General features: G+C 72.3%; 46 protein-coding genes and 1 pseudogene (2 of these 47 only partly in view). 23 read left to right on the top strand and 24 right to left on the bottom strand.

The features are described 5' to 3' along the window. Positions 1-1,344, top strand: partial view of an AfsR/SARP family transcriptional regulator gene (locus V4Y03_RS09040; RefSeq protein WP_332434579.1) — the end only. The gene continues 2,076 nt to the left of window position 1, outside the view; 1,344 of the gene's 3,420 nt are visible here — the last part of the coding sequence; its start codon lies beyond the left edge, outside the window; the stop codon is at positions 1,342-1,344. Between the two features lie 27 nt (positions 1,345-1,371). On the opposite strand, the gene V4Y03_RS09035 is transcribed toward V4Y03_RS09040, so the two are convergent. The 4 genes from V4Y03_RS09035 to panB all read right to left on the bottom strand — a co-directional run bounded on the left by V4Y03_RS09035 (position 1,372) and on the right by panB (position 4,899). Beyond that, positions 1,372-2,226: an ABC transporter permease gene (locus V4Y03_RS09035; protein WP_317875355.1), complete on the bottom strand. Its 855-nt coding sequence runs from the start codon at positions 2,224-2,226 to the stop codon at positions 1,372-1,374. Then, complete coding sequence (locus V4Y03_RS09030) at positions 2,223-3,215, bottom strand: ATP-binding cassette domain-containing protein (protein WP_317875356.1); 993 nt, start codon at positions 3,213-3,215, stop codon at positions 2,223-2,225. Before V4Y03_RS09030 ends, V4Y03_RS09035 begins: the two co-directional genes overlap by 4 nt. Before the next feature lie 111 nt (positions 3,216-3,326). Continuing rightward, the gene (locus tag V4Y03_RS09025; RefSeq protein ID WP_332434578.1) at positions 3,327-3,851 is read right to left on the bottom strand and encodes a DUF2690 domain-containing protein; all 525 of its coding nucleotides are present in this window, start codon (positions 3,849-3,851) and stop codon (positions 3,327-3,329) included. 184 nt (positions 3,852-4,035) lie between these two features. Then, a complete protein-coding gene (gene panB, locus V4Y03_RS09020; protein WP_317875358.1) occupies positions 4,036-4,899 on the bottom strand; it encodes a 3-methyl-2-oxobutanoate hydroxymethyltransferase in 864 nt (287 codons plus the stop codon). A gap of 271 nt (positions 4,900-5,170) precedes the next feature. Between panB and V4Y03_RS09015 the strand changes: the two genes are divergently transcribed. The 3 genes from V4Y03_RS09015 to V4Y03_RS09005 all read left to right on the top strand — a co-directional run bounded on the left by V4Y03_RS09015 (position 5,171) and on the right by V4Y03_RS09005 (position 8,846). After that, positions 5,171-6,826 carry an MFS transporter gene (locus V4Y03_RS09015; protein WP_332434577.1) on the top strand — a complete coding sequence of 552 codons (1,656 nt, stop codon included), beginning with the start codon at positions 5,171-5,173 and terminating at the stop codon, positions 6,824-6,826. Between the two features lie 143 nt (positions 6,827-6,969). Then, positions 6,970-7,590, top strand: coding sequence for a TetR/AcrR family transcriptional regulator (locus V4Y03_RS09010; RefSeq protein WP_332434576.1), 621 nt, complete (start codon positions 6,970-6,972; stop codon positions 7,588-7,590). A 233-nt stretch (positions 7,591-7,823) separates the two neighbouring features. Continuing rightward, on the top strand, positions 7,824-8,846 hold the full coding sequence (locus tag V4Y03_RS09005; protein WP_332434575.1) for an endonuclease/exonuclease/phosphatase family protein: 1,023 nt from the start codon (positions 7,824-7,826) through the stop codon (positions 8,844-8,846). A 53-nt stretch (positions 8,847-8,899) separates the two neighbouring features. Here the strand turns inward: V4Y03_RS09005 and V4Y03_RS09000 are convergent, their stop codons facing one another. Then, positions 8,900-10,660, bottom strand: a complete 1,761-nt coding sequence (locus V4Y03_RS09000) for an NAD+ synthase (RefSeq protein WP_332434574.1) — start codon at positions 10,658-10,660, stop codon at positions 8,900-8,902. A 151-nt stretch (positions 10,661-10,811) separates the two neighbouring features. On the opposite strand from V4Y03_RS09000, the gene V4Y03_RS08995 reads away from it, so the two are divergent. The 3 genes and pseudogenes from V4Y03_RS08995 (at position 10,812) to V4Y03_RS08985 (ending at position 13,006) form a co-directional block, all read left to right on the top strand. Beyond that, positions 10,812-12,290, top strand: coding sequence for an APC family permease (locus V4Y03_RS08995; RefSeq protein ID WP_332434573.1), 1,479 nt, complete (start codon positions 10,812-10,814; stop codon positions 12,288-12,290). A gap of 13 nt (positions 12,291-12,303) precedes the next feature. Next, positions 12,304-12,633: pseudogene (locus V4Y03_RS08990) on the top strand (DUF998 domain-containing protein); the annotation flags it as partial. Between the two features lie 40 nt (positions 12,634-12,673). After that, entirely contained in the window at positions 12,674-13,006 is a 333-nt protein-coding gene (locus V4Y03_RS08985) for a hypothetical protein (RefSeq protein ID WP_332437305.1), read from the top strand. On the opposite strand, the gene V4Y03_RS08980 is transcribed toward V4Y03_RS08985, so the two are convergent. From V4Y03_RS08980 to V4Y03_RS08965, 4 genes are all read right to left on the bottom strand, one after another. Continuing rightward, a complete protein-coding gene (locus V4Y03_RS08980) occupies positions 12,991-13,410 on the bottom strand; it encodes a CBS domain-containing protein (RefSeq protein ID WP_332434572.1) in 420 nt (139 codons plus the stop codon). The two genes, V4Y03_RS08985 and V4Y03_RS08980, sit on opposite strands and share 16 nt — an antisense overlap. Positions 13,411-13,592: 182 nt before the next feature. Further along, positions 13,593-14,240 carry a DUF305 domain-containing protein gene (locus V4Y03_RS08975; RefSeq protein ID WP_317875368.1) on the bottom strand — a complete coding sequence of 216 codons (648 nt, stop codon included), beginning with the start codon at positions 14,238-14,240 and terminating at the stop codon, positions 13,593-13,595. 20 nt (positions 14,241-14,260) lie between these two features. Next, on the bottom strand, positions 14,261-14,908 hold the full coding sequence (locus V4Y03_RS08970) for a DUF3105 domain-containing protein (protein ID WP_317875367.1): 648 nt from the start codon (positions 14,906-14,908) through the stop codon (positions 14,261-14,263). Positions 14,909-14,979: 71 nt separating this feature from the next. Beyond that, positions 14,980-15,426 carry a hypothetical protein gene (locus V4Y03_RS08965; protein ID WP_332434571.1) on the bottom strand — a complete coding sequence of 149 codons (447 nt, stop codon included), beginning with the start codon at positions 15,424-15,426 and terminating at the stop codon, positions 14,980-14,982. Between the two features lie 272 nt (positions 15,427-15,698). On the opposite strand from V4Y03_RS08965, the gene V4Y03_RS08960 reads away from it, so the two are divergent. After that, a complete protein-coding gene (locus V4Y03_RS08960; protein WP_317877903.1) occupies positions 15,699-17,060 on the top strand; it encodes a glutamine synthetase family protein in 1,362 nt (453 codons plus the stop codon). Between the two features lie 13 nt (positions 17,061-17,073). Here the strand turns inward: V4Y03_RS08960 and V4Y03_RS08955 are convergent, their stop codons facing one another. Next, a complete protein-coding gene (locus V4Y03_RS08955) occupies positions 17,074-17,505 on the bottom strand; it encodes a VOC family protein (RefSeq protein WP_317877904.1) in 432 nt (143 codons plus the stop codon). Between the two features lie 264 nt (positions 17,506-17,769). Between V4Y03_RS08955 and V4Y03_RS08950 the strand changes: the two genes are divergently transcribed. Both V4Y03_RS08950 and V4Y03_RS08945 read left to right on the top strand, forming a co-directional pair. Then, positions 17,770-19,083, top strand: coding sequence for a cytochrome P450 (locus V4Y03_RS08950; RefSeq protein ID WP_332434570.1), 1,314 nt, complete (start codon positions 17,770-17,772; stop codon positions 19,081-19,083). Further along, positions 19,080-20,327: a cytochrome P450 family protein gene (locus V4Y03_RS08945; RefSeq protein ID WP_317877906.1), complete on the top strand. Its 1,248-nt coding sequence runs from the start codon at positions 19,080-19,082 to the stop codon at positions 20,325-20,327. Before V4Y03_RS08950 ends, V4Y03_RS08945 begins: the two co-directional genes overlap by 4 nt. Before the next feature lie 32 nt (positions 20,328-20,359). On the opposite strand, the gene V4Y03_RS08940 is transcribed toward V4Y03_RS08945, so the two are convergent. Then, positions 20,360-22,432 (bottom strand): PIG-L family deacetylase, encoded by a 2,073-nt coding sequence (locus V4Y03_RS08940; RefSeq protein WP_332434569.1) that lies wholly within the window; start codon positions 22,430-22,432, stop codon positions 20,360-20,362. A gap of 353 nt (positions 22,433-22,785) precedes the next feature. Here V4Y03_RS08940 and V4Y03_RS08935 point away from each other — a divergent pair, with 353 nt between their 5' ends. Next, positions 22,786-25,782, top strand: coding sequence for a bifunctional [glutamine synthetase] adenylyltransferase/[glutamine synthetase]-adenylyl-L-tyrosine phosphorylase (locus V4Y03_RS08935; protein ID WP_332434568.1), 2,997 nt, complete (start codon positions 22,786-22,788; stop codon positions 25,780-25,782). Between the two features lie 90 nt (positions 25,783-25,872). Here the strand turns inward: V4Y03_RS08935 and V4Y03_RS08930 are convergent, their stop codons facing one another. Both V4Y03_RS08930 and V4Y03_RS08925 read right to left on the bottom strand, forming a co-directional pair. Continuing rightward, entirely contained in the window at positions 25,873-26,799 is a 927-nt protein-coding gene (locus V4Y03_RS08930) for a phosphatase PAP2 family protein (RefSeq protein WP_317874296.1), read from the bottom strand. A gap of 75 nt (positions 26,800-26,874) precedes the next feature. Further along, complete coding sequence (locus V4Y03_RS08925) at positions 26,875-27,909, bottom strand: LacI family DNA-binding transcriptional regulator (RefSeq protein WP_317874297.1); 1,035 nt, start codon at positions 27,907-27,909, stop codon at positions 26,875-26,877. Positions 27,910-28,258: 349 nt separating this feature from the next. On the opposite strand from V4Y03_RS08925, the gene V4Y03_RS08920 reads away from it, so the two are divergent. From V4Y03_RS08920 to pulA, 7 genes are all read left to right on the top strand, one after another. Next, positions 28,259-29,536 carry an extracellular solute-binding protein gene (locus V4Y03_RS08920; protein ID WP_332434567.1) on the top strand — a complete coding sequence of 426 codons (1,278 nt, stop codon included), beginning with the start codon at positions 28,259-28,261 and terminating at the stop codon, positions 29,534-29,536. A gap of 20 nt (positions 29,537-29,556) precedes the next feature. Then, positions 29,557-30,570 carry a carbohydrate ABC transporter permease gene (locus V4Y03_RS08915; RefSeq protein ID WP_317874299.1) on the top strand — a complete coding sequence of 338 codons (1,014 nt, stop codon included), beginning with the start codon at positions 29,557-29,559 and terminating at the stop codon, positions 30,568-30,570. A gap of 26 nt (positions 30,571-30,596) precedes the next feature. Further along, entirely contained in the window at positions 30,597-31,466 is an 870-nt protein-coding gene (locus tag V4Y03_RS08910; protein ID WP_317874310.1) for a sugar ABC transporter permease, read from the top strand. A gap of 47 nt (positions 31,467-31,513) precedes the next feature. Continuing rightward, positions 31,514-33,181: a glycoside hydrolase family 13 protein gene (locus V4Y03_RS08905; RefSeq protein ID WP_332434566.1), complete on the top strand. Its 1,668-nt coding sequence runs from the start codon at positions 31,514-31,516 to the stop codon at positions 33,179-33,181. Further along, positions 33,169-34,260, top strand: coding sequence for a LacI family DNA-binding transcriptional regulator (locus V4Y03_RS08900; RefSeq protein WP_317874301.1), 1,092 nt, complete (start codon positions 33,169-33,171; stop codon positions 34,258-34,260). Before V4Y03_RS08905 ends, V4Y03_RS08900 begins: the two co-directional genes overlap by 13 nt. A gap of 123 nt (positions 34,261-34,383) precedes the next feature. Further along, a complete protein-coding gene (locus V4Y03_RS08895; protein ID WP_332434565.1) occupies positions 34,384-36,102 on the top strand; it encodes a carbohydrate-binding module family 20 domain-containing protein in 1,719 nt (572 codons plus the stop codon). A 71-nt stretch (positions 36,103-36,173) separates the two neighbouring features. After that, entirely contained in the window at positions 36,174-41,462 is a 5,289-nt protein-coding gene (pulA, locus tag V4Y03_RS08890) for a pullulanase-type alpha-1,6-glucosidase (protein ID WP_332434564.1), read from the top strand. Positions 41,463-41,465: 3 nt separating this feature from the next. Here pulA and V4Y03_RS08885 read toward each other — a convergent pair whose 3' ends face one another. After that, complete coding sequence (locus tag V4Y03_RS08885) at positions 41,466-41,984, bottom strand: GNAT family N-acetyltransferase (RefSeq protein ID WP_332434563.1); 519 nt, start codon at positions 41,982-41,984, stop codon at positions 41,466-41,468. Between the two features lie 66 nt (positions 41,985-42,050). Here V4Y03_RS08885 and V4Y03_RS08880 point away from each other — a divergent pair, with 66 nt between their 5' ends. Then, entirely contained in the window at positions 42,051-42,383 is a 333-nt protein-coding gene (locus V4Y03_RS08880; protein WP_317874305.1) for a 5-carboxymethyl-2-hydroxymuconate Delta-isomerase, read from the top strand. Here V4Y03_RS08880 and V4Y03_RS08875 read toward each other — a convergent pair. Further along, on the bottom strand, positions 42,368-43,099 hold the full coding sequence (locus V4Y03_RS08875; protein ID WP_317874306.1) for a TetR/AcrR family transcriptional regulator: 732 nt from the start codon (positions 43,097-43,099) through the stop codon (positions 42,368-42,370). The two genes, V4Y03_RS08880 and V4Y03_RS08875, sit on opposite strands and share 16 nt — an antisense overlap. A 37-nt stretch (positions 43,100-43,136) precedes the next feature. Between V4Y03_RS08875 and V4Y03_RS08870 the strand changes: the two genes are divergently transcribed. Beyond that, the gene (locus V4Y03_RS08870; protein ID WP_332434562.1) at positions 43,137-43,637 is read left to right on the top strand and encodes a hypothetical protein; all 501 of its coding nucleotides are present in this window, start codon (positions 43,137-43,139) and stop codon (positions 43,635-43,637) included. A 7-nt stretch (positions 43,638-43,644) separates the two neighbouring features. Here V4Y03_RS08870 and V4Y03_RS08865 read toward each other — a convergent pair whose 3' ends face one another. The 5 genes from V4Y03_RS08865 to V4Y03_RS08845 form a co-directional block, all read right to left on the bottom strand. Then, a complete protein-coding gene (locus V4Y03_RS08865) occupies positions 43,645-44,697 on the bottom strand; it encodes a PDR/VanB family oxidoreductase (protein ID WP_332434561.1) in 1,053 nt (350 codons plus the stop codon). Beyond that, positions 44,697-45,581: a metal-dependent hydrolase gene (locus V4Y03_RS08860; protein WP_317874309.1), complete on the bottom strand. Its 885-nt coding sequence runs from the start codon at positions 45,579-45,581 to the stop codon at positions 44,697-44,699. Before V4Y03_RS08860 ends, V4Y03_RS08865 begins: the two co-directional genes overlap by 1 nt. Before the next feature lie 136 nt (positions 45,582-45,717). Continuing rightward, the gene (locus V4Y03_RS08855) at positions 45,718-48,036 is read right to left on the bottom strand and encodes a hypothetical protein (RefSeq protein WP_332434560.1); all 2,319 of its coding nucleotides are present in this window, start codon (positions 48,034-48,036) and stop codon (positions 45,718-45,720) included. 53 nt (positions 48,037-48,089) lie between these two features. Further along, entirely contained in the window at positions 48,090-48,890 is an 801-nt protein-coding gene (locus V4Y03_RS08850; RefSeq protein WP_332434559.1) for a tyrosine-protein phosphatase, read from the bottom strand. Positions 48,891-49,033: 143 nt separating this feature from the next. After that, positions 49,034-50,113, bottom strand: a complete 1,080-nt coding sequence (locus V4Y03_RS08845; RefSeq protein ID WP_332434558.1) for an NAD-dependent epimerase/dehydratase family protein — start codon at positions 50,111-50,113, stop codon at positions 49,034-49,036. A 243-nt stretch (positions 50,114-50,356) separates the two neighbouring features. Between V4Y03_RS08845 and V4Y03_RS08840 the strand changes: the two genes are divergently transcribed. After that, positions 50,357-50,992: a hypothetical protein gene (locus V4Y03_RS08840; protein WP_332434557.1), complete on the top strand. Its 636-nt coding sequence runs from the start codon at positions 50,357-50,359 to the stop codon at positions 50,990-50,992. A 45-nt stretch (positions 50,993-51,037) separates the two neighbouring features. Then, positions 51,038-52,525: a PepSY-associated TM helix domain-containing protein gene (locus V4Y03_RS08835; RefSeq protein WP_332434556.1), complete on the top strand. Its 1,488-nt coding sequence runs from the start codon at positions 51,038-51,040 to the stop codon at positions 52,523-52,525. Here V4Y03_RS08835 and V4Y03_RS08830 read toward each other — a convergent pair whose 3' ends face one another. The 4 genes from V4Y03_RS08830 to V4Y03_RS08815 all read right to left on the bottom strand — a co-directional run bounded on the left by V4Y03_RS08830 (position 52,526) and on the right by V4Y03_RS08815 (position 57,273). Next, positions 52,526-53,080 carry a winged helix-turn-helix domain-containing protein gene (locus V4Y03_RS08830; RefSeq protein ID WP_332434555.1) on the bottom strand — a complete coding sequence of 185 codons (555 nt, stop codon included), beginning with the start codon at positions 53,078-53,080 and terminating at the stop codon, positions 52,526-52,528. It lies immediately after the preceding gene. A 403-nt stretch (positions 53,081-53,483) separates the two neighbouring features. Beyond that, positions 53,484-54,515, bottom strand: a complete 1,032-nt coding sequence (gene glnII, locus V4Y03_RS08825) for a glutamine synthetase (protein ID WP_317876793.1) — start codon at positions 54,513-54,515, stop codon at positions 53,484-53,486. 152 nt (positions 54,516-54,667) lie between these two features. After that, positions 54,668-55,882 carry an ARPP-2 domain-containing protein gene (locus V4Y03_RS08820; RefSeq protein WP_317876794.1) on the bottom strand — a complete coding sequence of 405 codons (1,215 nt, stop codon included), beginning with the start codon at positions 55,880-55,882 and terminating at the stop codon, positions 54,668-54,670. After that, the gene (locus tag V4Y03_RS08815) at positions 55,879-57,273 is read right to left on the bottom strand and encodes a hypothetical protein (protein ID WP_332434554.1); all 1,395 of its coding nucleotides are present in this window, start codon (positions 57,271-57,273) and stop codon (positions 55,879-55,881) included. Before V4Y03_RS08815 ends, V4Y03_RS08820 begins: the two co-directional genes overlap by 4 nt. A gap of 301 nt (positions 57,274-57,574) precedes the next feature. Between V4Y03_RS08815 and V4Y03_RS08810 the strand changes: the two genes are divergently transcribed. Continuing rightward, on the top strand, positions 57,575-57,671 hold the 5' end (the start) of the coding sequence (locus tag V4Y03_RS08810) for a Gfo/Idh/MocA family protein (protein ID WP_317876796.1). It continues 809 nt past the right edge of the window; the window shows 97 of its 906 coding nt (coding positions 1-97); its start codon is at positions 57,575-57,577; the stop codon falls past the right edge of the window.

The following is a 57,671-nucleotide window of genomic DNA, read 5'->3' as shown; positions in this document are numbered from 1 at the left end:
TCGCTGCTCTGGTACTGGCAGATGCGCGACCTGCGCGCCGACGCCCTCCACTGGGCGGAGTCCGTCGCCGCGCTCGGGCCCGACCCGTTCGGGACGCCCGCCGCCCCCGTCGTACCGCTGCACGAGCCGTGCACCGTCGTACCGCTGCCGCTCTCCGAGGAGCAGCGCTGGGAGGCCCGGCGCGGGGTGCGGCTCATCGAGCTGCTCAACATGGACTACGACACCGGCCGCTGGACCACCCCCGCCGGGGTCGCGCGGCTGCGGCGGATCAACGAGATCTACCCGCCGGGGCTCCCGCAGACCTGCCGGCTGCCCGGCTCCTTCACGGTCTTCGCCGTCCTCCTCATCGGCGAACCGGGCCGCATGGGCGAGGCCCTGGAGGAACACGTCACCGCCTGCCGCCGCCACGGCAGCGAGTGGGAGCTCGCCAACGCCCTCCAGCTGCGCGCCAACATGCTCGCCAACCGGGCCGACCTGGCCGAGCGGGCGAGCGCCGACGCCGAGGAGAGCCTGGAGATCTTCGTCCGCCTCGGGGACTCCTGGGGCGCGGCCGAGGCGCTGTCCTCGCGCGCCGAGGCCCGCGAGCGGCGGCTGGAGTTCGAGGGCGCGGCCCAGGACTACGCCGACGCCATCACGTACGCGGAACGGATCGGCGCCCAGTCCCAGATGGCGCTGCTGCGCGCACGCTACGCCGACATGCTGATCGAGACCGGCCGCGGCGTGGAGGCGGAGGTCATCCTGCGCGCGGTGGTGGAGGGGGAGCACGGCCGGGGCCACGAACCGATGCTGGCCGGGCGGATCTTCCTGGCGCTGCTGCTCGGCCGGACCGGCCGGACGGCCGAGGCCCGGGCGCATCTGGAGGGGCTGCTCGACGAGTTCGGCTCCCAGAAGCTGTTCAGCTCGGAGACGTTCTCCATCTTCGAGGGCTTCGCGCTCGGCAGCCTCAGCTGGGTGGACAACCTCGACGGGCGGTACGCCTCGGCGCTCGTGACGGCCCGGCGGGCGTACGAGCGCTCCCTCGGCGGCCTCTCGCAGATGGTCGCGCCACAGATGCCGTCGACCCATCTGATCAGCGCCTCCTGGGCGCTCGCCGGGCTCGGCGGCCCCTCGGCCCGTACGGCGGGGGTGCTGCTCGGCGCGTACGAGGGGCTGACGCCGCCCGGGCACCTCGCGCCGCCCATCGAGCGGGAGAACCGGGAGCGGGCGACGGAACTGTGCCGGTCCGCCCTCGGGGACGGGGAGTTCGAGGCCGCGTACGCCGAGGGCGGCGGCCTCTCCCTCGGGGAGGCCGCCGCCCTGCTCGGTCGCGCCGCCGACGCGATCAGTGAGCGCGCCGAGTCCTGATCCCCCGGAGGGACCCCCGTACCCGGCTCAGGTCTTCTTGCGGAACTTGGCCACCGCCAGCGGCGCCGTCACGGCCGTGATCACCAGCGACCAGCCGAGGGTCATCCACACCGAGTGGGCGACCGGGCCGCCGTTGATCAGGGCCCGGGCGGCGTCGGCGAGGTTGGACAGCGGGTTGTAGTCGGTGAAGGTCTCCAGCCAGCCGGGCATCGAGGTCGGCGGGGCGAAGATCGACGAGCCGAACTGCAGCGGCATCAGGACCAGCATCGCCATGCCCTGGACGGCCTGGGCGGTCTTCATGGTGAGACCGAGCAGGATGAAGATCCACATCAGCGACGCCCCGAAGACCATCGAGAGACCGATCGCGGCGAAGAGGTGCAGGACCGAGGTCTGGATCTCCAGGCCGAGCAGGAAGCCCATGCCGAGCAGGATCGCGGTGGCGATCAGCATCCGGCCGACCTCGACGACGATCTTCGCGATCAGGACGGAGGACCGGGCGATCGGCATCGTCCGGAACCGGTCCATGACCCCCTTCTTGAAGTCGTCGTTGATGCCGACGCCGACGGCCATCGCGATGTTCATGCCCATCATCGCCATCAGGCCGGGGGTCACGTAGTTGACGTACGCGTCGTTGTTGCCCTTGCCGGCGATGGCGCCGCCGAAGACGTACACGAACAGCAGGATGAAGATGATCGGCATCATCACGGCGTCGAACATCGACTCCGGGTCCTGCTTGATCTGCAGGGCGTTGCGGCGGGCCAGGGCGCTGATGTGGCGCAGGTTGCCGCGCAGGCCTATCCGGCCCTCGGCGACGGGGCCGCGCCGTGCCGGCGCCGGACTCGGCGTGCCGACGGGGGACTTGGTGACCGTGGTCGTGCTCATGCGGCGACCTCCTCGTGGGTCTCGACGGAATCGGCGGTCTTCTCGCCGGTGATGGCGAGGAACACCTCGTCCAGGCTGGGCAGATGGGTGCCGATGTGGGCGATGCCGAAACCGCGGGCGCCGAGCAGGCCCACGACGGCCGTCAGCTGCTCGTCGGTGAGGATCGGCACGTACAGCGCGCCCTCGTCGGCCACGACCGTCGCGCCGGCGATCCCGTCGAGCCCGGTCTCGCGGAGCGCGGCGGCCATCTCCGGCAGCCGGTCCGGGTCCACCGGGCGGACCTTCAGGGTCCGGCCGCCGACCTTGGCCTTCAGTTCGTCCACCCCGCCCCGGGCGATGACCTTGCCCCGGTCTATGACGGTCAGCTCGCTCGCGAGCTGCTCCGCCTCCTCCATGTACTGGGTGGTGAGGAGGACGGTGACGCCCTCGGAGACCATCCGCTGAACCTCGTCCCACACCTCGTTGCGGGTGCGGGGGTCGAGGCCGGTGGTCGGCTCGTCCAGGTAGAGGACGGCCGGCCGGCCGATCATCGAGGCGGCGAGGTCGAGGCGGCGCCGCATGCCGCCGGAGTAGGTCATCGCGGGCCGCTTGGCGGCGTCGGTGAGGGAGAAGCGCTCCAGCATCTCGTCCGCGCGGCGGCGGGCGTCGGAGCGGGAGAGGTCGAGCAGCCGCCCGATCATGTACAGGTTCTCCCAGCCGGACAGCTTCTCGTCGACCGAGGCGTACTGACCGGTGAGTCCTATGGTGCGGCGCAGCTGGCGGGGGTGCTTCACCACGTCGTACCCGGCGACGGTGGCGTGCCCGGCATCCGGGACCAGCAGGGTGGACAGACAGCGGACGAGGGTGGTCTTCCCCGCGCCGTTCGGCCCGAGCACACCGAGGACGGTGCCCTCCTGGACGTCCAGGTCGACCCCGTCGAGGGCCTTGGTGTCGCCGAAGTGCTTCACGAGGCCCCGGACCTCGATGGCGTTGGTGTGTGATCGCGTCATGTCCACCACTAGACCAGCCGCCACCGACAATCCCCCGACAGACGGCCGACAGCCCCGCCGACATCGGTCGGCGGGGCTGTCGGCCGTCTGTCGGCACGGGGCCGGAGGCGGTCAGTAGGCCGAGGTGTTGCCCCACTGCGAGCTGTCGGAGTTCGAGCTGTTGTTGGCCACGCCCTCGGCGTACGAGGTGTAGCCGGCGTCGTTGAGCATCGCGGTGTAGCAGTAGTACTGGCCGAGGCCCGAGTCCCAGAGGGCGCCGCTGATGCAGTGGCCGGAGTACGTGTTGGTCTCCTGGCGGAAGGTGGACCCGTCCACCTGCGACCCGTTGGAGTAGACGCGGGACCAGACCGTGCGGCAGGAGGGGCTGTAGCGCAGCTGGATGGTGCCGACCTGGGCGCCGCTGCGCTGCGCGTACAGCGCGGTGGACTTGGCGGTGTAGGCGTCGGAGGCGCAGCTGGAGGAGGCGGGGTTCTGGAAGTCGTATCCGGAGCCGGCCTGGGCACTGCCCGAGAAGCCGGTGACGAGTGCGATGCCGGCGGCGGTGGTGACCGCGGCGCGCTTGAGGGTGGGGGAGATGCGCAAGACGTCCTCCGGTGCGGTGGGAGCGGTGTGCGGGGTGCGGTGCGACCGTTCCACGCGCCGGATCCGCCGGACAACGGGTTCCCGTCCCGATCCACGTCCCGTGCGGTCCCGGGACGGGGCGCGGGACCGCACGGGACGTCGTACGGGACGGGACGGGACGGGACGACGAACGGCCGGGACCCGTGGGAACGGGCCCCGGCCGCCGGATGCGGGGACAGGGGTCCCCGTGCCGCACGACCTAGTGGAAGGTGTGCTCCTCGGCGGGGAACGCCCCGCCGCTGACGTCCTCGGCGAAGGCGCGCGCGGCGTCGCCGAGCGTCTCGCGGAGGTTGGCGTACTGCTTGGTGAAGCGCGGGACCTTGCCGCCGGTCAGGCCGGCCATGTCGGTCCAGACGAGGACCTGGGCGTCGGTGCCGGGGCCCGCCCCGATGCCGACGGTCGGGATGTGCAGCGAGCGGGTGACCTCGGCGGCCAGCTCGGCCGGCACCAGCTCCAGGACGACCGCGAACGCGCCCGCGTCCTGCGCCGCCTTGGCGTCGCGGAGCAGCTTGTGCGCGGCTTCGTCGGAACGGCCCTGCACCCGGTAGCCCATGGTGTTCACGGACTGCGGGGTGAGGCCCAGGTGGGACATGACGGGGATGCCGGCCTGGACGAGCAGCTCGGTCTGCGGCAGCGAACGCTCGCCGCCCTCCAGCTTGATCGCCCCGACGCCGGCGTCCTTCACGAGCCGGGTGGCGTTGCGCAGGGCCTGGACGGGCCCTTCCTGGTACGAACCGAAGGGGAGGTCGCCGACCACGAGGGCGCGCCGGGTGCCCCGGACGACGGCGGCGGAGAGCAGGGTCATCTCGTCCATCGTGACGGGCACGGTGGTGTCGTAACCGAGGTGACAGTTGCCCATGGAGTCGCCGACGAGGATCACCGGGATGCCGGCCTCGTCGAAGACCGAGGCGGTCATGGCGTCGTAGGCGGTGAGCATGGGCCACTTCTCGCCACGGGTCTTGGCGGCGGCGATGTCGTGGACGGTGAGACGGCGCGTGCCCTTGCCGCCGTACAGCGCCTTGCTGCTGTCGGCGGGCGGATTCTGGGCAGCCTGAAGCGTCATGGTGCACGGCTCCTTGTGTCATCTCGAGGCGCCCTGACGGCGTCCCCGGACCACATCCATGGTGGCACTTCGCCGGGCGGACGGGGAAGTGGGCCGGAGTGGTGCTGTTCACACCGGCGCGTCACGCGGGCGCGGCATGCGCGGGCGGCATACGCGCGCGTCACGCGTACGCGTCACGCGCGGGGCTCTTCGTGAGGCCTCTGTGTAAAGCCTCCGTCATCTTTTTCGATACGAGACGGTCTCGTATCGAAATAACTCTAGGGTGGTGCTCATGCCACAGCCGTCCACCGCACCCACCGCGCCCGCCGCGCCCCGCATACCCGAGGCCGTCCACCGGCGCCGCTGGGCCGTCCTCGGCGTCCTGATGCTCAGCCTGCTGATCGTCGTCCTCGACAACTCGATCCTGAACGTCGCCGTCAAGACGATCGCTGCCCCCGCCCCCACCGGCATCGGCGCCACCCAGAGCGAGCTGGAGTGGTCGATCAACTCCTACACGCTCGTCTTCGCCGGCCTCCTCTTCACCTCCGGCCTGCTCGGCGACCGCCTCGGCCGCAAGAAGGTGCTGCTCTTCGGCATCACCGTCTTCGGTATCGGCTCCGCCCTCGCCGCGATGTCCGGATCCCCGGGCGAGCTCATCGCCTTCCGGGCCCTCATGGGCCTCGGCGCGGCCTTCGTCATGCCCGCCACCCTCGCCGTCCTCATGAACGTCTTCGAGCGCGACGAGCAGCCCAAGGCCATCGGCATCTGGGCCGGCAGCGTCGGCCTCGCCATCGCGATCGGTCCGATCACCGGCGGCATCCTGCTCGAACACTTCTGGTGGGGCTCGATCTTCCTCATCAACGTGCCCGTCGTGATCCTCGCCCTCGCCCTGATGGTCTGGCTCGTCCCCGACTCCCGGGACCCCCTTCCCGGCCGCATCGACATACCCGGCGTACTGCTCTCCGTCGTCGGCCTGGTCCTCCTCGTGTACGGGATCATCCGCGGCGGCGAGCTGGCGGACTTCACCGACCCCACCGTCCTCGCCCCGGTCCTCGGCGGCCTCGCGGTCCTCGTCCTCTTCGTCCTCCACGAGCGGCGCAGCGACCACCCCGCGATCGACATGTCGTACTTCAAGCGGCCCGCGTTCTCCGCCGCCGTGGCCGCCATCGCGCTGGTCTTCTTCGCGCTGATGGGCGTGACCTTCTTCTCCGCCTTCTACCTGCAGAGCGTCCGCGGCTACAGCGCGCTCCAGTCCGGCCTGCTGATCCTGCCGCTGGCCGTCGCGCAGATGGTGTTCGCGCCCCGGGCCCGGCTCGTCGTCGAACGCTTCGGCGCGCGGGCCGTCTGCACCGTCGGCATGCTGCTCGTCGCCCTCGGCCTGGCGGCCTTCGCCTTCTTCGACGCCGGCACCCCGGTCTGGGTCATGGAGGTCGTCTTCTTCCTCCAGGGCGCGGGCATGGCGCACATCATGCCGCCGGTCACCGTCGCGATCATGCAGGCGCTGCCCCGCGAGAAGGCGGGCTCCGGCTCCGCGATCAACAACACCTTCCGGCAGGTCGGCGGCGCGCTCGGCGTGGCCGTCCTCGGCTCGCTGCTCTCCTCCACCTACCGGGGGGAGATCGAGGGACACCTCGGCGCCGTGCCGGCCGCCCTGCGCGACACGGCGGGCGAGTCCGTCGAGGCGACGCTCGCGGTCGCGGAGAAGCTCGGCCCGGCGGGCCGGGGCCTGGTGGCCCCCGCGTACGACGCCTTCCTGAGCGCCATGCACGTCACGGCGATCGCCTCCGCCGTGATCGGCGTCGTCGGCGCGGTCGTGGTCGCGCTCTTCCTCCCGGGCCGCGCCCCGGCGCAGACCGCCGCACCGGCCGTTCCCGGCCACGAGGGCGAGGCCCGGCGGGGCTCGGTCCCCGCGCCCGGCGCAGAGGCGGGAGAATCGGCCCGACGGTAGTCGTCCGAACGAGAGGTGGAGCGCACGTGTCGCGGCAGGACGGCGGGACCCAGCAACCCCACGATGCCCGATACCCGGTCCCGGCACCGTGCGGAGTCGTGACGCCGGGGTCGAGGCCGGTGCCGGGGGCGGGCCCGGGGGCCATGGCCTCCGGCCCCGCGGACCCCGCCCACGCCCCCCACGCCCGGCGCGGCCGGCCGCGCAGCGAGGGCGTCGAGCAGGCCGTCTTCGACGCCGTCGTCGGGCTCCTCGACGACGGCGCTCCGCTCGCCGAACTGTCCATCGAGCGGATCGCCCGTACCGCCGGGGTCGGCAAGGCCACCATCTACCGGCGCTGGGCCGGCAAGGAGGAGCTCTTCGTCGACCTGCTCCGCTCGGTGGAGCCCCCGGACCCGGTACTGCCCGGCACCTCGGTACGGGACGACCTCATCGCCCTCCTGGAGTCCATGCGCGAACGCGGTCTCGCCAAGCGGAACTCCGCGCTGCTCCACAACGTGTTCGCGCAGATGCAGCTGTACCCGAAGCTGTGGGACGCGTACCACCTCACCGTCATCGAACCGCGCCGCCGCCTCGGCCTGGACGCCGTCCGCCGCGGCATGGAACGGGGGGAGATCCGGGCCGGGCTCGACGTCGAGTTCGTCAACGACCTCCTCACCGGCCCGCTGCTCCTGCGCACCGTCATCCGCCCCGGCTCCCCCCTGGAGCCCGGCCTCGCCGAGCGGGTCGTCGACACCGTCCTGGAAGGCCTCCGCCCGCGCGACTGATCCCCGCGCGCCCGCTCCGCACGGCCGGTCCCGCCCCGCGCCGGCACGGACCCGTACGAATGTGCGCGTTCTGTCACAGCCCGCCCGTACGCACCACCTGCAGGAACCCGCCACGCCGCCGTGTCGTCCCTGGGGGAGTACGACGGACCCGTCATCGCCTAGTGTCGACGTCGGGTCACGGAGCAACGCAGCACGGCAAGACGGCACGGCAGCAAGGCAGTGAGGACAGTGCGATGGCGCGGGTGGACATGACGGAGACCGAGCAGGGCGGCACCGGGAACGAGCCTCCCGCCTCCCGCTTCCGGACCGCCCGCGACCGGCTCCGCGGCGACCGCGGGATCTGGCGCCGGGGCATCGTGATCGCCGCCTGCGCGGTGGCCCTCACCCTGCTGATGGTCTTCCACTCCGACATCCCCAACCGGATCGGCAACCTGGGCAGCCTGACCGAGACCTTCCTGCCCTGGCTGGGCCTCCTGGTGCCCCTGCTGCTCGTCCTCGCCCTGGTACGCCGCTCCGCCACCGCCCTGATCGCCCTGCTGCTCCCGGCCGTGGTGTGGCTGAACCTCTTCGGCGGGCTCGTCGCCGACAAGTCCTCCGCCGGCGGTGACCTGACGGTCGCCACCCACAACGTGAACGCCGACAACCCGGACCCCGCGGGCACCGCCCGGCAGCTCGCCGCGTCCGGCGCCGACGTCCTGGCCCTGGAGGAACTCAAGGGCGACATGGTCCCGGCGTACGAGAAGGGCCTGGCGAAGGAGTACCCGTACCACTCCGTCCAGGGCACCGTCGGGCTCTGGAGCAAGCTGCCCCTGCGCGCCGCGCAGCCCGTCGACATCCGGATGGGCTGGACCCGCGCGATGCGCGCCACCGTCGTCACTCCGAAGGGCGAGATCGCGGTGTACGTCGCCCACCTGCCGTCCGTACGGGTCAAGCTGAACGCCGGCTTCACCGCCAACCAGCGCGACAGCAGCGCGAACGCCCTCGGCGAGGCCATCGCCCACGACCCGCACGAGCGGATCGTCCTCCTCGGCGACCTCAACGGCACCATGAACGACCGCGCCCTGCGCGCCGTCACCTCGCAGCTCCGCTCCACCCAGGGCGCGGCGGGCGACGGCTTCGGCTTCAGCTGGCCGGCCTCGTTCCCGATGGCCCGCATCGACCAGATCATGGTCAAGGGCGTCGAGCCGATGTCGTCCTGGGCGCTGTCGGCGACGGAGAGCGACCACCTTCCGGTCGCCGCCCGCGTCCGTCTCTGAGCGCCCCGGGGCCTGTCCTTCGGATCAGGCCCTACCGGACCGCCGGGCCCGGGTCAGCCGGACGGTGTCTCCCGCCAGCGGTTCGTGATCGGCAGGCGCCGGTCCTTGCCGAAGCCCTTCGCCGAGATCTTCGTGCCCGGCGGGTACTGGCGCCGCTTGTACTCCGCCGTGTCCACCATCCGCAGCGTCCGCGTCACCAGCTCCTCGTCGAAACCGGCCGCCACGATGGCGTCCTTGCCGAGGTCCTGGTCCACGTACAGGGCGAGGAGCGCGTCCAGCACCTCGTAGTCCGGCAGCGAGTCCGTGTCCACCTGCCCCGGGCGCAGTTCGGCGCTCGGCGGCTTGCTGATCGAGGCCTCCGGGATCGGCGGGGTCTGCCCGCGCTCCTCCGCCGCCCGGTTCCGCCAGCGCGCGAGCCGGAACACGGTCGACTTGTAGACGTCCTTGATGGGGCCGAAGGCGCCGACGGAGTCCCCGTACAGCGTCGAGTACCCCACCGCCAGTTCGGACTTGTTGCCCGGCGCCAGGACGATCTGGCCCTCCTGGTTGGAGATCGCCATCAGCGTCGTCCCGCGCAGCCGCGACTGGAGGTTCTCCTCCGCGAGGCCGGTGAGACCGAGCGCCCCCATGTACGCGTCGAACATCGGCTCGATCGACACCGTGCGGTAGTGCAGCCCGGTCCGGCGGGCCAGCTCGGCCGCGTCGTCGCGCGAGTGGTCGGAGGAGTACTTGGAGGGCATCGACACCCCGTACACCTGGTCCGCACCGAGCGCGTCGCAGGCGATGGCCGCGACGAGCGCCGAGTCGATGCCGCCGGAAAGCCCGACGAGCACCGAGCGGAAACCGTTCTTCGCGACATAGGCGCGGACCCCGATCACCAGCGCGGAGTACACCTCCTCGTCGTCGTCGAGCCGGTGCGCCCAACCGCCCGTCAGCTCCGGCTCGTACGCCGGCAGCGGCTCCTCGGACAGCACCACGCGGTCGATCCGCAGCCCGTCGTCCACGACGCCCTCGGGTGCCTCGGCGTCCGCCGCGGGCAGCTCCAGGTCGAGGATCACGCTGCCCTCGACGAACTGCGGCGCCCGCGCGATCACCTCGCCCTCGGCGTCGACGACGATCGAGTCGCCGTCGAAGACCAGCTCGTCCTGACCGCCCGTCATCGCCAGGTACGCGGTCACGCACCCCGCCTCGCGGGCCCGCCCGCGGACCAGGTCGAGCCGTGAGTCGTCCTTGTTCCGCTCGTACGGCGAGGCGTTGACCGAGAGCAGCAGCCCCGCCCGCGCGCTGCGCGCCGCCGGGACCCGGCCGCCGTCCTGCCACAGGTCCTCGCAGATCGCCAGGGCCACGTCGACGCCGTGCACCCGCACGACCGGCAGCGTGTCGCCCGGCACGAAGTAGCGGTACTCGTCGAAGACGCCGTAGTTGGGGAGGTGGTGCTTGGCGAAGCGCAGCACCACCTCGCCGCGGTGCAGCACGGCGGCGGCGTTCTCCGGCGAACCGGCCGGCCGGCCGAGCCTCGGGACGTCCCGCTCGGAGCGGTCCAGATAGCCGACGACGACCGGCACCTCCCCGAACCCCTCGTCGGCGAGCCGCCGGGCGAGACCGCGCAGGGCCGCGCGGGACGCCTCCACGAAGGAGGAGCGCAGCGCGAGGTCCTCGACGGGATATCCGGTCAGCGCCATCTCGGGGAACGCGACGAGATGCGCGCCCTGTCCGGCGGCGTGCCGGGTCCAGTGCACGATCGCCTCGGCGTTCCCGGCGATGTCTCCGACGGTCGAGTCGATCTGATTCAGGGCGAGGCGTAGTTGAGGCACCCGCCCAGTGTAATCGTCAGACCGACGCTATGTCCTGGGACGCGGGAAACCGAATGTCCCGGGACCCGAGGATCCGAATGTCCCGGACACGGGAGTCCGGATCCCGGACCGCCGACATGCGGGCCCGTCCCGCCCCGCTGATCATGTCCTCATGACGACCACTGACGACCCGGCAGAGTCGGCACGGCCCACCGCGACCGACTCGGCGGCCTCCCACGACGACGGCACCAAGAGGCAGTTCATCTCCTGGCTGACCCTCGCCTTCATGACCACCGCGTCCGTCGCCAGCCTGCGGCCCTCGCCGGCCATGGCCATCTACGGCCTCGCCGCGATCTTCCTGTACCTGCTCCCGGCCATCGTCTTCCTGCTCCCCACCGCCCTCGTCGGCGCCGAGCTGGCCTCCGGCTGGAACGGCGGCATCTACCGCTGGGTGAGCGAGGCGCTCGGCAAGCCGCTCGGCTTCCTCGCGGTCTGGTGCCAGTTCGCCATGACCATCGCGTACTACCCGAGCCTCCTCGCGTACGTCGCCTCGACCTTCGCGTACGTCATCGACCCCTCCCTCGCCGAGAACGGCCTCTACGTCGCGATCGTCATCATCGTCATCTACTGGTCCGGGGTCCTGGTCTCCTCGCGCGGTACGAAGACGATCGCCGGCCTCTCCTCCTTCGGCCTGATCATCGGCACCCTCATCCCCGGCGTGCTGCTCGTCGTCCTCGGCATGGTCTTCCTCGGCCAGGGCAACCCGTCCGCGCAGCCCATGAGCGCCGACCACTGGCTGCCGCCGTGGACCGGCCTCGCCAGCCTGGTCCTCATCGTCAACAACTTCCTGTCCTACGCGGGCATGGAGATGAACGGCGTCCATGTGTCCTCGCTGCGCGACCCCAAGCGCGAGTACCCGAAGTCGATGTTCCTGGCGACCGGCCTCGTCCTGCTGATCTTCATCCTCCCGGCCCTGGCCATCGCCTGGGTCATGCCCTCGGAGCAGCTCAGCCTCACCGCCGGGCTGATGCAGGCCTTCCAGGCCTTCTTCGACCACTTCTCCATCGGCTGGATGACCAAGGTCGTCGGCATCATGCTGGTCTGCGCCGCCCTCGGCGGCATGCTCACCTGGCTCGCCGGACCCGCCAAGGGCCTGGTCCTGCTCTCCCGTCAGGAGGGCTACCTGCCGCCCGCGCTGCAGAAGTTCAACAAGGACGGCGCCCCGCAGAACATCATGATCGCGCAGGGTGTCGTCACCACCCTGATCGGCATCCTCTACGCGTTCAGCGACAACGTCTCCAGCGCCTACTGGATGTTCTCCGTCATCACCGTGCAGATCTACCTGATCGCGTACCTGCTGATGTTCGTGGCCGTCGTCAAGCTCCGCAGGACCCAGCCCGGCGTCGAACGCGGCTTCCGCGTCCCCGCCGTCGCATGGGTCGCCGGCGTCGGCTTCGTCGCCTCGGTCGCCGCGCTCGTCATCGGCTTCGTCCCGCCGGACCAGTTCGGCGACCAGCCCCTCTGGCGCTATCTGCTGATCGTCGGCGGTGGCCTGCTGCTCCTCGGCATCGTCATCCCGGCCGCGCTCCTCAAGTACCGCAAGCCCGGCTGGGTCCACCCGGACCACCGGGAACCTTCCTCCGCGCCCTAGCGTTCGAGCCGGTATGTCCAGGAGTGTCACGCGTACGGCCGCCGTTCTGCTGGCCCTCGGCGCGCTCGCGTACACCGCCTGGGTCCTCGAAGTCCTCGTCCGGACCGGGCTCGACCCGGTCCGGACGTACGTCTCCGAACTCGCGGCGGCGGACCAGCCGCTCGGCGGCCTGTTCAGGGCGACCGACCTGGCGGCCGGGGCGCTGGTGCTGGCGGGGGCGGTGGTGGGCGCCTGGGGGACCCTCACCAGCACCTCCCGCCCCACCCGCGACCCCTGGGAGGCCGTCGGCTGGGTCGCCCTCGCCGTCTTCGGCGCCGCCACCGTCGCCGACTCCCGCCTCCCCGATCCCCGCCGCGCTCGGCCCCGCCGTCCGCCGCGCGGCCGTGCGCCACGACCCGGCCCCCACCGCCCTGATCCGCCGGGTCTACGGCACCTCACGGGTGCTGCGCGGCGCCCTCCTGGAGAACGCCCACTACGGGGCCGTGGCCGCCGGACTCCTCGCCCTGCGCGCCACGCACCCGCTCCCGCCGGGCCTCCCCGTCACCGTCCTCGCCGCCCCTGACGGCTCCGCCCGCTGGGAGCGGCGCCAACGCGCGCTGGCCCGCCGGCTCGGCGCCCGCTACGAGGCGGCCGTGCCGTCGGGCCATCTGGTCATGCTCGACCGCCCGGACGCGGTGGTCCGGGCGGTCCTGCGCACGGGTCAGGAAGCGGCGTAGACGCTCGCGCAGAACGCCTTGATCTGCTCGTCCGACAGATGCTGGGCCAGATCGGCCTCGCTGATCATGCCGACGAGCCTCTTGCCCTCGATGACGGGGAGCCGGCGGATCTGGTGGCTCTGCATCTCCTCCAGGACGGCGCCGACGTCCGCGCTCGCCGCGACCCAGCGCGGGGTGCCCTTCGCCATCTCGCCACAGGTGACCTTGGCCGGGTCGTGCCCCATGGCCACACAGCCGACCACGATGTCGCGGTCCGTGAGGATGCCGCAGAGACGTTCGTTCTCGTCGGCGATGGGCAGTGCGCCCACGTTCAGATTGCGCATCAGCTGGGCGGCGCGGTCGAGCGTCTCGTGTGCCGGGATCCACTGGGCCCCGGGGTGCATGATGTCCTTCGCCGTGGTCATGAGGTGCGTACCTTTCGTCGAACGCGGTCACACGTACGTCCCCGAGCCCACTCATTGTCGGCGCACGACGAGGCCCCCGCGACCGCAGGGGTCACGGGGGCCGTGAACGTCTTACGCCCAGCCGCGGAGCCTCACGTGGTGGCAGGGCTCACGCGGTGCCGGGCCTCAGCCGGCGTGACGCCTCACGCCGCGCCGCGCTTCTTGAGCATGTCCGCCATCAGCAGCATCTCGGACTTCTGCGCGTCGACCATGCCCTGCGCCAGGTTCCGCTCGATGTCCACCGAGCACTTCTGGACACAGCCCTCGGCCATGTGGACCCCGCCCTTGTGGTGCGCGGTCATGAGCTGCAGATACAGGATCTCGGCCTCGCGGCCGCTCGCCTTCCGCAACTGGTCCAGCTGCGCGTTGGTCGCCATGCCCGGCATCAGGGCCCCGTCGAGGGGACCCGTGTCGCCGGAACCGCCCATGCCCATCCAGGTCATCGGCTCGACGCCGGACTCGGTCTTGGGCAGCCCCCACAGGTCGAGCCAGCCGAGCATCATGCCCCGCTGGTTGGCCTGGGTGTTGGCGATGTCGTACGCCAGCCGGCGCACCTCCTCGTCCTGGGTGCGGTCCCGGACGATGAACGACATCTCGACGGCCTGCTGGTGGTGGACCGACATGTCCCGGGCGAAGCCGGCGTCGGCGGAGAGGGAGGCGGGCGTGCCCGGCGCCTCGTCGCGCTCGGCCGAGGCGACGGTGACGGCGCCCCCGGCGAAGAGCAGCGCGAGCGCGACGGCGGTGACCGCCGCCCACCGCGTCCGGTCCGACCGCCGGGCCGGGGGCGTCAGGACGTCCTCGTCGGCGGCGCTCACTGGTCGAGCCCGCCGCTGCAGGCCGCGCCGGGCTCGGGGGTCTGCGGACCCTGGACGTACTTCGTGAAGAAGGCGTCGATACGGGGGTCGCTCGCGTTGTCCACGGTGACCTGCTTGCCCCAGGCGGACAGCATGATCGCCCCGGCCTGGTCGTCCACGGGGCTCATCAGCGTGTACTTGGTCTTGGCGACCTTGTCTTCCAGCTTCTTCACGTCGTCGGCGGCGGCCTTCTTGTTGTACGTCACCCAGACGGCGCCGTGCTCCAGGGAGTGCACCGCGTTCACCTCGGGGAGGGCCTTCTTGTAGACCACGCCGTCGCAGTTCATCCAGACCGGGTTGTGGTCGCCGCCGACCGGCGGCTTCATGTCGTACTTCACGGCCTTCTCGACGTGGTTGCGGCCGAGCTTCGCCGCGTCCCAGGACTTCTCGGCCGTGATGGGGGCCTTCGCGGCGGCGTCCTTCTGGTCCTGCTCGTCGGACTTCTTCATCAGCACGAAGCTGCCGAAGCCGACGAGACCAAGGACGACGACGCCCGAGATGCCGATCGTGAGGAAGCGGTTGCGGCGCTCACGGGCCTGCTCGGCGCGGCGCATCTCCTCTATTCGGGCGCGGCGGTCGGCGGTGGCGGAGCGGTTGGCGGCCATGGTGATGTCGTCCTTCTCGGGGTGGGGTGGAGTTCGGGGCTGGACGTGCGGGGGCGGGACGCCCGCCGCCGCTACGTCCGGAGAACTTGAAGGACGTGCAGGTCCGGCGCGCGGGGCTGGGCGCCGGTGCGGCCCGCCGGGTCGTCGGCGGGCGGCGGGAAGAGGCGCGGGAGCCCGCCCTCCGCGTGCAGCGGGGGGTCGAGCGGGGGCGCGCTGAGCACCGCGGGGGAGAGCGAGGGGAAGAGCGAGCAGCCGCCGCGGTCGTAGGGGCAGATGTACTCGCCGACGGGGGTGCCGGCCGCGGCGGAGGTTGCGGCCGTCGTCCGTACGGTCCCCTCGGTCCGTACGGTTCCCGCGGCCTGTGAAGTCCCTCCGGCGGCGGGCTCCGGATGATGGTTCCCGGAGTCGGGCCCGGCCCCCAGACAGAAGAAGAGCGCGGCGAGGAGCGTCGCCACGGCACTCACCAGTGCCATGGGACGCGCGTGCCGGGACGGGCGTACGAGCCGTGTGGCCCCCATGGGCGCAGATCGTAGTGGGCGCGGACGCTCTGTGGGCCGAATGGGGTACCACTCGGTACCGACGGGCGGGCGGCGGAAGGGCGAGCGGACACCCGGAGCACAGCTGCCGGACACCCGGGCGCGGCAGGATTCGCGTTACCTGAGTCACACCCGAGCAGGCACTATGGGTGTGCAACGTGTGCGAAACCATGTGGTGGGATGCTCAGGTGCCCCCCCGACGTTGCCCGAGGCGGTGGGAACAGGCGGCCTGACCAGCGAGGATGGGTGTGGAAATGGACAAGCAGCAGGAATTCGTGCTCCGTACGCTCGAAGAGCGCGACATCCGCTTCGTACGTCTGTGGTTCACCGACGTGCTCGGCTTCCTGAAGTCGGTCGCCGTGGCGCCTGCCGAGCTGGAGCAGGCCTTCGACGAGGGCATCGGCTTCGACGGCTCCGCGATCGAGGGCTTCGCCCGGGTCTACGAGTCGGACATGATCGCCAAGCCGGACCCGGGGACCTTCCAGATCCTGCCGTGGCGGGCGGAGGCGCCGGGCACCGCGCGGATGTTCTGCGACATCCTGATGCCGGACGGCTCGCCCTCCTTCGCGGACCCGCGCTACGTCCTCAAGCGGGCGCTCGCGAAGACCTCGGACCTGGGCTTCACCTTCTACACGCACCCCGAGATCGAGTTCTTCCTCCTCAAGGACAAGCCGCTCGACGGCACCCGTCCGACCCCGGCGGACAACTCGGGCTACTTCGACCACACCCCGCAGAACGTGGGCATGGACTTCCGCCGCCAGGCGATCACGATGCTCGAATCGATGGGCATCTCGGTGGAGTTCAGCCACCACGAGGGCGCCCCGGGCCAGCAGGAGATCGACCTCCGGTACGCGGACGCGCTCTCCACGGCCGACAACATCATGACCTTCCGCCTGGTCATGAAGCAGGTGGCGCTGGAGCAGGGCGTGCAGGCCACGTTCATGCCGAAGCCGTTCTCGGACTACCCGGGCTCGGGCATGCACACCCACCTGTCGCTGTTCGAGGGCGACCGGAACGCGTTCTACGAGTCGGGCTCCGAGTACCAGCTGTCGAAGGTGGGCCGCTCCTTCATCGCGGGCCTGCTCAAGCACGCGGGCGAGATCTCGGCCGTCACCAACCAGTGGGTCAACTCGTACAAGCGCATCTGGGGCGGCTCGTCCCGCACGGCCGGCTCGGGCGGCGAGGCCCCCTCGTACATCTGCTGGGGCCACAACAACCGCTCGGCGCTGATCCGCGTCCCCATGTACAAGCCGGGCAAGACGGGCTCCTCCCGCGTGGAGGTCCGCTCGATCGACTCGGGCGCCAACCCGTACCTGACGTACGCGGTCCTCCTCGCGGCGGGCCTCAAGGGCATCGAGGAGGGCTACGAACTCCCTGCCGGCGCCGACGACGACGTCTGGGCCCTCTCCGACGCGGAACGCCGCGCGATGGGCATCGAACCGCTCCCGCAGAACCTGGGAGAGGCGATCACCCTGATGGAGAAGAGCGAACTGGTGGCGGAGACGCTGGGGGAGCACGTCTTCGACTTCTTCCTCCGCAACAAGAAGCAGGAGTGGGAGGAGTACCGCAGCGAGGTCACGGCCTTCGAACTGCGGAAGAACCTGCCGGTGCTGTAGGGGTGAGGGGGGGCTAGCGTTCCGACAGTTCCGACGGGGCCTCCTGGACCACCCAGCCGTTGCCGTCCGGGTCCTCGAAGGTGAGGAAGGAGTTCCAGGTGCCGCCCTTGCCCTCCTCCCAGCCCGTCGCTCCTACGTGCCGGACCGGTGAGGGGTTCACGCCCCGGGCCACGAGTTCCTTGTGTGCCGCCTCGATGTCCGTGACGCAGAGCTGGAGGCCCTGGAGGGCGCCCGGCTCCATGTTCCTCGTGTCCGGCAGCTGCGGCATCCCGCTCATCATCGCGATCGAGCAGCGCGAGCCCGGTGGTGTCGCCTGGATGACGCGTGTGCCCGGCGCCACCTCGTCGTCCAGGTCGATCCTGAAGCCGCACTTCTCGCCGTAGAACTCCTTCGCCCGGTCCAGGTCGGTCACGGGGACCGGGACGACTTCCAGTGTCCAGTTCATGGGGTGTCTCTCCTCGTTCCGCGGGCCCGGACCTGACGGAGAACCGTCGTTCCTCGCGGCCCGTTCCGGTGTGCATCGTCCCGGGCGGGGCGCCGGACGCGGCCAATGGGCGCGGGAATGCTCCCCTGTTGTTCGGTCTGTTCCGTTTCGGGTTGGGAATTGATCGCCGTTGGCGGCTTCTTGGACACACAACGTCCTTATAGTGAGCCTTCTTTGATCACATGACCGCGACGCGTGCGACTGTCGCCACAGGATCCAGGACACATGACGCGCCCTTCCTCCGCAGAGCCCGCGCCCGCTCCGACTCCGACCTCCCCGCCCCCCGGGTGCCCGGCGCACGCCGGCCCGGCGGCCGTAGCGCTGAGCGGGCCCGAGTTCCAGACCGACCCCCACGCCGTCCACCGCGCCATGCGGCGCGACCACGGCCCCGTCGTCCCCGTGGAACTGCCCGGCCGAATCCCCGCCTGGCTGGTCATCGGCTACCGCGAGGTCCACCGTGTCACCAGCGACGCGGAGTTGTTCCCGCGCGACGTGAGCCTGTGGAACCAGTGGCCGAACATCCCCGACGACTGGCCGCTGCTCCCGATGGTCGGCCGGCCCCTGCCGTCCATCTACTTCACCGCCGGCGAGGAACACCGCCGGCACGTCCGGATGGTCGTCCCCGCCCTCGAAGGCGCCGACCCCTTCGAGACCCGCGGGCACTGCGAGGAGCTGGCCGACCGGCTGATCGACGCCGTGTGCGGCCGGGGCACCGCCGACCTCGTGGCCGACTTCTGCGAACCCCTCCCCGTCCTCGTCCTCGCCCGCCTCGTCGGCTTCCCCGACGACGAGGGCGCCGACATCGCCCGGGTGCTGAAGGACCTGGCCGACGGCGGCCCGGAGGCCCAGAGCGCCCATCTGCGGTTCGCCGGGCACATGGCGAAGCTGGTCGCCGCCAAGCACGCCGAGCCGGGGAACGACATCACCTCGCGCATGCTCGCCTTCCCCGAGGCGTTCACCGACGAGGAGTACATGCTCGACCTGATGGCCATCACGGCCGCCGGGCACCTCACCACCGCCGACTGGATCAGCAACTCCCTGCGCCTGATGCTCACCGAGTCCGAGTTCGGCGACTCGATGGCCCGCGGCCGGCGCAGTGTCGGCGAGGCCACGACCGAGGTGCTGTGGGAGGACACCCCCACCCAGATCCTCGCCGGACGCTGGGCCGTCCGGGACACCCGGCTCGGCGACCACCACATCAAGGCCGGGGACATGCTGCTCCTCGGGCTCGGCGCCGCCAACACCGACCCGCTGATCCGCCAGGGCGCCGTAGCGGTGGCCGCCGACGCCTCCGCCCGCAGCGGCGCCGGCGCCCACCTGGCGTTCAGCCACGGCGAGTACCGGTGCCCCTTCCCCGCCCAGGAGATCGCCGAGACGATCGTCCGTACCGGCATCGAGGTCCTTCTGGACCGGCTGCCCGACCTCGGACTCGCCGTCGCCGCCGAGGATCTCGTACGACGGCCCTCCGCCTTCCTGCGCGGCACCACCTCGCTTCCCGTCCGGTTCACCCCCGTCCGCACGTCAGGAGAGCCCTCGTGAACTGTCCCCACGCCTCCGCCGCCCAGGGCGGCGGGACCGTCGCCATCGACCCGATGGTCCAGGACCTGGACGGCGAGACGGCGCGGCTGCGCGATGCCGGACCGCTGGCCCGGATCGATCTCCTCGGGGTGCCCGCCTGGGCCGTCACCCGGCACGCCGACGCCCGGCGGCTCCTGGTCGACCCCCGTCTGGTGAAGGACCTCGACGCCTGGGGCCTGTGGCGCAGCGGCGAGGTGACGCACGCGTGGCCGCTGATCGGGATGATCGACGCCGGGCGGTCGATGTTCACCGTCGACGGCGCCGAGCACCGCCGGCTGCGCACCAAGACGTCCCAGGCGCTCACCCCGCGCCGTCTGGACGCGATACGTCCCGACATCGAGAAGTTCACCGGCGAACTCCTCGACGCGCTGGCGGACGGCGGCCGGGACGGGGCCGTCGTCGACCTCAAGTCCGTGTTCGCGCAGCCGCTGCCCATGCGGGTCGTGGGCATGCTGATGGGCGTCGACCCCGCCGCGAACGCCATGCTGACCCGCCAGTACAAGGCCTTCTTCTCGATGCTCACCCCGCAGGACGAGCGACTGGCGCTGCTGGCGGACCTGGACGTCTTCTACGCCGGTCTCGTACGCGAGAAGACCGCGCGGCCCACCGACGACCTGACCTCCGCGCTGATCCTCGCCGACGAGGGCGGCGAGCCGCTGACCGAGGAGGAGGTGATCGGCAACCTCAAGGCGATGGTCGCCGCCGGGCACGAGACCACGATCGGGCTCATCCTCAACGCCGTGCGCGCCCTGCTCGCCCACCCCGACCAGCTGCGGATGGTCCTGGACGGCGAGGTCTCCTGGGAGACCGTGATCGAGGAGACCCTCCGGTGGGACACCCCCACCACCCATCTGCTGATGCGTTTCGCCACCGAGGACATCGAGGTGGGCGACGGCGTCATCGCCGCGGGCGAGGGCGTGGTCATCTCCTACCGGGCGATCGGCCGCGACCCCGAGCAGCACGGCCCGGACGCCGACGCGTTCGACATCACCCGGCCGACCGCCGCCCGGCACATGACCTTCGGCCACGGCCCGCACATCTGCCCCGGCGCGGCCCTGTCCCGCGTCGAGGCGGGCATCGCCCTGCCCGCCCTCTTCGAGCGCTTCCCCCGTCTGCGGCTCGCGGTGCCGGACGCCGACCTGCGCAAGCTGCCGGTGATGACGCAGAACGACATGGAGGCCTTCCCCGTACTCCTGGACTCCTGATCGACACGACACCCCCCAGGGGGTAAGGGTGATCAGCGGGCCGCCGGCGTCCAGTGCAGCCGGCCGTCCAGGCCGATCGCCGCCACCCCGTCCGCCCCCGCGTCCGGCGCCCCCGCGAAGAGGAACTTCTCCAGCCTCCACGCCGGGCCGCCCGCCGCCGCCCTGCCGTGCGGAGCCGTCGCCAGGAAACCTGTCCTCGACCGGACCGCGAGCAGGCCGTCGCCGCCGCTCACCGGGCCGAAGCCGGCCACCCCGCCCGGCAGTTCGGTGACCGGGGAGACCGGGCCGGGGCCCGAGAAGTCGGCGCTCCGCAGGTCGCCTGAGGCCGGCTTGCGGAACCAGAGCCGTACCCCGTCGCCGTCCGGCGCCGCGCTCGCGCTCAGCGCGAGGGTCGTCGCCGGGAGGCCGGTCCGCACCGGTCCCACCAGCGGGCCGCCGGGGCTCTGCCCGGCCCAGGTGAGCACGGTGCGCGGGGTGCTCGCGAAGACATGGACCCGGCCGGTCCCGTCCGTCGCCGCGACCGGATCGCCGTACACGTCGGTGCCGCCGAGCGTCCGCCACGGCCCCCAGCCGCCGTCCGCCCACTGATCGCGCGCCGTGAGGCGGTGCCTGCTGTCCCGCAGGAGTACGGTCGCCCGGCCCTCGCCGTCCACGGTCACGGCGGGCGCGCTGATGTCGGAGGTGCCGCCCGCGTCGTTCCGCTCGGGGGTGCCGAGCGAGCGCCACGGGCCGAACGAGCCGCCGGGCGCCGACTGCGCGGTGGTCACCACCTCCCGGCGGTAGCCGGTGGGGCCGTCCCCGGTGAGCCCGGAGAGCGTCGTCCGGGTGCCGTAGACCGCGAGGCGCCCGTCGGGCAGCGCCACGGAGGTGACCCCGCTGTCCAGGCCGCCGCCGGGCAGCAGCACGGGGCCGCGCCACGCGCCGCCGCCGGCCGGCTGCCGCCAGGCCGCGAGGTGCCCGTCGAGCACGGAGAAGGCGCGCAGACCGCCGTCCCCGTCCCGCTGCACCCAGGAGGTGGAGGTGCCCCGGGCGTAGCGGACGGTCTGTGCCCAGCCCCGCCCGGCGGGCCGCGCCGCCACCTTCAGGTCGCCGCAGCCCGCGAGCGTCCCGCAGTCGTTGACCCCGTCGAGCCAGGCGTAGGTCTTGAGGGTCTTCAGCTTGGCGCCCGCGGTCTCGGGGTCGAGGGTGTGGGGCAGCGCGCTGGTGGGGTAGCCGAGGTAGTTCTGCACGCCGACGTGCGGGTGGCCGGGGACGCCCGCGTACCGGGCCAGCGCGGCCTGCGCGAACCGTGCGCCGTACAGGTGGTCCTGGTGGTCCCTGAGCTTCCCCGTCCTCGGGTACGTGCCCGGCGTGGGGTCCTGCATCCGGACGAAGGTCGGCCGGAAGCGGTCGAGCAGCCCGGTGACCGTGGCGACGACCTGGTCCTTCGTGTACGTGAAGTCGGCGTCGACAGGGCTGCCGGTGGAGCGCTGCGACTCGAGCGCGCCGATCCGGCCGTGCCACAGGCCGCTGAGGCTGTGCGGGCGGTCGTCGCTGATCGAACCGGCCTCGCGCAGCTGGAGCCAGACGAGGGTGACCTGCGGCTTCGCCCGCAGCGTGTCCATCTCGGCGTACGCGCCGCCGGCGGTGGGGAGCGCGGTCCGGTCCCAGGGGCTGGTCCGGCTGCCGGTCGCCATCTCGGCGTACGCGGCCCGGATGCCGTTCTGCCGGGCCTCGGCGTAACCGGCCTTGTCGGGCTCGGTCACGGCGGCGTCACGCGGGCGGGCGTTGACGCCGTCCGACTCGCCCGCGGTGAGGTAGACGGAGGTCAGGGGGGTGGCGGAGCGGAGCGACTGGGAGACGTCCGGGTTCATGAAGTACAGGTCGTCGTCGGGGTGCGCGACGATCTGGACGACGGAGGCCGGGGCCTTCGCCCTCGGGGCGGAGGCCGCCGCCGGGGGCCGTCCCGGCCTCCCGGCCCCGGCGGCCTTGGAGGCGTTCGAGGCCGCCGGGGCCGCCGCCCCCGAGCCCTTGCCCTCCGGCACCGCGTGCGCCGTCGGTGTCCTCGGCGCTCCCGTCACCGAGAGCAGCCCGGCGAAGGCGCCGCCCACGAGGACGGCCGTCACGGCCGTGGACAGGGTCCTTCGGCGGGACGGGAGGAGACGGCGACGGGGGCGGACGGGCATGTTCGGCGGCGCGCTTTCAACGGAGGGTCGGGCGGGGTTCCGGCCGGAGCCGGGCGGGTTCGGCAGGGGTCGGGCGGGTTCCGGCGGGAGCCGGGCAGGCGGAAGGGTCCGCCCCGAGCAAGACGGACTTTCAAGGAATACGGTTCATCCACCCCGAAAAGCGATCATTGTGCGAGACATCACGTGTGACCCGCTGCGAACCGCGGGCCCGCACACCCCCGTCCGCCGCTCCGGATAGGCTCGATCCACCCCGGCTCCACCACGGGGCGGACCTGCTCGGAAGGAGCGGCGGAATGACGGTGCCGGGACGCAGGAGCAGCACGTTCTCACGTCTGCTGCGGCACGGGTTCACCGACCCTTCCGGGGCCGAACGGCTGCTCGACGTGCCCGAGCTGGCCGAGCTGCGCGGTGACTCCGTCCTCCTCGACGCGCTCGGCGCCACCGCCGACCCCGACCTGGCCCTGCGCGGCCTGGTCCGGCTGGTCGAGGCGCAGCCGGACGCCGAGCGGCAGACCTTCACGAGCACCCTGCTGGCCGCCAAGCCGTTCCGGGACCGGCTCCTCGGGGTGCTCGGCGCCTCGGAGGCGCTCGGCGACCATCTGGCCAGGCACCCGCGCGACTGGGAGTCCCTGGTCACCTACGAGGCGGTCGACCTGCACCCGGGGGTCGCCGAGTTCGAGCGGGGGCTCGCGGAGGCCGTCGACGCGGTGTCCCTGCGGGTCGCCTACCGGCGCTGTCTCCTCGCCATAGCGGCCCGTGACGTGTGCGGCACCACCGATGTCGCCGAGGCCGCCGCCGAGCTGGCCGACCTGGCGACGGCGACCCTGCGCGCCGCCCTCGCCATCGCCCGTACGGCCGCACCCGCCGACGCCGCCCTGTGCCGGCTCTCGGTGATCGCGATGGGCAAATGCGGCGGCCACGAGCTGAACTACGTCTCCGACGTGGACGTGATCTTCGTGGCGGAGCCCACCGACGGCACGGAGGCAGCCGACGAGGGCAAGGCCCTCCAGGCCGCGACCCGGCTCGCCTCCCATCTGATGCGGATCTGCTCCGAGACCAACATCGAGGGCACCATCTGGCCGGTGGACGCCAATCTGCGCCCCGAGGGCCGCAACGGCCCCCTCGTCCGTACGCTCTCCTCCCACCTCGCGTACTACCAGCGCTGGGCGAAGACCTGGGAGTTCCAGGCCCTCCTGAAGGCGCGCGCGGTGGCCGGCGACCCGGAGCTGGGCGCCCAGTACATCGACGCCGTCTCCCCGCTCGTCTGGCAGGCCGCCGAGCGCGAGAACTTCGTCCCCGACGTGCAGAAGATGCGCCGCCGCGTCGTCGACAACATCCCGGCCGCCCAGGTCGACCGCGAACTCAAGCTCGGCCCCGGGGGCCTGCGGGACGTCGAGTTCGCCGTCCAGCTGCTCCAGCTGGTGCACGGCCGCAACGACGCCACCCTGCACAGCGGCACCACCCTCGACGCGCTCGCCGCCCTCGCCGCCGGGGGGTACGTCGGCCGGGCCGACGCCTCCCAGCTGGACGAGGCCTACCGCTTCCTGCGGGCGATGGAGCACCGCATCCAGCTGTACCGGCTGCGCCGCACCCATCTGGTCCCCGAGGACGAGGCCGATCTGCGCCGCCTCGGCCGCTCGCTCGGACTGCGCACCGACCCGGTCACCGAGCTGAACCGGACGTGGAAGCGGCACGCGGCCGTCGTCCGCCGGCTGCACGAGAAGATCTTCTACCGGCCGCTGCTCGACGCGGTCGCCCAGCTCGCCCCCGGCGAGATCCGGCTCAGCCCGAAGGCGGCCGGGCAGCGGCTCGAGGCGCTGGGGTACGCGGACCCCGCCGCCGCCCTGCGGCACCTGGAGGCGCTGGCCTCCGGGGTCAGCAGGAAGGCCGCGATCCAGCGGACGCTGCTGCCGGTGCTGCTCGGCTGGTTCGCGGACTCGGCCGACCCGGACGCCGGACTGCTCGGCTTCCGCAAGGTCTCCGACGCCCTCGGCAAGACCCCCTGGTACCTGCGGCTGCTCCGCGACGAGGGCGCCGCCGCCGAGAACCTGGCCCGGGTCCTGTCCGCCGGACGGCTCGCCCCCGACCTGCTGCTGCGCGCCCCCGAGGCGGTCGCGCTGCTCGGTGACCCGGAGGGCCTGAAACCGCGCGGCCGGGAGCACCTGGAGCAGGAGGTCCTGGCGGCGGTGGGCCGCGCGGACGACGCCGAGCAGGCCGTCGCGGCGGCCCGAGGGGTACGGCGCCGGGAGCTGTTCCGTACCACCGCGGCCGATCTCATCGGCTCGTACGGCACCGAGGACAGCCCCCGCGAACCCGACCCGGGCGCGCTGGTCGACCGGGTGGGGGAGGCCGTCACCGACCTCAACGCGGCGACGATCGCGGGCGCCCTGCGGGCCGCCGTGCGCGCCGAGTGGGGCGAGGAGCTGCCGACCCGGTTCGCGGTCATCGGGATGGGCCGCTTCGGCGGTCACGAGCTGGGATACGGCTCCGACGCCGACGTCCTGTTCGTGCACGAGCCGCGCGAGGGCGTCGACGAGCAGGAGGCGGCACGGGCCGCGAACCGGGTGGTCGCCGAGATGCGCCGGCTGCTCCAGCTGCCCACCGCCGACCCGCCGCTGCTGATCGACGCGGACCTCAGGCCGGAGGGCAAGAGCGGCCCCATGGTCCGCACCCTCAAGTCGTACGCGGCCTACTACCACCGCTGGTCGCTGGTCTGGGAGAGCCAGGCGCTGCTGCGCGCCGCACCCATGGCCGGCGACGCCGAGCTGGGGGCGCGGTTCATCGAACTCGTCGACCCGCTGCGGTACCCGGCCGAGGGCCTCGGCGAGGAGGCGATCCGCGAGATCCGCCGGCTCAAGGCCCGGATGGAGTCCGAGCGGCTGCCGCGCGGCGCCGACCCGACGCTCCACGCCAAGCTGGGGCGCGGCGGCCTGAGCGACGTCGAATGGACGGTCCAGCTGCTCCAGATGCGGCACGGCTGGGCGGAGCCGGGGCTGCGGACCACCCGTACCCGCGAGGCGCTCGCCGCCGCGCACGCGGCCGGTCTGATCCCGACGGAGGAGGCCCAGACCCTGGACGAGGCCTGGGTCCTGGCGACCCGCGTCCGCAACGCGGTGATGCTGGTCCGCGGCAGGGCCGGGGACACCTTCCCGTCCGGCCCGAGGGAACTCGCGGCGGTGGGACGGTACCTGGGGTACGAGACCGGGCACGTCGGCGAGATGGTCGACGACTACCGCCGGATCACCCGCCGGGCGAGGGCCGTCGTGGAGGAGTACTTCTACGGGGCGTAGGCCCCAGGCGGCGCCCCGGCCGGGCTCCGGCACCGCTCGGGACGGTCGCCGAGCGGGCCCCGGTCCGGCTCGCCGTCGGCGGCAGCCGGATCACCTGCCGGAGCTGACCGGCCGCTCCGCGTCGTCGGAGGGGGTCTTCCCGTCCTCGCGGTCCGTCCCCTCCTTCGGGGGCGGGCCGCTCCGCCGCGGCGTCGACGCCGCCGGCTCGACCAGCTTGGGCAGGCGGTGCGGGCGGGAGCCGTACCAGAAGTACGAGACGGCGAAGCCGAAGGCGAGGCAGAGCATGCCGCCGACCGCGTCCAGCCAGAAGTGGTTGGCGGTGGAGACGATCACGACGAGCGTCATCGCGGGGTAGAGCAGGCCGAGGATCTTCGCCCAGGGCGCCTTGGCCAGGAGGAAGATCGTCACACCGCACCAGAGCGACCAGCCGATGTGCATCGACGGCATCGCCGCGTACTGGTTGGAGACGTGCTTGAGGTTGCCCGAGGCCATCGAGCCCCAGGTCTGGTGGACCAGGACCGTGTCGACGAAGTCCACGCCGTTCATCAGCCGCGGCGGCGCGAGCGGGAACAGGTAGTAACCGACCAGCGCCACACCGGTGGTGGCGAACAGCACGGTACGGAACGCCGCGTAACGGCCCGGGTGCCATCGGTACAGCCATACGAGCACACCGATGGTCACGACGAAGTGCAGCGTCGCGTAGTAGTAGTTCATCGACACGATCAGCCAGGTCACCGAGTTCACGGCGTGGTTGACGGCGTGCTCGAAGGCGAGGCCGAGGGACGACTCGATCTTCCAGATCCAGTCGGCGTTCTTCAGCGCCGCGGCCTTCTGCTCCGGCACCGCGTTGCGGGTGAGGGAGTACAGCCAGTAGCTGATGCCGATGAGGGCGACCTCGAACCAGATCGTGGGTCGCCGGGGTGTGCGCGCACGCAGGCGCGCGAACCTGCCGCCGTCCACGATGGGTGACGACGGGGTCGTCCGGTCGTCCAAACTCTTCACGGTCGTTTCACCCATAGGGAGAGAGTCTGCCAGATCCCCGCCCCCCGACCGATCATCCCTCGGACGGGTTCGGGGCGCACCCGGTCCACCTCAAGAAGGAGACCGCGAGGACGAAGGAGCGGACGCGGTCGACCCGCGAACGACCAGCTCAGGCATGAAGACGAACTCCGAATGCGGGGCCGGGGTGCCCCCGACCTCTTCCAGGAGCGCCCGGACCGCGGCCTGTCCCATCGCCTGCACGGGCTGCCGGATGGTGGTCAGCGGCGGATCGGTGAACGCTATGAGCGGGGAGTCGTCGAAACCGACGACGGAGACGTCCCTGGGCACGTCGAGACCCTGCTGCCGGGCGGCCCTGATCGCGCCGAGCGCCATCATGTCGCTCGCGCAGACGACCGCCGTGCAGCCCCGGGAGATCAGCGCCCCGGCCGCCGCCTGGCCGCCCTCCAGGGTGTAGAGGGAGTGCTGGATCAGCGCCTCGGACTCCTCGGGGGCGAGGCCGAGCCGCTCCGCCATGCCCTGCTGGAAGCCCTCTATCTTGCGGAGCACCGGCACGAACCGCTTCGGGCCGACGGCGAGGCCGATCCGGGTGTGGCCGAGCGACGCCAGATGCGTCACCGCCAGCCGCATCGCGGCCCGGTCGTCGGGGGAGACGAACGGCGCCTGCACCTTGGGGGAGAAGCCGTTGAGGAGGACGTACGGGACGCCCTTGCCGCGCAGCTGGTCGTAGCGCGTCATGTCGGCGGTGGTGTCGGCGTGCAGCCCCGAGACGAAGATGATGCCGGCGACGCCGCGCTCCACCAGCATGTCGGTCAGCTCGTCCTCGGTGGACCCGCCGGGGGTCTGGGTGGCGAGCACCGGTGTGTAGCCCTGCCGGGTGAGGGCCTGCCCGATGACCTGCGCGAGCGCGGGGAAGATCGGGTTGTCGAGTTCGGGGGTGATGAGGCCGACGAGTCCCGCGCTGCGCTGGCGCAGTCGTACGGGCCGCTCGTAGCCGAGCACGTCGAGCGCGGCGAGAACGGACTCACGGGTGGCCGTTGCCACACCGGGCTTGCCGTTGAGCACGCGGCTGACTGTGGCCTCACTGACCCCCGCCTGGGCTGCGATGTCGGAGAGCCGCGCGGTCATGAGGATGGACTGTACCGGTCACAGCGCGTATTGCCCACCGGACGGGTGATGCAAGCCACCCCGCAAGGTCTTGCAGGTCTTGCGGGGGCGCGCGGTCGGCACCGGGGGCGTGCGCGCGGGGCCGTGCGGCGCCCGGGGGGCGAGTGTCAGCTGCTGTCAAGCGACCCGACGGCAACCTTAGGGACACGCGGATGTAACGATCGCCGGTCCTTGCAGAAAGTTCCCGCAAGGTCTTTCGGCGAGTTTTCATCCCTGTTACGTTCCTGGCAACCCGGAGCGCCGCGAGGGAGCGGTCGCATGAGGAAGGTTCCAGCCCCTCGTCCCCCCGGGATCAGTTGAAGGAGTTCACATGCGGCGTGGCATAGCGGCCACCGCTCTGGTCGCGGCCCTGGGCGTGACCCTGGCGGCGTGCGGTAGTGACGGCGGTTCGGACGGCGGCGGCTCCAAGAGCTCGGGCGAGCTCTCCGGCACCGTCACCTGGTGGGACACCTCGACGGTCGGCTCCGAGGACAAGGTCTTCAAGAAGGTCGCCGAGGACTTCAAGAAGAAGTACCCCAAGGTCACCGTCAAGTACGTGAACGTGCCGTTCGGTGAGGCGCAGAACAAGTTCAAGAACGCCGCGCAGTCCGGCTCCGGCGCCCCCGACGTCATCCGCTCCGAGGTCGCCTGGACCCCCGAGTTCGCGGACCTCGGCTACCTCGCCCCGCTGGACGGCACCCCGGCCCTCAAGGACCAGGGCGACTTCCTGGAGCAGGCCGCCGCCTCCACCAAGTACAACGGCAAGACCTACGCCGTCCCGCAGGTCATCGACTCCATGGGCATCTTCTACAACAAGAAGATCCTCAAGGACGCCGGCGTCGAGGTGCCCAAGAGCATCGACGAGCTGAAGGCCGCCTCCGCCACGATCAAGCAGAAGACCGGCAAGACCGGCATGTACCTGCGCGGCGACGACCCGTACTGGTTCCTCTCCTTCCTGTACGGCGAGGGCGGCGACCTCGTCGACGCCGACCAGAAGAAGATCACCATCGACGGCCCGGCCGGCGTGAAGGCGCTCAAGACCGTCAAGGACCTCGTCGACTCGAAGACCGCGATCACCGACGCGACCAACGGCTGGGACAACATGCAGGCGTCCTTCAAGGACGGCAAGGTCGCCATGATGATCAACGGCCCCTGGGCCGTCTCCGACACCCTCGCCGGCAAGGAGTTCGCCGACAAGGCCAACCTGGGCATCGCCCCGGTCCCGGCCGGTTCGGCCGGCCAGGGCGCCCCGCAGGGCGGTCACAACCTCGCCGTCTACGCGGGCTCCAAGAACCTCGCCGCCTCCTACGCCTTCGCCGAGTACATGACCTCGGCCGAGACCCAGGCGACGGTCGCGAAGGAGCTGAGCCTCCTCCCGACCCGTCAGTCCGTCTACATCAAGCCGGACGTCGCGACCAACGAGATGATCACCTTCTTCAAGCCGGTCGTCGACAAGGCCGTCCAGCGCCCCTGGATCCCCGAGGGCGGCAGCCTCTTCGAGCCGGTCAAGGTCGAGTACACCAAGGTGCTCACCGGCCAGACCACCCCGGAGGCCGGCGCCAAGGCGATCGGTGACTCCTACCGCAAGCTCCTGAAGGACTGGAAGTAAGAAAGAAGGCAGGCCGGCTCATGGCTGTGGACACTCCCAGCCAGTCGGTGGCGAAGGCCGCGGGTGACGCTGTCACCCGCGGCCGGCGCCGCGGTACTGGTGACAACGGCGGCGCGGTGCGCCGTTCCCTCTCCACCCACTGGTACGCCTGGGCCATGGTGGCCCCGGTCGTCGTCGTCATCGGCGTGATCATCGGCTACCCGCTGGTCCGTGGCGTCTACCTGTCGTTCACCGACGCCAACGAGCGCAACGTCGCCCGCAGCATCGGCGTCAACCAGATCCCGGCCACCTACGAGTTCGTCGGCCTGGACAACTACGTCGACGCGGTCAGCGGCAGCCAGTTCCTCGCCACCCTCGGCTGGACGGTCGTCTGGACCGTCTCCTGCGTGGCCGTCACCTTCGCCCTGGGACTGGCCCTCGCCAACGTCCTCAACCGCCGGATCGCCGGCCGCTCCGTCTACCGGATGCTGCTGATCCTGCCCTGGGCCGTGCCCGGCTTCGTCTCCGTCTTCGCCTGGCGCTTCCTCTACGACGAGCGCCGCGGCATGCTCAACCAGATCCTCTCGGGCGTCGGCATGGACGGCATCCCGTGGCTGAACGACCCCACCTGGGCCAAGTTCTCGGTCATCGCCGTCAACGTCTGGCTCGGCATCCCCTTCATGATGGTCGCCCTCCTCGGCGGACTCCAGTCCATCCCGAGCGAGATGTACGAGGCGGCCGAGATGGACGGCGCCAACGCCTGGCAGCGCTTCCGGCACATCACGATGCCCGGACTGCGCTCGGTGTCGACGACGGTGATCCTGCTCTCGACCATCTGGACCTTCAACATGTTCCCGGTGATCTTCCTGCTCACCCGGGGCGGACCCGGCGAGGCCACCCAGATCCTCGTCACCCAGGCGTACAAGTTCTCCTTCGAGATCAGCCCGCGCGACTTCGCCCAGTCGTCCACGTGGGGCGTCCTCATCCTGATCCTCCTGATGGTCTTCGCCGCGTTCTACCGGCGCGTCCTCCGCAAGCAGGGAGAAGTCTGGTGACCACCACGACGCCCACCCCCCGGACCGTGAACACCCGCACCGCGAACGCCCCGCGCGTGAACACCCCGATCCGCAACCGCCGCTCGCCGCTCGCCTCGGTGGGGCTGCACGCCACCCTGATCACGGCGTCCGTGATCGCCGTCTTCCCGGTGCTCTGGGTCCTGCTGACCTCGCTCAAGCCGGCGAAGTACGCGAGCACCACGGACTTCGTCAAGGAGACGACGCTCGAGAACTACACGAACCTGCTGAAGGACACCCCGTTCCTCACCTGGTTCGGCAACTCGCTCCTCGTCGCCGGCCTCACCACCGTCATCGGCGTCTTCATCGCCGCCACCACCGGCTACGCCGTCAGCCGCTTCCGGTTCCCCGGCAAGCGCGGCCTGATGTGGACGCTGCTCATCACCCAGATGTTCCCGGTCGCCGTCCTCATCGTGCCGATCTACAACATCATGGCGACGATGGGCCTGCTCAACCAGCCGCTCGGCCTGGTCATCACCTATCTGACCATCGCCGTCCCGTTCTGCGCCTGGATGATGAAGGGCTTCTTCGACACCATCCCGCGCGAGATCGACGAGTCCGGCTACGTCGACGGCCTGACCCCCTTCGGCACCTTCTGGCGGCTCATCCTGCCGCTCGCCAAGCCGGGCATCGCGGTGACCGCCTTCTACTCCTTCATCACCGCCTGGGGCGAGGTCGCCTACGCCTCCGCCTTCATGGTCGGCGACGAGAACCTCACGCTGGCCGGCGGACTGCAGAAGTTCGTCAACCAGTACGGCGCCCAGTGGGGCCCGATGTCCGCGGCCTCCGTGCTCATCGCCATCCCCGCCGCCCTGGTGTTCCTCTTCGCCCAGCGGCACCTGGTCACCGGCATGTCCGCCGGTGCCGTCAAGGGCTGAGCCCGAACACCGTCCCCGTACGCCCCTCCTTACCTCCCAGGGAAGACATGACCCAGCATCTCGCCACCCCGGCCGACGCCCCGACCACCGGCACGCACACGGGCTGGTGGAGAGACGCCGTGATCTACCAGGTCTACCCGCGCAGCTTCGCCGACGGCAACGGCGACGGCATGGGTGACCTGGAGGGTGTCCGCAGCCGGCTGCCGTACCTCAAGGACCTGGGCGTCGACGCCGTCTGGCTCTCCCCGTTCTACGCCTCCCCGCAGGCCGACGCCGGATACGACGTCGCCGACTACCGGGCCATCGACCCCATGTTCGGCTCGCTGCTCGACGCCGACGCCGTGATCCGCGAGGCCCACGACCTGGGCCTGCGCATCATCGTCGACCTGGTCCCCAACCACTCCTCCGACCAGCACGAGTGGTTCCAGCGCGCCCTGCGCGAGGGCCCCGGGTCGCCGCTGCGCGAGCGCTACCACTTCCGCCCCGGCCAGGGCGTCGACGGTGAACTGCCCCCGAACGACTGGGAGTCCATCTTCGGCGGCCCCGCCTGGACCCGTACGGAGAACCCGGACGGCACCCCCGGCGACTGGTACCTCCACCTCTTCGCCCCGGAGCAGCCCGACTTCAACTGGGAACACCCCGCCGTCCGCGACGAGTTCCGCTCCATCCTGCGCTTCTGGCTCGACATGGGCGTCGACGGCTTCCGCGTCGACGTCGCCCACGGCCTGGTCAAGGCCGAGGGCCTGCCCGACCTCGGTGCCCACGACCAGCTGAAGCTGCTCGGCAACGACGTCATGCCCTTCTTCGACCAGGACGGCGTCCACGAGATCTACCGCACCTGGCGCGAGGTCCTCGCCGAGTACGGCGGTGAGCGCATCCTCGTCGCCGAGGCCTGGACCCCCACCGTCGAGCGCACCGCGCACTACGTCCGCGCCGACGAGATGCACCAGGCCTTCAACTTCCAGTACCTGGGCACCCACTGGGACGCCGCCGAGCTGCGCCGTGTCATCGACGACTCGCTCGACGCGATGCGCCCGGTCGGCGCCCCCGCCACCTGGGTCCTCTCCAACCACGATGTCACCCGGCACGCCACCCGCTTCGCCAACCCGGCGGGCCTCGGCACCCAGCTCCGCGAGGCCGGCGACCGCGCGCTCGGCCTGCGCCGGGCCCGCGCCGCGACCCTGCTGATGCTGGCGCTGCCCGGCTCCGCGTACGTCTACCAGGGCGAGGAGCTCGGCCTGCCGGACGTCACCGACCTGCCCGACGAGGTCCGCCAGGACCCGTCGTTCTGGCGGGCCAGCGGCCAGGACGGCTTCCGCGACGGCTGCCGGGTGCCGATCCCGTGGACCGTCGAGGGCTCCTCGTACGGCTTCGGCGACGGCGGCTCCTGGCTGCCGCAGCCCACCACCTGGGGCGCCCTCAGCGTCGAGGCGCAGACCGGCGACCCCGGCTCCACCCTGGAGCTGTACCGCAGCGCGCTCGCCGTGCGCCGCGAGCGCCCCGAACTCGGTGCGGGCGAGGCCGTCGAGTGGCTGGAGGCACCCGAGGGTGTGCTCTCCTTCCGCCGCGACGGCTTCGTCTGCACCGCCAACACCACCGGCCGGGCCATCTCCGTCCCGCTGCCCGGCCGGTACCTCCTCTCCAACGAGGACGTCCGGATCGCCGACGATGCCGCAGAGGTGCCGGCGGACACCACCGTCTGGTGGGCGGTGTGACGATCCCCCTGCCGCGGGGCGCCGGGAACGGCGCCCCGCGGCTCGCGGACATCGCGGCCCAGTCCGGGGTCAGCGAGGCCACCGTCAGCCGGGTCCTCAACGGCAAGGCGGGGGTGGCCGGCGCGACCCGCCACAAGGTGCTGGCCGCGCTGGACGTGCTGGGCTACGAACGTCCCGTACGCCTCAAGCGGCGCAGCGCGGGCCTCGTCGGGCTCGTCGTGCCCGAGCTGACCAACCCGATCTTCCCGGCCTTCGCGCAGGTCGTCGAACAGGTCCTCGCCGGGCACGGCTACACCCCGGTGCTCTGCACCCAGATGCCCGGCGGCGCCACCGAGGACGAGCTGGTCGAGCAGCTCGTGGAGCGCGGGGTGGCCGGCATCGTCTTCCTCTCCGGGCTCCACGCGGACGCCACCGCCGACCCGGCGCGCTACGCCCGGCTGGCGGCCAGGGGCGTCCCGTACGTCCTCATCAACGGCTACAACGAGCACATCGACGCCAACTTCGTCTCCCCGGACGACCGGGCGGCGGCCAGGATGGCCGTACGGCACCTGGTCGAGCTGGGCCACGAGCGCATCGGGCTCGCGATCGGCCCCACCCGGTACGTGCCCTCGCGCCGCAAGGCCGAGGGCTTCACCGCCGAGCTGTACGAGCTGCTCGGCGTCGACCGCGCGGACGCGGAACGGTTCATCAGGCCCACGCTCTTCGGCGTCGAGGGCGGCCACGCCGCCGCCGAGATCCTGCTCCGCGAAGGGTGTACGGGCATCGTCTGCGGCTCCGACCTGATGGCGCTCGGGGTGGTCAGGGCGGTCCGCGCCCGCGGCCTCGACGTGCCCGGGGACGTCTCCGTCGTCGGCTTCGACGACTCGCCGCTGATCGCCTTCACCAGCCCGCCGCTGTCCACCGTGCGCCAGCCCGTGCAGGCCATGGCGACGGCGGCCGTCGGCGCGCTCCTGGAGGAGATCGAGGGGAACCCCGTGCAGCGCACGGAGTTCGTCTTCCAGCCCGAGCTGGTGGTCCGCGGCTCGACGGCGCAGCCGCCCGCGCGCTCCGCCGCCGGGACTCCGCAAGTCCTTTCGTAACAACTTGCGTTGAGGTGTCCGGAGGGTTGACCGGGCACCGGGGCACTCGTACGGTCACGGCTGAAAACAGTTGCTGACATTTTCGGCAACTTCTTGCGACAGGGACGTCGTACAGGAGGAAGCATGGCCAGAAAGACCGTGGCCGCCGCACTCGCCCTCGTGGCGGGAGCCGCCGCCGTGGCCGTCACGGGGAACGTGCCGGCGCAGGCCGCCCCGCCCGGCGAGAAGGACGTCACCGCGGTGATGTTCGAATGGAACTTCGCCTCGGTGGCCCGAGAGTGCACCGACCGTCTCGGCCCCGCCGGATACGGGTACGTCCAGGTCTCCCCGCCCCAGGAACACCTCCAGGGCGGCCAGTGGTGGACCTCCTACCAGCCGGTCAGCTACAAGATCGCCGGACGGCTCGGCGACCGCACCGCCTTCAAGAACATGATCGACACCTGCCACGCGGCCGGCGTCAAGGTCGTCGCCGACTCCGTCATCAACCACATGGCGAACGGCTCCGGTACGGGAACGGGCGGGACCCCGTTCTCCAAGTACGACTACCCGGGCCTCTACTCCGGCTCCGACATGGACGACTGCCGGTCCTCGATCTCCGACTACGGGAACCGCGCCAACGTCCAGAACTGCGAACTCGTCCAGCTCCCCGACCTCGACACCGGCGAGGAGTACGTCCGGGCGAAGATCGCCGGATACCTCGACGACCTCCTCTCCCTCGGCGTCGACGGCCTCCGCATCGACGCCGCCAAGCACATGCCGGCCGCCGACCTCGCCGACATCAAGTCCCGGCTGACGAACCCGAACGCCTACTGGAAGCAGGAGGCCATCCACGGCGCGGGCGAGGCGGTCTCCCCGAGCGAGTACCTCGGCACCGGAGACGTCCAGGAGTTCCGCTACGCCCGCGACCTCAAGCGGATCCTCCAGAACGAGAAGCTCGCCCACCTCAAGAACTTCGGCGAGTCCTGGGGCTACATGCCCTCCGGGCAGTCCGCCGTCTTCGTCGACAACCACGACACCGAGCGCGGCGGCGACACCCTCTCCTACAAGGACGGCGCGAACTACACCCTCGCCTCCGTCTTCATGCTCGCCTGGCCCTACGGCTCCCCGGACGTCCACTCCGGCTACGAGTGGACCGACAAGGACGCCGGACCGCCCAACGGCGGCCAGGTGAACGCCTGTTACACCGACGGCTGGAAGTGCCAGCACGCCTGGCGAGAGATCTCCTCCATGGTGGCCCTCCGCAACACCGCACGCGGCCAGGCCGTCACGAACTGGTGGGACAACGGCGGCAACGCGATCGCGTTCGGCCGCGGCTCCAAGGCGTACGTGGCGATCAACCACGAGTCCTCCGCGCTCACCCGCACCTTCCAGAGCGCCCTGCCCGGCGGCACCTACTGCGACGTGCAGAGCGGCACCGCCGTCACGGTGAACTCCTCCGGCCAGTTCACGGCCACCCTCGCCGCGAACACGGCCCTCGCCCTGCACACCGGGGCCATGAACTGCGGTGGCACCACCCCCACCACACCGCCCACCACGAACCCGCCGGCCACCGCCGGCGCCGCGTTCAACGTCAACGCCACCACCGTCGTCGGCCAGAACATCTACGTCACCGGCAACCGCCCCGAGCTGGGCGGCTGGGCCCCCGCCGCCGCCCTGAAGCTCGACCCGGCCGCGTACCCCGTCTGGAAGCTGACGGTGTCCCTGCCGGCCGGAACGGCCTTCGAGTACAAGTACGTTCGCAAGGACGCGGCCGGGAACGTGACCTGGGAGTCCGGCGCCAACCGCACCGCGACCGTCCCCGCCTCGGGCCAGGTCGTCCTGAACGACACCTTCCGCAGCTGAGCCCCCTCCTCCTCGAAGGGCCGCCCCGCCGGGGCGGCCCTCTCTTCCCGTACCTCCAGGGAGCAACCCCCGTGATACGCAAGAGAACGGCGGTCGCGCTGGCCGCCGCCCTGTGCGCGGCCCTCGTGCCCGCGATCCCCGCGACGGCGGCGCCCCGGCCGCCCGCGCCGCCCTCCGACGCGTCGCTCGCCGCCGAACCGGCCCGCCGGGACCTCACCCGCGAGCAGTTCTACTTCGTGCTGCCCGACCGCTTCGCCAACGGCGACACCTCCAACGACCGCGGCGGGCTCACCGGCAGCCGGACGAAGACCGGCTTCGACCCCACCGACAAGGGCTTCTACCAGGGCGGCGACCTCAAGGGCCTCACCCAGCGGCTCGACTACATCAAGGGCCTCGGCACCACCGCCATCTGGATGGCGCCGATCTTCAAGAACCGGCCCGTGCAGGGCACCGGCAAGGACGCCTCCGCTGGCTACCACGGCTACTGGATCACCGACTTCACCCAGGTCGACCCGCACTTCGGGACCAACGCCGACCTGGAGAAGCTGATCGCCGCCGCCCACGCCAAGGGCATGAAGGTCTTCTTCGACGTCATCACCAACCACACCGCCGACACCGTCGACTACGCCGAGCAGAAGTACGGCTACCGCCCCAAGGGCGCCTACCCCTACCTCGACGCCTCCGGCCGCCCCTTCGACGACCGGGCCGCCATCGGGAAGGTGGACGCGGACTCGTTCCCGTACACACCGACGACGACCGGCGGCAAGGTCCCCGCCTGGCTCAACGACCCGAAGATGTACCACAACCGGGGCGACTCCACCTGGGCCGGCGAGTCCGCCGAGTACGGCGACTTCGTCGGCCTCGACGACCTGTGGACCGAGCGCCCCGAGGTCGTCGAGGGCATGGAGCGGATCTACGAGAAGTGGGTCCGCGACTTCAAGATCGACGGCTTCCGCATCGACACCGTCAAGCACGTCGACCTCGGCTTCTGGACCCAGTGGGCCACCGCCCTCGACGCCTACGCCAAGAAGCGGGGCCGCGAGGACTTCTTCATGTTCGGTGAGGTCTACTCCGCCGACACCACCGTCACCGCCCCCTACGTCACCCGGGGCCGGCTCGACGCCACCCTCGACTTCCCCTTCCAGGACGCCGCCCGCGCCTTCGCCTCCCAGGGCGCCGGAGCCGACCGCCTCGCCAAGGTCTTCGCCGAGGACTACCGGTACACCACCGACAAGGCCAACGCCTACGAGCAGGTGACCTTCCTCGGCAACCACGACATGGGCCGCATCGGCACCTTCCTCAAGCAGGACAACCCCAAGGCCTCCGACGCCGAACTCCTGCGCCGGGCCCGCCTCGCCAACGAGCTGATGTTCCTCTCCCGGGGCAACCCGGTGATCTACTCCGGCGACGAGCAGGGCTTCACCGGCGCCGGCGGCGACAAGGACGCCCGCCAGCCCCTCTTCGCCTCGCAGGCCGCCGACTACCTCGACGACGACCAGCTCGGCACCGACCGCACCCACGCCACCGACGCGTACGACACGAAGCACCCCGTGTACACGTCCGTGGCCCAGCTCTCGAAGCTGACCCGCGAGAACCCCGCCCTCCGCGACGGCGTCCAGCAGGAGCGGCTCGCCGAGGACTCCGTCTACGCCTTCTCCCGTACGGACCCGAAGACGCGGACCGAGTACCTCGTCGCCACCAACAGCGCCACCACCGAGAAGACCGTCACCGTCCCCGTCGACTCCGCGAACTTCCGCACCCTGTACGGGGGTCAGGGCGCGGTCGCCTCGAAGAACGGGGCCGTGACCGTCACCGTCCCCGCCCTCTCCTCGATGGTCCTCAAGGCCGACAAGCCCCTCCCGGCCCCCGCCGCGAAGCCCGCCGTCAGCCTCAGGGCTCCCGCCGCCGGAGCCACCGGCACCGTCGAGCTGTCCGCCGACGTCACCGGCGGACAGCTCAACCGGGTCGTCTTCGCCGCCCAGACCGGCGACGGCCGCTGGCAGACGCTCGGCACCGCCGACCACGCCCCCTACAAGGTCACCCAGTACGTCACCGCCCCCGCCGGAACCCCGCTCCGCTACAAGGCCGTCGTCGTCGACAGCGCCGGCCGCACCGCGAGCACCACCGCCGTCAGCACCGCCGGACAGGCCCCCGCGCCCGAGAAGCCGGTCGCCGTCGAGCGGACGTACGCCGTCGTGCACTACCGGCGCGAGGACGGGAACTACGAGGGCTGGAAGCTGAAGGCGGCCGGCCAGGAGGCTCTGTTCACCGGCCGCGACGCCCACGGCGCCTTCGCCTGGGTCAAGGTCCCCGAGGGCGCCTCCACCGTCGCGTACACCGTCGAGAGGGACGGCGCCGCGGACGGCCCGCGGCGGAGCATCGAGCTCGGCCGCACCGGCGAGGTCTGGATCACCCAGGGCGCCGACGGCCAGTCCGACACCGACCCGGCCCCCGCCACCCCGGACACCACCAAGGCCGTCATCCACTACCAGCGGCCCGACGGGAACTACGACGGCTGGGGCCTCCACACCTGGACCGGCGCCGCCCAGCCCACCGACTGGTCCAGGCCGCTGATGCCGGTCCGCTTCGACGCGTACGGCGCCGTCTACGAGGTCCCCCTCACCGAAGGCGCCACCACCCTCTCGTACATCCTCCACAAGGGTGACGAGAAGGACCTGCCCACCGACCAGTCCCTCGACCTGGCGAGCCTCGGCCACGAGGTCTGGGCGCTCTCCGGACAGCAGAAGTACCTCCTCCCCACCGTCGGCGGCGCCCCGGACCTCGACCTCGGCAAGTCCGAGGCCCAGTGGATCGACCGGAACACCGTCGTCTGGAAGGTGAAGCCGAACGACTCCACCAGCCGGCAGCTCGTGTACGCGAAGGACGGCGGGATCACCGTCACCGACGGCGCCCTCAGCAGCGAGGGCCAGTGGCTCCGGCTGAACCCCGGGACGCTCACCGACGCCCAGCGGGCGAAGTTCCCGCACCTCAAGGACTACCCCGCCTTCACCGTCGACCCCCGCGACACCGACCGCGTCCGGGACTCCCTGCGCGGCCAGCTCATCGCCACCCAGCGCGCCGCCAACGGCGCCCTGCTCGCCGCCACCGGCGTCCAGACCGCCGGCGTCCTCGACGACCTGTACGCGAAGAGGGCCACCGGCGCCGCCCTCGGCCCGGTCTTCCGCGGCGGCAAGGTCGCCCTCAACGTCTGGGCCCCCACCGCACAGTCCGTCGCCCTCGAACTCGACGGCCGGACCCTGCCCATGCGCCGCGACGACACCTCCGGCGTCTGGACCGCCACCGGCCCCAGGTCCTGGACGGGCAAGCCGTACCGCTACGTCGTGAAGGTCTGGGCCCCCACCGTCCGGCAGGTCGTCACCAACAAGGTCACCGACCCCTACTCCACCGCCCTCACCACCGACTCCGCCCGCAGCCTCGCCGTCGACCTCACCGACCCGAAGCTCGCCCCCACCGGCTGGCGCGCCCTGAAGAAGCCCGCCGCCGTACCGCTGCGGGACGCCCAGATCCAGGAACTCCACATCCGTGACTTCTCCGTCGCGGACCCCACCGCCGAGGCCGGCCACCGGGGCACCTACCTCGCCTTCACCGACAAGGACAGCAAGGGCTCCAGGCACCTCCGCGACCTCGCCGCCTCCGGCACCTCCTACGTCCACCTCCTCCCGGCCTTCGACATCGGCACCGTCCCCGAGAAGAAGTCCGCGCAGACCACCCCCGCCTGCGACCTGTCGGTCTACGCCCCCGACTCCGAGGAGCAGCAGGCCTGCGTCACCGCCGCGGCGGCCAAGGACGCCTACAACTGGGGCTACGACCCCCTGCACTACACCGTCCCCGAGGGCTCCTACGCCACCGACCCCGAAGGCACCCGCCGCACGGTCGAGTTCCGGCAGATGGTCCAGGCCCTCAACGGCGACGGCCTGCGCACCGTCATGGACGTCGTCTACAACCACACCGTCGCCGCCGGACAGTCCGACAAGTCCGTGCTCGACCGGATCGTGCCCGGCTACTACCAGCGGCTCCAGGCCGACGGCACCGTCGCCACCTCCACCTGCTGCGCCAACACCGCGCCCGAGAACGCCATGATGGGCAAGCTCGTCGTCGACTCGGTCGTCACCTGGGCGCGCGAGTACAAGGTCGACGGCTTCCGCTTCGACCTCATGGGCCACCACCCGAAGGACAACATCCTCGCCGTACGCAAGGCCCTCGACGGGCTGACCGTCGCCAAGGACGGCGTCGACGGCAAGGCGATCGTCCTCTACGGCGAGGGCTGGAACTTCGGCGAGATCGCCGACGACGCCCGCTTCGTCCAGGCCACCCAGAAGAACATGGCGGGCACCGGCGTCGCCACCTTCTCCGACCGGGCCCGCGACGCCGTCCGCGGCGGCGGCCCCTTCGATGAGGACCCCGGCGTCCAGGGCTTCGCCTCCGGGCTCTACACCGACCCCAACTCCTCGGCCGCCAACGGCACTCCGGCCGAGCAGAAGGCCCGCCTCCTGCACTACCAGGACCTCATCAAGGTCGGCCTGACCGGCAATCTCGCCCCGTACACCTTCACCGACACCTCCGGGCGTACGGTCAAGGGCTCCGAGGTCGACTACAACGGCGCCCCCGCCGGATACGCCGCCGCCCCCGGCGACGCCCTGGCCTACGCCGACGCCCACGACAACGAGAGCCTGTACGACGCCCTCGCCTTCAAGCTCCCGGCGGACACACCGGCGGCGGACCGGGCCCGTATGCAGGTCCTCGCCATGGCGACGGCCACCCTCTCCCAGGGCCCGGCGCTCTCCCAGGCCGGCTCGGACCTGCTCCGCTCCAAGTCCCTGGACCGCAACTCCTTCGACAGCGGCGACTGGTACAACGCCATCCACTGGGACTGCCGCGACGGCAACGGCTTCGGCCGCGGCCTGCCGCCGGCCGCCGACAACAAGGCCAAGTGGTCCTACGGCAAGCCGCTGCTCGTCAACCCGGCCCTGACGGCCGGCTGCGCGCAGATCGACGGAGCCTCCGCCGCCTACCGGGACCTGCAGAAGATCCGTACCACCGAGCCGGCGTTCTCCCTCGCCACCGCCGGGCAGGTCCAGGACGCCCTGTCCTTCCCGCTCTCCGGCCGCGAGGAGACCCCGGGCGTGATCACGATGCGCCTGGGCGACCTCGTGGTGGTCTTCAACGCGAGCCCGCGGCAGCAGACCCAGCGGGTCTCCGGTCTGGCCGGTGCGTCGTACGCCCTGCACCCCGTGCAGGCGGCGGGCTCGGACAGCGTCGTGAAGTCGTCGTCCTACGAGTCGGGCTCGGGCACGTTCTCGGTCCCGGCGCGGACGGTGGCGGTGTTCAAGGCGAGCTGACCGTCACGCCCCGGTGAGCGACCGCTCCATCAGGGTGACCCCGTAACGCGTGCCGTCGGCGGCGAGCTTTCCCGGCTCCTCGCCGACGGCACGGTAGCCCGCGGCCTCGTAGTACGCACGGAGCCGCGGGTTGTCCGACAGACAGTCCAGCCGGGCCACCGCCCGGCCGCCGGCCGCTATCCGCTCCTCCGCGTGCGCGAGCAGCGCCCGCCCGGTGCCGGCCGGCGCCGAAGCCCGCTCCGTCATCAGCCGGTGGACGTACCCGGCGACCGGCGGCTGCGGACCCCAGGCCCCCTCGTCCTCCCACCACAGCTCGTACGCCCCGACCGGCCGGCCACCGTGGGCCGCCAGCCACACCTCACCGGCGGCGAGGCGCTCCCCGAAATGCGCGGCGCTCTTCCCGCCCGGCTTCCACTGGTCGATGCCGTTGCGCAGCATCCAGCGGGCGGCCTCGTCGTACATTTCCGCCAGGAGGCCGAGATCGTCCTCTCCGGCCTGCCGGAAGGTCACTTGTGTCGTCATGGCGATCACCGTAAAGGTGTGGCCAGACATCCGACAGCCGTATCTCTCTGGCCGGGAGTGACCCTCATGCCGCAGATCACCGTCGACTACTCCGCGCCCCTCGACCGGCGCGGCTTCGCGCTCGCCCTGCACCCTCTGCTGGTCGAGGCGGTCGGCACGACGCCCGAGGCCTGCAAGACCCGCTTCCGCGAGGTAGACGAGACGGTCGTCGGCGACGGCGCGACCGACGACGCCCTCGTACACGTCGAGATCGCCCTGCTGTTCGGCCGCACGGACGACGCCAAGGCACGGCTCTCGAAGGCCGTCCTGAACCTGCTGCCGCGCTACCTCAAGACCACGGACGGCGTCCATCTCTCCGTGGAGATCCGCGACCTCGAATCGTCCTACCGCAAGCGCTGATCGGGCACGACGTGCGCCGCCCCGGCCGAGGGCACGAGCGCGACGAGCCGGGCCACCAGCTCCCCGAAGGGGCCGTCGGCCGGCTCGTCCGCGAGGAGACCCACCAGGATCTCCGCCATCTCCGCGTCGTACGCGGCACTCACCGCCGCCAGCGCCGCGAAGTCGTGCACGAGCTGCAACTCCAGCTCCGCGCGCGGGACCCGGCGCCCGTCCAGCCAGATCAGCGCCGTCGACTCGGCGAGCGACACCCAGGAGCGGACGACCAACTCCAGCCGGGCGGACGGCTTCTCGACCCCGAGGTGGGCGAGGATCTGGACGTACGCGGCCTGCCGCACCTCGTCGATCATCGCGTTCGTCGTGGACGAACCCACCGCGGGCCCGCCCCGCATCAGCGCCGCGAAACCCGGGCCGTGCTCGTCCACGAAGTCGAAGAACCGGCCCATCACCCGCAGCAGCCGCGCCCCGAGCGGGCCCTGCGGCGGCTCCACGAACCTGGCCGCCAGCTCGTCGGCGGCCCGCCGCAGCGCCGCCTCGTACAGGCTCTGCTTGCCGGGGAAGTAGTGGTAGACCAACGGCCGCGAGATGCCCGCGGCGGCGGCGATCTCGTCGATGGAGACCTCGTCGGGAGAGCGGTGGCTGAAGAGTTCGAGGGCGACCCCGATCAGCTGCTGCTTGCGCTCCTCGACGCCCATCCTGCGGCGTACCCCGGTCGTCATACGAACAGCCTAACGGGGTCGGTTACTCTCCTGCTCCATGAGCGCTTCCGACCAGGACACCCAGGCAGCCAAGTCCCCGGAGGCCCCTGAGGCCGAGGAGACCCACGAGGAGACCCGCGAGGAGGGCCCCGAGGGGACTCCGAAGCCCGAGAAGGCCGCCGACGGGGCCGACGGGGCCGACGGGGCCGACGACACGGATGAGGGGGACGACGCGGACGAGAGCGTCGAGACGGACGAGACCGCAGAGCCGGGCGACGACGCCGAAGAGGCGGCCCGCTCCGCCGGGCTCACCCCGAAGCAGGCGCGCCGCCTCCGCGTGGCCGCCGCCTCCGTGCTCCTCGTGGCGATGGCCGTGGTCCTCGTGATCCGCCTCGCGAGCCGGACGTCCGTGCTCGTCGTCGGTGTGTACGGCCTCGCCATGATCCTGTGCGGGATCGTGATCGAACTGTCCCGCAACGGCCGTACGCGGCTGGGCACCTGGCTCCTGGTGGGAGGCCTCCTCGCCGCGCTGGCCCTCGACTGGCTGGTCCTGCCGTAGGGCGGCCCTACAGGTCCAGGACGAGCCGCTTCCCCGTACAGCGCGAGACGCAGATCAGCATGGAGCCGTCCCGCTCGGCGTCGGTGAGCAGCTCGTCCCGGTGGTCGATCTCGCCCTCGATCACCCGCTGTTGGCAGGTGCCGCAGAAACCCTGCCGGCAGGAGTACATGATGCCCGGGACCTCCTCGCGGACCGCCGCGAGGACCGACTGGTCGGCCGCGACCCTCACCGTACGTCCGGAGCGGCGCAGCTCGACCTCGAAGGCCGTCCCGTCGACCGGCGCCGCGGCCGAGAAGCGCTCCAGGCGCGGCGCCCTGCCCTCCGGCAGTGCCGCCGCCACCGCGTCCATGAGGCCGTCGGGGCCGCAGCAGTAGACCGGCGTCCCGGCGGGCACCTGGGCGAGGAATCCCAGGTCGGGGCGGCCCGACTCGTCCTCGGCGACGACGGTCACCCGGTCGCCGCCGAGCCGCTCGATCTCGGCGAGGTACGGCATGGTGGCGCGCCCGCGCCCGCAGTACACGAGTCGCCAGTCCGCCCCGGCCGCGTCGGCGGCGCGGAGCATCGCGAGGACCGGGGTGATGCCGATGCCGCCGGCGACGAAGACGTACGCGGGGGCGTCGGTGAGCGGGAAGCGGTTGCGGGGGCCCCGGATCTCGATCTCCACGCCCTCGTGGAGCTGTTCGTGGACCTCGCGGGAGCCGCCCCGGCTGTCCGCGACGAGGCGGGTGGCCACGGTGTACGCGCCCGTGTCGGCGGGATCGCCGCAGAGCGAGTACTGCCGGACGAGCCCGGAGGGCAGGACGAGGTCGACATGGGCGCCGGGCTGCCAGGCGGGCAACCCGCGTCCCTCCAGGCGTAGTTCGACGACCCCCTCGGCGGGTTCGGTGCGCCGGGCGACGCGGACCTTGCGGGGGACGGTGCGGCCCCTGCCGTATCCGGACACGGGTTCGTCGAGGGCGGGCATCGGCCACAGCGGCGCGGTGGACATACGGCTGCGGACCGCGCGGCGGACGAGCAGCGCGGCCCCGGTGACGAGGGCGACGGTGGTGAACCGGGGCATCAGTGACCTCCGTTGGCGCCGGGGGAGGAGGCCAGGTAGGCCATCGCCTGCGCGGTGTTCCCCTCCTGGGAGGGGTGGTAGGCGCGGCTGAGGTAGCGCGGGACGGAGCGCAGCATGGCCGGGGTGGAGGGCAGTACGCCCTGCCGGCCCTTGCGGACGAACTGGCCGAGGGAGGCCTTGCCGTCGAGCAGGCTGGGATCGTTCTCCATGAAGAAGCGGATGCCGCGCTGCCAGAGGAAGACGAGCGCGGAGAAGGCGAGCGCCCAGGTGCGGGCGCGGCGCCGGTAGCCGCCGTCGAGGTGCATGAAGAGCTCGAAGGCGACCGCGCGGTGCTCGACCTCCTCGGCGCCGTGCCAGCGCAGCAGGTCGAGCATGGTGGGGTCGGCGCCCGCGCGGTCGAGGGCGTCGGCGTTGAGGACCCAGTCGCCGAGGAAGGCGGTGTAGTGCTCGATGGCGGCGATCAGCGCGACCCGTTCCCTCAGCCACCAGCGGCGCGGGCGGCCCGGCGGCAGGGTCCGGTCCCCGAGGAGCTTCTCGAAGAACCAGTCGACCTGCGCGGTGTACGGGGTGGGGTCGAGGCCCTGCTCGCGGAGGTGGGGCAGGACGTCGTCGTGGGCCTGGGAGTGGATGGCCTCCTGGCCGATGAAGCCGATGACGTCCTCGCGCAGCCGGTCGTCGGTGATGTACGGCAGCGCCTGCTTGTAGACGTGCACGAACCAGCGTTCGCCGGCGGGGAGGAGCAGGTGCAGCACGTTGATGGTGTGCGTGGTGAAGGGATCGCCGGGCACCCAGTGGAGCGGGGTCGCCTCCCAGTCGAAGGAGACCTTGCGGGCTTTGAGCTCGACGTGCTCCGACGCCACCGGTACGGGCTGCGTATTAGACATGACGTCAATGTACTGAGGGGTAAGGCGGTGGCAACAGGCCTGTGCGCGGTCTTTTTGAGGGTGGGGGCGGGGTCTGGTGCCCGTGCGGGCGGGGCGGCCGGGGACGGGCGACCGCCGCCCCGCTGCCTCAGCCCGCCTACCTCAGCGCGCCCGTCCTCCGTCCGTCCCGCAGGGTGCCGTCCAGATCGGCCCGCGCCCCCGCCGACGCCCTCACCGCCAGCACCGGCCCGTCCGAGCGGCCCTTCACCCCGCCCGAGGTCTCCAGCGCGGTGAAGTCCGGGCTGCCCGCCGCCAGGACGTACCAGCCGCCGCCCGGCGCCTGCCACAGCACGCCCGCCAGGACCCGGGGCTCCCGCACCCCGCACGCGGGCGACCCCTCGGAGCGGGCCGCGAGCGCCGCGGGCACCTCCGGCGAGGGGACCAGGAACTGGGCGAGGACCCTGCTCCCCGTACCCCGCCAGGTCTCCGCGCGCGTGCACAGCCAGGTGCCCCGCCCGGCGCCCTCCGGCAGCGGCTGCCGCGCGAACCGCCAGGCGCTCACCGAGCGCACGCCGTGCGCCCGTACCGCCGTCAGCTGGCAGGCGGTACGGGCCCACGCCGCCCGCGCGTCGGGGCCCGTGGCGTCCACGGGCGCGCCGGGGGAGCCCCACAGGAGGCGGGCGGGGGACAGCTCGCCCAGGTCGGCGAGGAGCCGGCGCCCCGAACCGTCGTGCACCTGGAGGGTGTTCCAGCGGGTGCAGCCCTTCGCGAGCGCGGGGCTCGTCATCGGCTCCGTCACCCCGTCGGCGTCGCGGGGCAGCGGCCGGGCGTCCCGGCCGGGCGCGAGCAGGTCCCGTACGGCGGTCTCCGTGACCCAGGGCGCGGTGAGATAGCGGACGTCGCCCGCCGCCCGGGACACGACGAGCGCGGCGGAACCGACGGTGTCGGCGCCGTCGGTGCGCGCGAAGTCGAGCGCGGCGCCGGCGGTGCCCGCCGCGCCGTCGACGGGTTCGGCGTACCGCACGGCGCGCAGCCCGTCGTGGAGGAGCACGACCCGGGCCCCGTCGACGACGCCCGCGAACAGCAGCTGCGGCGGCCCCATCGGGGGGCCGACCGGCGTCCCGGGCGTGGCGGAGGAGCGTACGGAGGGGCCGGGCCGGGCCCACACGGCGAGCGCGCGCCGGAGCAGGCCGGTGTCCCGGGCGAGGCCGCCGCGGGCGGGCCACACGGAGAAGTCCTGCCGGGTCGAACCGGGCCAGACGGCGGGGTCGACCCGCCTGAGGGCGCCGGGGTCGAGGGCGGCCTCGGCGGCGGGGTTGCGGGCGTACGAGGGGGCGGCGGCACCGTTTCTGCCCCAGCCGTCCCCGGGCAGCCCGAGCAGCGTCCCGCAGACGACGAGCGCGGCGAGGGCGACGAGAGCGGCCCGGCCGTGCTGCCGCCGCCGCATGAGATCGGTGGGCCGCGCCTGCAGCGCACAGGGGTCGAACTCGTCGGACTCCAGCAGGGCGACCCCACTGCGCCGCCGCCCGGGATCGAACCCACCGGGGCCCCGCCCCGGCGCACGGGCGGCGGCGTAGTGGGGTCCCGCCTGCTCGCCGACGCGTTCGGCGCGACCGTTCGGGCCTTCGGCGCCGGTCCGGCCCGGCGTGCCCGTACCGCCCCCGCCCCTGCCGTCCGCCGCCGGCCCCGTACCGGCCCTGCCGCCCGCGCGTTCCTGCCCGGCCCCGTGCGGGCCGCCCGACCCCGTCCAGTTCCCGGCTCCGCCCCGGCCCGGGCCGGGCTGTTGGCCGACCCGTTCCGTACGGCCGTCCCCGGTACCGGACGGCCCGCCGCTTCCGGAGCCCGGCCCGACCGGTTCAACTCCTACCGGGCCGCCCGCCGCGCCCACCCCCTCCGGCCCGTCCCCGGCCTCCGTCTCCACCGCGTCCGCCTCCGCCAGTGCCCCCGCCGGGTCCTCCACCCCCGCCGCCCTCAGGACCCGCAGCACCTCCGGGTCCCCCTGGCGTTCCAGGCCGCGCAGGACGTAGGCCGCGCGGCCCGGTCCGGAGAGGCGGGACAGGCGCTGGTCCAGGGCCAGTTCGTCCGCGCCCCCCACCCGGGGGAACAGCCGCAGCCCCCACACATGCGGCAGCAGCGGCGGGAACTGGGCCCGGCGCGGCAGCGCGAGGCGCCGCAGCGGCAGCCCGGCGATCAGCGCCTGCCGCAGCACCTCGCCCCGTACGTACGCGTACCCGGGATCGACCGCGTCCTCGGACAGCCGGGGCTCCGGCACGGACGGCCCCGGCACCCGCCGCCGCGGCAGCGAACGCTGTACGAGCGCGTGCGCCGTCAGCACCCGGCGGTTGCGTCCCAGCGAAGGCGGCAGTACGAGATAGGCGATGCGGACCAGGCGCGGATAGCGCTCGACGAGCGCGGCCTCGGCCTGCTCGACGTCGACGGGGCCCACGGGCGAGGGAACGAGATCCTGGGTGCTCACGTTCAGCAGAACGAGCGATTCTTCCGATGGTCACCCCGGCCCGTGGCGCGTGCTCAGGCGGCCGGGACCGACAGCCGCTCGCGGATCACCGCCGTGACCTCGTCCGGAACACCCAGCCCTTCCCGTACGTACGCCTCCATCGATCCGTGCCGGACCGCCACCTCGTCCAGCGCCGCCGCCAGGTACTCCGGAAGGACCCCGATCAGGTCGAGCGCCAGCTGCGGATCGCCGCCCTGGGCCGTGAACCCCTCGATCATCGGCGCGAACGCCTGCCGCACCGCCGTGTTGACGGCGAGGTACTCCGACCGCACGGTCTCCTCGTCCGCGCCGAGCAGCGACAGCACGACCGTCGCCGCCCAGCCCGTCCGGTCCTTCCCCGCCGAGCAGTGGAAGAGCAACGGCCCGGCGTCCGGAGCGCCCAGCTCGGTGAGGAGCGTGCGGTAGGCCGCGCGGGCCGATTCGCCGGAGACGAAGGTGCGGTACGTCCGGGCGAACGCGGCCCGCACCCGGCCCCCGCCCAGGTGTTCCTCGGCGAGCGCCGGGTCGGAGATCAGCTGCTTCAGGTGCGCGGCGGGCGGCAGCCCGCTGACGGCCAGATGGTCGGCGAGCACGTCCGCGACGAGCGCCCGCGCGCCGAGGGGCAGCCGGTCGGGCCGGTCGCCGCGCTCGCCCTCCGTACGGAAGTCGACGACGGTACGGACACCGAGGCCGGCCACCGCCGGTTCGGCGGGGTCGAGCCGGTCGAGCTGCGCGGACCGCAGGACGAGTCCGGGCCGAACCGCCCGCCCGTCCCCGAGCGGCAGGCCGCCGAGATCGCGGAGGTTGGCGACGGAGGTGGCGGGGATGGCGGGCATGTCGGCGGCTCCTCCGGTACGTGCGTGTGCAGTCGACCGTAATGGATCATCCCGGTATGGGCAGATCCAGCGGGTTCGTCACGTCCGGGTGAGCAGCTCCCGAGGACCCACGTGAGCCCCGGGGGTCCCGTGAGCCCGCCGCGTCAGGCGTGCCCCGCGTGCCCCGCAGTCTCCGCGTGCCCCGCGGCCCCGGCGAGCGCGGTGAGCACCTCCGCCTCCCGTTCGGGGGAGAGGCCCACCGGCGGTCGGCCCGGTCGGTTCGGCCGGTCCGGCGCCACCCCGCCGAGCGATTCCAGCCACGCCCAGGTGTCCGCGACCGTCTCGACGACGGGCCGGCAGCGCAGCCCGGTGGCGAGCGCCCGGGAGACGTCGGCGGTGTGCATCGCGTCGTACGTCTCGCCCGGCGGCAGCCAGACGGGCAGCTCGGTCCAGGGCTCCACCCCGGCGGCGACGAGCGCCTCGGGATCGGTCCACCGCAGTTCGACGGCGTCGGCTTCGGCGTCGGTCCCCCCGGTCCGACCGGTCGCCCTCACGCACGCGTCGAGCAGCTCGCCCATCGTCGCGTGGCCGGACGGCGACACGAGGTTGTACGGCCCGGAGAGCCCGGCGGCCACCGCGTCGAGCGTCCATTCGGCCAGGTCGCGCACGTCGATGTACTGGATCGGCAGAGTCCCGGGGCCCGGCGCGAGGACCGGACCGCCGCGCGCGATCCGGCCGAGCCACCAGGGGAGCCGCCCCACGTTCTCGTACGGGCCGAGGATGAGCCCGGCGCGGACGAACAGCGACCGCTCCGCGCCGAACGCGTCCGCGACGGCCAGTTCGCCGCCCCGCTTGGCCTCCCCGTACGGCACCTCACCGCCGGCGTCCGGCGAACCCTCCACCAGCGGACCGTCCTCCGTCAGCCCGGCGGCCATGGGCCAGGTGTACACGGACCGGCTCGACACGTACGCGTACCGCTCGACCCGTCCGGCGAGCAGCCGTGCCGCGTCCCGCACCACCGAGGGCGCGAGCGACCAGGTGTCCACGACGGCGTCCCAGGAACCGGTGGCGAGCGCGGCGAGGCCCTCCGGGGCGGTGGTGCGGTCGCCGAGCAGCGCGGTCACCCCCTCGGGGGCCGGGTGCCGGCCGCGGTGGAAGACGGTCACGTCCCAGCCCCGGTCGAGCGCGGCCTCGACGACCGCGCGGCCGACGAACTCCGTGCCTCCGAGCATCAGTAGTCTCATGGCCCGAGCCTGCCCGGCGGGTCGCCCCGGGACCAGGGGGTTCCGCTCCGGGAGGATTCCGCCACGGGAGGAACGTCACGGCCGCGTGAGGGACGTCATCGCGCGGGGAGGTGGTCTCGTGCGCCGCACGGCCGAGTGACACCATGACGGGCGATGACGGATGTCCGGTCGCCCCTGCGCGCGTTGAGAGCCGCCCTGTTCGCGGTGGTGTGCGTGACCTTGGCGGCGGTGGGGCATTCGTCCATGTCTGAGCATCGGCTGCCGGCCGTCGCCCTGCTCGGCGCCTTCGCCGCGACGGCGGGCGCGGCCTGGGCGGCGGCGGGCCGGCTCCGGGGCGCGCCGACGATCGCGGGTGCGATGGCCGTGCTGCAGGGGGCGTCGCACCTGCTCTTCTCGACGGCGGGTGCGCGGGCGGGGGACACGGGCCACCCGATGGCGAGCCGGACGCCGGGCGCGGCGCACGACATGCACGGGATGCCCCACGGCGGCATGAGCGGCATGCACGACATGGGTGCCGTGGGCCCCACCACGGGCATGAGTTCAGGCGCGGACATGGGCTCCGCCATGGACATGCTCTCCGGCGGCGGTCTCGGCATGCTCGCCGTCCACCTCCTCGCCGCGCTGCTCTGCGGCCTCTGGCTGGCCCGTGGTGAGGCCGCGTTCCTCACGCTGGCGGAGGCGGCCCTCGCGTACGCCTTCACCCCGCTCCGCCCGCTCCTCGCGCGCGTGCCCGTGCCCCATGTCCCGCGCCCCGCGCTCCGCCGGTCGCGCCGGAGCGCACACCGGCCGCACACCGTCGTCCTCGCGCACGCCCTCTCCCGGCGCGGCCCGCCCCGGCCGCCCGTACCCCGCGCCACGGCCCTCGGAGCTCACGTCTGACCCGGGGGTCCCTTCCCCCTGTCTGCAACCAGTCCGAGGACAGTCATGACGATCGACGATCCCGCACGCCCGGAAACACCCGAGGCGCCACCGTCGCAAGCCACGAAGCCCCCCACGACGGCCACAAAGCCGTCCACGACATCCACGACATCCACGACAGCCACGAAGCCCCCCACGACCACCTGGAGTTCCCTCCGCCCTCTCGTCCTCCGCCTCCACTTCTACGCGGGTGTGCTCGTCGCCCCCTTCCTCCTCGTGGCCGCCGCCAGCGGCCTGCTGTACGCGCTCTCCTTCCAGGCCGAGAAGGTCGTGTACGCGCACGAGCTGGAGGTCCCCGTCGGAGACACCACCCTGCCGCTCTCCCAGCAGGTGAACACCGCCCGCAAGGTCAACCCGAACGGCACCGTCACCGCCGTCTGGCCCGGCGCCGAACCCGGGGCGACGACCCGCGTCCTGATGGCCGACCCGGACGCCCCCGAGGGCACCTCGACGGCCGTCTTCGTGGACCCGTACACCGGTGACGTACGCGGGCAGCTGCCCAGTTACGGCAGCTCCGGGGCGCTCCCGCTGCGCACCTGGACCGACGGCCTGCACCGCGATCTGCACCTCGGCGACCTCGGCCGGAACTACAGCGAACTGGCCGCGAGCTGGCTGTGGGTGATCGCGCTGGGCGGTCTGCTGCTGTGGCTCGGCCGTCGCAGGAGGAACCGCCGTGCCCTCTTCGTGCCGGAGGGCGGCCCGGCGTCCCGGCGCCGCACCCTCTCCTGGCACGGCTCGGTGGGCCTGTGGGCGGTGACCGGTCTGGTGCTGCTCTCGGCCACCGGCCTGACCTGGTCGCGGTACGCGGGGGAGAACATCGGAGTGGTGCAGGACGGTCTCGGCGGCGCCACCCCGACGCTGACCGCGACCGTCGGAGGCGCGGCCGGCGGGTCCTCGGAGCACGAGGGCCACGGCGGCGCCCACACCGGCACCACCACCGCCCAGGGCCCGGACATCGGCATCGACAAGGCGCTGGAGGCGGCCCGCGCGGCCGGCATCGACAGTCCGAGCGTCTCAGTGGCGCTGCCCGCCGAGGGCAAGGGGTACGTGGTCAGGGAGACGGACACGCGGTTCCCGGTCGAGCTGGACTCGGTGGCGGTGAACCCGGCGGACGGCGCGGTGCTCGACCGGCTGGCCTTCGCCGACTACCCGTTGCTCGCGAAGCTCACCCGGTTCGGCATCGACGCGCACACGGGTGTGTTCCTCGGCCTGTTCAACCAGCTGGCGCTCGCGGCCCTCGCGCTGTCCCTGATCCTGCTGATCCTCTGGGGCTACCGCATGTGGTGGCTGCGCCGTCCGGGCCGGCCGGTCGGCAGGGGCGCCTGGCGCAAGGTGCCGCCGACGCTGCTGCTGCCGCTGCTCGCGGTCACGGCCCTGGTGGCGTGGTTCGTCCCGCTGCTCGGCCTGAGCCTGCTCCTGTTCCTGGCCGTGGACCTCGCCCTGGCGCTGGCGTCCGGGGCGAGGGCGAGGTCCGGGGCGGGCCGAACCGGCTGATCAGGGGGTGTACTTGTAGCCGACCCGCCGCACGGTCTGGATCGTGCGGCGGTGCTCGGCGCCCAGCTTGCGGCGCAGCCGGGCCACGTGCACGTCGACGGTACGGCCGTCGCCGACGTGCCCGTACCCCCACACGGTGGTGACCAACTGGTCGCGGGTGTGCACCCGGTGGGGGTGCGCCACCAGATGGGCGAGCAGTTCGAACTCGAGATACGTGAGGTCCAGCGCCTGCCCGTCCACGACGGCGATCCGCCGGACCCCGTCGATGGCCACCGGCCCCTGCTCCTCCACGGGAGCGGGGACGGAGGCGGGGGAGGTCGCGGCGACGGGCAGCCGGGAGTGCTGGTCGGCCGGTACGAGGACGAGGTACCCGACCATCGGGGGACGCCCCGGCAGCGTCGGCAGCGTGTGCTGCGGCGCGGGCAGCAGGGTGGCGCCGGGCGGCAGGAACTCCGCGACCTGGGCGAAGTCGACGACTTCGTGCGGATCGACGGCGCGCAGTCGGGGCCGGCCGGGACGGACGGCGGTGAGGGAGGCGCTCTGGGTGTGGGCCATGGCAGGTCAGCTCTTTCGCGCGGGGAACGGACGGAGAGGTCTCGTACGTCGTGCGCGTCGGCCGAAGGCCGGGGATCGGACCGAACCGATCGGGGCTTTAGAGGGCCGACGCGTTCCTCGCGCGTCGACAGCACCGGTCGAAGTCATGGTGCTGCCGGGAAGGCCAGAACGGCTCGAGGTCGTGACGACCCGTCGCGGTGTCGTTCTGCATGATGGCCATATCCCTATTGAACCAGAAGGGAATGCCCCCGACGAGCCCCTGCCCGGCCAAAACCCGTGTAGCGCTTCCCACATACCGGGAGGCGCCCCCCCGTACGACGAAGAGGGCGCCCACCGTACGAACCGGTGGGCGCCCTCTCCGTGCTGCGTGCTGCGTGCTGCGTGCTCCGTGCGGTGCTGCGGATCAGACCTGGTCGGCCTTCTCCAGGGCCTCGCAGCAGGTGTCCACGATCAGGCGGGTGACCACGTACGGGTCCACGTTCGCGTTCGGGCGACGGTCCTCGATGTAGCCCTTCTGGTCCTGCTCGACCTGCCACGGGATGCGGACCGAGGCGCCGCGGTCCGAGACGCCGTAGGAGTACTGGTCCCACGGGGCGGTCTCGTGCAGGCCCGTCAGACGGTCGTCGATGCCGGCGCCGTAGTTCTTGACGTGGTCGAGCGGCTTCGAGCCCTCGCCGAGCGACTCGCACGCGGTGATGATCGCGTCGTAGCGCTCGCGCATCGCCTTGGTGGAGAAGTTGGTGTGCGCGCCCGCGCCGTTCCAGTCGCCCTTCACCGGCTTCGGGTCCAGCGTCGCGGAGACGTTGAAGTCCTCGGCCGTGCGGTACAGCAGCCAGCGGGCGATCCACAGCTGGTCCGAGACCTCCAGGGGGGCCAGCGGGCCGACCTGGAACTCCCACTGGCCGGGCATGACCTCGGCGTTGATGCCGGAGATGCCGAGACCGGCCTTGAGGCAGTTCTCGAGGTGCGCCTCGACGATCGGGCGGCCGAAGATCTCGTCCGCGCCGACACCGCAGTAGTAACCGCCCTGCGCGGCCGGGAAGCCGTTGACCGGGAAGCCGAGCGGGCGGGTGCCCTCGAAGAAGGTGTACTCCTGCTCGATGCCGAAGATCGGCTCCTGAGCCCCGTACCGCGCGGAGACCTCGGCCAGCCCGGCGCGCGTGTTCGACTCGTGCGGCGTCATGTCCGTGTTCAGGACCTCGCACAGCACCAGGATGTCGTCGCCGCCGCGGATCGGGTCCGGGCAGGAGAAGACCGGGTTGAGAACGCGGTCCGAGGCGTGGCCCTTGGCCTGGTTCGTGCTGGAACCGTCGAAGCCCCAGATCGGCAGCTCGTCGAGCGCGAGGGCGTCACCCACGATGATCTTCGTCTTGGAGCGAAGCTTCGCGGTCGGCTCGGTGCCGTCGATCCAGATGTACTCAGCCTTGAAGGTCACGGGTCTCATCCTTTGGCGTGCTGCTGCGGGGTTCCGCCGCGGCTCGCGGCACTGCGAGAAGCTGCGGTCTCCGCGCTGACTGCGCGGTGTGTGTTCGACCGCAGCTTCGCAACACGGGATTTCCCATCGGTTGCCCGTTTGTGAACCCCGTGTTACTCGGCCTCCTTGATTCTCCCGTTCTTCCCCCGATCGGCCCGCAGCCGCTCCTCGACCCGGTGCGCGTCCAGGAGGGCACCGAGCCCCGCCGCCCGCACCCGCAGGACCACCTCGGCGTACGAGGTCCCCAGCGCCTCCGCGGTCCGCCCGAGGTGCCAGTCGCAGTCCGCGAGCCGGTGCAGCAGGTACCCCTTCCGGATCTGCTTCTCGGAGAGCCGGAAGGTCTTCAGATAGGCCGTCCGCCCCTTCCGGTCGGTGATCACCTCGCCGATGTGCTGCTCCCGCCCGCCCCGCTCGAACGGCGGCAGGAACCGGTACAGATCGAACGGCCCAGCCCGGTACACCCGCTCGAAGGCGTACGAGGTCTCCAGGAGGTCCCGCGCCATCAGCCCGTCGTGGGCCACCGCCCAGGCCCGCTCCTGCTCCCGGGCCGCCGCCCGCAGGTCCGCGAGGTTCCGGATGCCGCCGGCGCCGTCCCGGATGCGCGCGGTGAACTCGGGCACCGGGCCGCCGTAGTACGCGTACTGGTGGACCAGCTCCCCGTACAGGTCCTCGACGAGCGTCGGGTGCAGCAGCCGGTAGTCCTCCGGGTGGGGCACCACGAAGGCGGCGGCGAGCGCGTCGGCCACGTACAGGAGCAGCCCGCACTGGCCCGGGTGCAGCTCGAAGACCCGCAGCGCCTCCGCGAGCCCCGGCACCGTCCACCCCGCGTACGCCGCCTCGGCACGCGGCGAGAGACCGTGCCGCAGCGCCTCGCGGGACCACTCGTCCCAGACGACGGAGGGCCCGCCGAAGTGCAGGGCGAGGTACCCCTCCAGGGCGAGGTGCAGCGGCAGGAACCGCAGCCGCCGCTCGCCCTGGCGGCGCTTGGCCATGCGGTGGATCCGGCGCACGGGCACGCACTCCGGCGCACCCCAGGGCACACCGGAGGGCGTGCCCGTGCGAGTCCCCGCGCCGTCGCCGAGCCGGGTGCCGTACGCGGCGGACTCCGCGCCCGATCCCGTCCCCGACCAGTCGGCGACGAAGCCGTGCGGGATGTACGAGGTGTAGGCGGTGCGGTCGGGCAGGTCCACCGCGCCCCGTCCCTCGTACACCTTCCGGTGCAGCCGCAGCCCCGGCACCGGCTCGTTCCGCACGAGCGGCACGATCCGCACCCCGCCCCACACCTGCGCGGGCCGCACGTCGAGCCCGGTCAGATCGATCCGGGTCATCGCCCGGCCCCCTCTCCCGCCGCCCTCAGGAACAGCTCCACCCGCCGGTCCAGATAGGCCCGCAGTTCGCCGAAGCCCGTCCGGCCCTCGGCGAACTGCGCGATCTCCACCAGCGCCGCCAGATCCTCCGCGTCCCGGATGCCCGCGGCCGGCACGCTCGGCGCCAGCCGACGCACGTCGAAGCCCTCCGCGTCGTATACGGGGTTCAGGTGCACCACGCTCGTCCGGCGCTCCGGATCGAGCCGCGTCCGCCACACCCGCAGCACCTCGCCCGCGAGCCCCGGCGGGGCGTTGTCCCAGCCGTCCGAGACGATCACCAGCCGGTCGGGACCGGTGTCCAGGGCGTCCAGGATCCGCAGACCCAGCGGAGTCGGCCCGTACGGCCGGACGAGCAGCGGATCGTCGCCGCCCGAGGTCCACAGCGGGGTGTACGCCCCCGGCGCCGCGAGGGCCTCAAGGAGGAAGTGGGCGCCGAGCGCGACGGCCAGCGGCCGGCGCCGCTTCACCGCCGAACCCGAGGAGGAGAAACTGTCGTCGAGCACGGCCGCGACCCGGCCCCAGCTCCCGGCGTACGGCCCCGCCGTGCGCCGTGCCGCCGCGCGCAGCGCACCCGTCAGCTCGGCCCGCCGCTCCACCCGCTCGCCGAACGGCAGCGACAGCACGAACAGGGCGAGCCGGGTCAGCGGCATGACGGACAGATCGGCGGCCCGCGCCGTCCTGAGCTTTTCGAGCCGGGTCATCCGGGGCGCGATCCGCTCCAGGAACACCGCGCGCGGCACCCCGTGCTTCGCGGCGAAGCCCTCCGCGACCGTGAACGGCAGCTCGTACAGCGCGCCCTGCTCGTAGTGCGCCCGGCGGTGCGCGTCGAGCGTCGCGTTCTCGTACCGGACCCGGCGGCCCGGCGCGAAGAGGAAGTCGCCCGTCTCCGGGTCGGGCAGCCGCCCGTGGACGTGCCGGAGGGCGGCCTTGAGGCCGCTGCGGTACTTCACCGCGTCGAGCGCCGGGTCGGGCCGGGCCGCGAGCCACGCGCGCACGATCGCGCGCGTGCGCCGGTTGTTGACCCCGGCGGCGCGCAGCGCGCGGAACAGCCGGTAGACCCGCGGCGGCGGCAGCTTCGCGAGGCGCGCGGCGATCAGCCGGCCCTCGCCCGGCTCCGCCTCCTCGGGCGTGCGGAGCAGCTGCTCGATGACGAGCGCGGCGTTGTGGTCGTTGATGTCGAGCGCGAGCGAGGCGGCGTACACGGGCCGGTAGTTGACGCGTACGTACTCGTGGAGGAACGCGAGCGAGAAGCGCTGTTCGGCGGCGGAGGAGCGGAACTCCCGCTGGCCGGTGGCGGTCACGGCGGCGTTGACGAAGAGGAGTACGTCCTCGGCGGCGACGAGATCGGACACGGCACTCTCCTCCCAGCGCACGGGTGCCGGCCGGGGAATGGGGGCGCGAACAGCGAAGACGTTGCTTCAGAGGCAGGTTCCGGAAGTCGCACCGGAGTCCCGCGGCCGGCCCGGGAAAGCTAACACCGGGTGGGGGGATCGGGGCGAGCGGATTTCGCGGGAGGGGAGGGGAGGGGAGGAAGGAAGGAGGGGAGGAGGGGATGAGGGGGAGGGGAGAGTGCGGAGGGGGTTCGGGGTGCTGGGCCGGGTCGGGTGGCCGGGCCCCGGGTCGGTTGTCACTGGGGCGGGGCAGACTGGGGGCATGGCGAAGCACCTGGGTGGGAAGCCCCGTATCGGACTGCTCGGCACCGGACCCTGGGCCGGGCGTACGCACGCGCCCGCGCTGGCCGGGCATTCCG

This window comes from Streptomyces sp. P9-A4, from assembly GCF_036634195.1.
Lineage (GTDB): Bacteria > Actinomycetota > Actinomycetes > Streptomycetales > Streptomycetaceae > Streptomyces.
The sequence above is the reverse complement of the archived record's forward strand: the minus strand, read 5'-3'. Positions and strand labels throughout refer to the sequence as shown.

Coding starts and splice junctions, on each gene's coding strand:
- V4Y03_RS08970 (WP_317875367.1), bottom strand. CDS start 14,908: ATGGCCGCCAACCGCTCCGCCACCGCCGACCGCCGCGCCCGAATAGAG.
- V4Y03_RS09030 (WP_317875356.1), bottom strand. CDS start 3,215: ATGACGCGATCACACACCAACGCCATCGAGGTCCGGGGCCTCGTGAAG.
- V4Y03_RS08955 (WP_317877904.1), bottom strand. CDS start 17,505: ATGAACTGGACACTGGAAGTCGTCCCGGTCCCCGTGACCGACCTGGAC.
- V4Y03_RS08870 (WP_332434562.1), top strand. CDS start 43,137: ATGAGCGCTTCCGACCAGGACACCCAGGCAGCCAAGTCCCCGGAGGCC.
- V4Y03_RS08865 (WP_332434561.1), bottom strand. CDS start 44,697: ATGCCCCGGTTCACCACCGTCGCCCTCGTCACCGGGGCCGCGCTGCTC.
- V4Y03_RS09005 (WP_332434575.1), top strand. CDS start 7,824: ATGGCGCGGGTGGACATGACGGAGACCGAGCAGGGCGGCACCGGGAAC.
- panB (WP_317875358.1), bottom strand. CDS start 4,899: ATGACGCTTCAGGCTGCCCAGAATCCGCCCGCCGACAGCAGCAAGGCG.
- V4Y03_RS08880 (WP_317874305.1), top strand. CDS start 42,051: ATGCCGCAGATCACCGTCGACTACTCCGCGCCCCTCGACCGGCGCGGC.
- V4Y03_RS08960 (WP_317877903.1), top strand. CDS start 15,699: ATGGACAAGCAGCAGGAATTCGTGCTCCGTACGCTCGAAGAGCGCGAC.
- V4Y03_RS08830 (WP_332434555.1), bottom strand. CDS start 53,080: ATGGCCCACACCCAGAGCGCCTCCCTCACCGCCGTCCGTCCCGGCCGG.
- V4Y03_RS08895 (WP_332434565.1), top strand. CDS start 34,384: ATGGCCAGAAAGACCGTGGCCGCCGCACTCGCCCTCGTGGCGGGAGCC.
- V4Y03_RS08930 (WP_317874296.1), bottom strand. CDS start 26,799: ATGGGTGAAACGACCGTGAAGAGTTTGGACGACCGGACGACCCCGTCG.
- V4Y03_RS08925 (WP_317874297.1), bottom strand. CDS start 27,909: ATGACCGCGCGGCTCTCCGACATCGCAGCCCAGGCGGGGGTCAGTGAG.
- V4Y03_RS08885 (WP_332434563.1), bottom strand. CDS start 41,984: ATGACGACACAAGTGACCTTCCGGCAGGCCGGAGAGGACGATCTCGGC.
- V4Y03_RS08850 (WP_332434559.1), bottom strand. CDS start 48,890: ATGCCCGCCATCCCCGCCACCTCCGTCGCCAACCTCCGCGATCTCGGC.
- V4Y03_RS08915 (WP_317874299.1), top strand. CDS start 29,557: ATGGCTGTGGACACTCCCAGCCAGTCGGTGGCGAAGGCCGCGGGTGAC.
- V4Y03_RS08820 (WP_317876794.1), bottom strand. CDS start 55,882: ATGACCCGGATCGATCTGACCGGGCTCGACGTGCGGCCCGCGCAGGTG.
- V4Y03_RS08840 (WP_332434557.1), top strand. CDS start 50,357: ATGTCTGAGCATCGGCTGCCGGCCGTCGCCCTGCTCGGCGCCTTCGCC.
- V4Y03_RS08920 (WP_332434567.1), top strand. CDS start 28,259: ATGCGGCGTGGCATAGCGGCCACCGCTCTGGTCGCGGCCCTGGGCGTG.
- V4Y03_RS09015 (WP_332434577.1), top strand. CDS start 5,171: ATGCCACAGCCGTCCACCGCACCCACCGCGCCCGCCGCGCCCCGCATA.
- V4Y03_RS08935 (WP_332434568.1), top strand. CDS start 22,786: ATGACGGTGCCGGGACGCAGGAGCAGCACGTTCTCACGTCTGCTGCGG.
- V4Y03_RS08995 (WP_332434573.1), top strand. CDS start 10,812: ATGACGACCACTGACGACCCGGCAGAGTCGGCACGGCCCACCGCGACC.
- V4Y03_RS09010 (WP_332434576.1), top strand. CDS start 6,970: ATGGCCTCCGGCCCCGCGGACCCCGCCCACGCCCCCCACGCCCGGCGC.
- V4Y03_RS08980 (WP_332434572.1), bottom strand. CDS start 13,410: ATGACCACGGCGAAGGACATCATGCACCCCGGGGCCCAGTGGATCCCG.
- V4Y03_RS08965 (WP_332434571.1), bottom strand. CDS start 15,426: ATGGGGGCCACACGGCTCGTACGCCCGTCCCGGCACGCGCGTCCCATG.
- V4Y03_RS08835 (WP_332434556.1), top strand. CDS start 51,038: ATGACGATCGACGATCCCGCACGCCCGGAAACACCCGAGGCGCCACCG.
- V4Y03_RS08875 (WP_317874306.1), bottom strand. CDS start 43,099: ATGACGACCGGGGTACGCCGCAGGATGGGCGTCGAGGAGCGCAAGCAG.
- V4Y03_RS08950 (WP_332434570.1), top strand. CDS start 17,770: ATGACGCGCCCTTCCTCCGCAGAGCCCGCGCCCGCTCCGACTCCGACC.
- V4Y03_RS08860 (WP_317874309.1), bottom strand. CDS start 45,581: ATGTCTAATACGCAGCCCGTACCGGTGGCGTCGGAGCACGTCGAGCTC.
- V4Y03_RS09035 (WP_317875355.1), bottom strand. CDS start 2,226: ATGAGCACGACCACGGTCACCAAGTCCCCCGTCGGCACGCCGAGTCCG.
- V4Y03_RS08905 (WP_332434566.1), top strand. CDS start 31,514: ATGACCCAGCATCTCGCCACCCCGGCCGACGCCCCGACCACCGGCACG.
- V4Y03_RS08845 (WP_332434558.1), bottom strand. CDS start 50,113: ATGAGACTACTGATGCTCGGAGGCACGGAGTTCGTCGGCCGCGCGGTC.